The organism is Methylobacter tundripaludum (assembly GCF_002934365.1).
Classification (GTDB): Bacteria; Pseudomonadota; Gammaproteobacteria; order Methylococcales; family Methylomonadaceae; genus Methylobacter_A; species Methylobacter_A tundripaludum_A.
The window spans coordinates 57,672-102,087 of record NZ_PTIY01000014.1; the positions used below are offsets into that span (position 1 = coordinate 57,672).

Annotated in this window: 45 protein-coding genes (1 of these 45 running past the window's edge); 13 read left to right on the top strand and 32 right to left on the bottom strand. The window is 49.0% G+C overall.

The window, feature by feature from the left end; all coding sequences use genetic code 11:
* From B0F88_RS15525 to B0F88_RS15550, 6 genes are all read left to right on the top strand, one after another.
* Window positions 1-120 carry the 3' portion of a hypothetical protein gene (locus B0F88_RS15525; RefSeq protein WP_219820888.1) on the top strand. Its footprint begins 681 nt before the window's first position, so the window shows 120 of its 801 coding nt (coding positions 682-801); its start codon lies off the left edge, out of view; the stop codon is at window positions 118-120.
* A gap of 373 nt (window positions 121-493) precedes the next feature.
* Window positions 494-832 carry a hypothetical protein gene (locus B0F88_RS15530; RefSeq protein ID WP_258076695.1) on the top strand — a complete coding sequence of 113 codons (339 nt, stop codon included), beginning with the start codon at window positions 494-496 and terminating at the stop codon, window positions 830-832.
* A gap of 109 nt (window positions 833-941) precedes the next feature.
* A complete protein-coding gene (gene rlmA, locus B0F88_RS15535) occupies window positions 942-1,778 on the top strand; it encodes a 23S rRNA (guanine(745)-N(1))-methyltransferase (RefSeq protein ID WP_104424850.1) in 837 nt (278 codons plus the stop codon).
* 84 nt (window positions 1,779-1,862) lie between these two features.
* The gene (locus tag B0F88_RS15540; protein WP_104424851.1) at window positions 1,863-3,407 is read left to right on the top strand and encodes a bifunctional aminoglycoside phosphotransferase/ATP-binding protein; all 1,545 of its coding nucleotides are present in this window, start codon (window positions 1,863-1,865) and stop codon (window positions 3,405-3,407) included.
* 141 nt (window positions 3,408-3,548) lie between these two features.
* The gene (locus B0F88_RS15545; protein ID WP_104424852.1) at window positions 3,549-3,755 is read left to right on the top strand and encodes a DUF6494 family protein; all 207 of its coding nucleotides are present in this window, start codon (window positions 3,549-3,551) and stop codon (window positions 3,753-3,755) included.
* A gap of 92 nt (window positions 3,756-3,847) precedes the next feature.
* Window positions 3,848-4,336 carry a nucleoside triphosphate pyrophosphohydrolase family protein gene (locus B0F88_RS15550; RefSeq protein WP_104424853.1) on the top strand — a complete coding sequence of 163 codons (489 nt, stop codon included), beginning with the start codon at window positions 3,848-3,850 and terminating at the stop codon, window positions 4,334-4,336.
* Window positions 4,337-4,456: 120 nt separating this feature from the next.
* Here B0F88_RS15550 and fumC read toward each other — a convergent pair whose 3' ends face one another.
* The 5 genes from fumC to B0F88_RS19785 all read right to left on the bottom strand — a co-directional run bounded on the left by fumC (window position 4,457) and on the right by B0F88_RS19785 (window position 9,004).
* Complete coding sequence (gene fumC / locus B0F88_RS15555; RefSeq protein WP_104424854.1) at window positions 4,457-5,860, bottom strand: class II fumarate hydratase; 1,404 nt, start codon at window positions 5,858-5,860, stop codon at window positions 4,457-4,459.
* Window positions 5,861-5,965: 105 nt separating this feature from the next.
* Window positions 5,966-6,637, bottom strand: coding sequence for a c-type cytochrome (locus B0F88_RS15560; RefSeq protein WP_104424855.1), 672 nt, complete (start codon window positions 6,635-6,637; stop codon window positions 5,966-5,968).
* Between the two features lie 2 nt (window positions 6,638-6,639).
* Window positions 6,640-8,265 carry a b(o/a)3-type cytochrome-c oxidase subunit 1 gene (locus tag B0F88_RS15565; protein ID WP_104424856.1) on the bottom strand — a complete coding sequence of 542 codons (1,626 nt, stop codon included), beginning with the start codon at window positions 8,263-8,265 and terminating at the stop codon, window positions 6,640-6,642.
* A complete protein-coding gene (locus tag B0F88_RS15570; protein ID WP_104424857.1) occupies window positions 8,258-8,860 on the bottom strand; it encodes a cytochrome C oxidase subunit II in 603 nt (200 codons plus the stop codon). The genes B0F88_RS15565 and B0F88_RS15570 overlap by 8 nt, the downstream gene beginning before the upstream one ends.
* 9 nt (window positions 8,861-8,869) lie before the next feature.
* Window positions 8,870-9,004 carry a hypothetical protein gene (locus B0F88_RS19785; protein ID WP_258076701.1) on the bottom strand — a complete coding sequence of 45 codons (135 nt, stop codon included), beginning with the start codon at window positions 9,002-9,004 and terminating at the stop codon, window positions 8,870-8,872.
* 109 nt (window positions 9,005-9,113) lie between these two features.
* Between B0F88_RS19785 and B0F88_RS19425 the strand changes: the two genes are divergently transcribed.
* Window positions 9,114-9,296, top strand: coding sequence for a hypothetical protein (locus tag B0F88_RS19425; RefSeq protein WP_181049927.1), 183 nt, complete (start codon window positions 9,114-9,116; stop codon window positions 9,294-9,296).
* Between the two features lie 164 nt (window positions 9,297-9,460).
* Here B0F88_RS19425 and B0F88_RS19790 read toward each other — a convergent pair whose 3' ends face one another.
* The 10 genes from B0F88_RS19790 to B0F88_RS15630 all read right to left on the bottom strand — a co-directional run bounded on the left by B0F88_RS19790 (window position 9,461) and on the right by B0F88_RS15630 (window position 16,889).
* A complete protein-coding gene (locus tag B0F88_RS19790; RefSeq protein WP_258076696.1) occupies window positions 9,461-9,778 on the bottom strand; it encodes a hypothetical protein in 318 nt (105 codons plus the stop codon).
* Window positions 9,762-10,271, bottom strand: a complete 510-nt coding sequence (locus B0F88_RS19795) for a hypothetical protein (RefSeq protein ID WP_258076697.1) — start codon at window positions 10,269-10,271, stop codon at window positions 9,762-9,764. The genes B0F88_RS19790 and B0F88_RS19795 overlap by 17 nt, the downstream gene beginning before the upstream one ends.
* Window positions 10,272-10,501: 230 nt before the next feature.
* Window positions 10,502-10,846, bottom strand: coding sequence for a small metal-binding protein SmbP (gene smbP / locus B0F88_RS15595; RefSeq protein ID WP_104424859.1), 345 nt, complete (start codon window positions 10,844-10,846; stop codon window positions 10,502-10,504).
* 210 nt (window positions 10,847-11,056) lie between these two features.
* A complete protein-coding gene (locus B0F88_RS15600; RefSeq protein ID WP_104424888.1) occupies window positions 11,057-11,782 on the bottom strand; it encodes a glycosyltransferase family 25 protein in 726 nt (241 codons plus the stop codon).
* Window positions 11,783-11,895: 113 nt separating this feature from the next.
* A complete protein-coding gene (purB, locus tag B0F88_RS15605; RefSeq protein ID WP_104424860.1) occupies window positions 11,896-13,260 on the bottom strand; it encodes an adenylosuccinate lyase in 1,365 nt (454 codons plus the stop codon).
* A gap of 51 nt (window positions 13,261-13,311) precedes the next feature.
* Entirely contained in the window at window positions 13,312-13,560 is a 249-nt protein-coding gene (locus B0F88_RS19430; protein WP_104424861.1) for a hypothetical protein, read from the bottom strand.
* Window positions 13,561-13,613: 53 nt separating this feature from the next.
* Window positions 13,614-14,006: an HNH endonuclease gene (locus tag B0F88_RS15615; protein ID WP_104424862.1), complete on the bottom strand. Its 393-nt coding sequence runs from the start codon at window positions 14,004-14,006 to the stop codon at window positions 13,614-13,616.
* The gene (locus B0F88_RS15620; protein ID WP_181049928.1) at window positions 13,993-15,351 is read right to left on the bottom strand and encodes an AAA family ATPase; all 1,359 of its coding nucleotides are present in this window, start codon (window positions 15,349-15,351) and stop codon (window positions 13,993-13,995) included. Before B0F88_RS15620 ends, B0F88_RS15615 begins: the two co-directional genes overlap by 14 nt.
* The gene (gene mnmA, locus B0F88_RS15625; protein WP_104424864.1) at window positions 15,341-16,435 is read right to left on the bottom strand and encodes a tRNA 2-thiouridine(34) synthase MnmA; all 1,095 of its coding nucleotides are present in this window, start codon (window positions 16,433-16,435) and stop codon (window positions 15,341-15,343) included. The genes B0F88_RS15620 and mnmA overlap by 11 nt, the downstream gene beginning before the upstream one ends.
* Window positions 16,428-16,889: an NUDIX hydrolase gene (locus B0F88_RS15630; protein ID WP_104424865.1), complete on the bottom strand. Its 462-nt coding sequence runs from the start codon at window positions 16,887-16,889 to the stop codon at window positions 16,428-16,430. Before B0F88_RS15630 ends, mnmA begins: the two co-directional genes overlap by 8 nt.
* Window positions 16,890-17,067: 178 nt before the next feature.
* On the opposite strand from B0F88_RS15630, the gene clpS reads away from it, so the two are divergent.
* Entirely contained in the window at window positions 17,068-17,391 is a 324-nt protein-coding gene (gene clpS / locus B0F88_RS15635) for an ATP-dependent Clp protease adapter ClpS (RefSeq protein WP_104424866.1), read from the top strand.
* A 12-nt stretch (window positions 17,392-17,403) separates the two neighbouring features.
* Window positions 17,404-19,677 (top strand): ATP-dependent Clp protease ATP-binding subunit ClpA, encoded by a 2,274-nt coding sequence (gene clpA / locus B0F88_RS15640; RefSeq protein ID WP_104424867.1) that lies wholly within the window; start codon window positions 17,404-17,406, stop codon window positions 19,675-19,677.
* Window positions 19,678-19,724: 47 nt separating this feature from the next.
* Here clpA and infA read toward each other — a convergent pair whose 3' ends face one another.
* The 4 genes from infA to B0F88_RS15660 all read right to left on the bottom strand — a co-directional run bounded on the left by infA (window position 19,725) and on the right by B0F88_RS15660 (window position 23,659).
* Complete coding sequence (infA, locus tag B0F88_RS15645; RefSeq protein WP_006889822.1) at window positions 19,725-19,943, bottom strand: translation initiation factor IF-1; 219 nt, start codon at window positions 19,941-19,943, stop codon at window positions 19,725-19,727.
* 111 nt (window positions 19,944-20,054) lie between these two features.
* Entirely contained in the window at window positions 20,055-20,588 is a 534-nt protein-coding gene (def, locus tag B0F88_RS15650; RefSeq protein ID WP_104424868.1) for a peptide deformylase, read from the bottom strand.
* Window positions 20,585-22,672 (bottom strand): polyphosphate kinase 1, encoded by a 2,088-nt coding sequence (gene ppk1 / locus B0F88_RS15655; RefSeq protein WP_104424869.1) that lies wholly within the window; start codon window positions 22,670-22,672, stop codon window positions 20,585-20,587. Before ppk1 ends, def begins: the two co-directional genes overlap by 4 nt.
* A gap of 90 nt (window positions 22,673-22,762) precedes the next feature.
* The gene (locus tag B0F88_RS15660; RefSeq protein WP_104424870.1) at window positions 22,763-23,659 is read right to left on the bottom strand and encodes a 1-aminocyclopropane-1-carboxylate deaminase/D-cysteine desulfhydrase; all 897 of its coding nucleotides are present in this window, start codon (window positions 23,657-23,659) and stop codon (window positions 22,763-22,765) included.
* 2 nt (window positions 23,660-23,661) lie between these two features.
* Between B0F88_RS15660 and B0F88_RS15665 the strand changes: the two genes are divergently transcribed.
* Window positions 23,662-24,315, top strand: coding sequence for an SOS response-associated peptidase (locus B0F88_RS15665; protein WP_104424871.1), 654 nt, complete (start codon window positions 23,662-23,664; stop codon window positions 24,313-24,315).
* 118 nt (window positions 24,316-24,433) lie between these two features.
* Here B0F88_RS15665 and B0F88_RS15670 read toward each other — a convergent pair whose 3' ends face one another.
* From B0F88_RS15670 to B0F88_RS15705, 8 genes are all read right to left on the bottom strand, one after another.
* Window positions 24,434-27,061, bottom strand: coding sequence for a glycosyltransferase (locus B0F88_RS15670; protein WP_104424872.1), 2,628 nt, complete (start codon window positions 27,059-27,061; stop codon window positions 24,434-24,436).
* 247 nt (window positions 27,062-27,308) lie between these two features.
* Window positions 27,309-28,505, bottom strand: a complete 1,197-nt coding sequence (locus tag B0F88_RS15675; protein ID WP_104424873.1) for an ABC transporter permease — start codon at window positions 28,503-28,505, stop codon at window positions 27,309-27,311.
* A 3-nt stretch (window positions 28,506-28,508) separates the two neighbouring features.
* A complete protein-coding gene (locus B0F88_RS15680) occupies window positions 28,509-29,714 on the bottom strand; it encodes an ABC transporter permease (RefSeq protein ID WP_104424874.1) in 1,206 nt (401 codons plus the stop codon).
* A 181-nt stretch (window positions 29,715-29,895) separates the two neighbouring features.
* A complete protein-coding gene (locus B0F88_RS15685) occupies window positions 29,896-30,558 on the bottom strand; it encodes an ABC transporter ATP-binding protein (protein ID WP_104424875.1) in 663 nt (220 codons plus the stop codon).
* Window positions 30,555-31,700 carry an efflux RND transporter periplasmic adaptor subunit gene (locus B0F88_RS15690; RefSeq protein WP_104424876.1) on the bottom strand — a complete coding sequence of 382 codons (1,146 nt, stop codon included), beginning with the start codon at window positions 31,698-31,700 and terminating at the stop codon, window positions 30,555-30,557. Before B0F88_RS15690 ends, B0F88_RS15685 begins: the two co-directional genes overlap by 4 nt.
* A 166-nt stretch (window positions 31,701-31,866) precedes the next feature.
* Entirely contained in the window at window positions 31,867-32,841 is a 975-nt protein-coding gene (locus tag B0F88_RS15695; protein ID WP_104424877.1) for a FecR family protein, read from the bottom strand.
* Window positions 32,842-33,114: 273 nt separating this feature from the next.
* Window positions 33,115-35,505 carry a penicillin acylase family protein gene (locus tag B0F88_RS15700; protein WP_104424889.1) on the bottom strand — a complete coding sequence of 797 codons (2,391 nt, stop codon included), beginning with the start codon at window positions 35,503-35,505 and terminating at the stop codon, window positions 33,115-33,117.
* 49 nt (window positions 35,506-35,554) lie between these two features.
* On the bottom strand, window positions 35,555-37,225 hold the full coding sequence (locus B0F88_RS15705) for a cyclic peptide export ABC transporter (RefSeq protein WP_104424878.1): 1,671 nt from the start codon (window positions 37,223-37,225) through the stop codon (window positions 35,555-35,557).
* Between the two features lie 476 nt (window positions 37,226-37,701).
* Here B0F88_RS15705 and B0F88_RS19435 point away from each other — a divergent pair, with 476 nt between their 5' ends.
* From B0F88_RS19435 to B0F88_RS15720, 3 genes are all read left to right on the top strand, one after another.
* Window positions 37,702-37,842: a hypothetical protein gene (locus tag B0F88_RS19435; RefSeq protein ID WP_181049929.1), complete on the top strand. Its 141-nt coding sequence runs from the start codon at window positions 37,702-37,704 to the stop codon at window positions 37,840-37,842.
* 27 nt (window positions 37,843-37,869) lie between these two features.
* Window positions 37,870-38,382, top strand: a complete 513-nt coding sequence (locus B0F88_RS15715) for an RNA polymerase sigma factor (protein WP_258076698.1) — start codon at window positions 37,870-37,872, stop codon at window positions 38,380-38,382.
* A 107-nt stretch (window positions 38,383-38,489) separates the two neighbouring features.
* Entirely contained in the window at window positions 38,490-38,711 is a 222-nt protein-coding gene (locus B0F88_RS15720; protein ID WP_104424880.1) for an MbtH family protein, read from the top strand.
* A 56-nt stretch (window positions 38,712-38,767) separates the two neighbouring features.
* On the opposite strand, the gene B0F88_RS15725 is transcribed toward B0F88_RS15720, so the two are convergent.
* The 5 genes from B0F88_RS15725 to B0F88_RS15745 form a co-directional block, all read right to left on the bottom strand.
* Entirely contained in the window at window positions 38,768-40,036 is a 1,269-nt protein-coding gene (locus B0F88_RS15725; protein ID WP_104424881.1) for a sulfotransferase, read from the bottom strand.
* 204 nt (window positions 40,037-40,240) lie between these two features.
* Window positions 40,241-40,387, bottom strand: a complete 147-nt coding sequence (locus B0F88_RS19950; protein ID WP_104424882.1) for a 4'-phosphopantetheinyl transferase superfamily protein — start codon at window positions 40,385-40,387, stop codon at window positions 40,241-40,243.
* Between the two features lie 219 nt (window positions 40,388-40,606).
* Window positions 40,607-41,812, bottom strand: a complete 1,206-nt coding sequence (locus tag B0F88_RS15735) for a sulfotransferase (protein ID WP_104424883.1) — start codon at window positions 41,810-41,812, stop codon at window positions 40,607-40,609.
* 195 nt (window positions 41,813-42,007) lie between these two features.
* Window positions 42,008-43,162, bottom strand: coding sequence for a PepSY-associated TM helix domain-containing protein (locus B0F88_RS15740; RefSeq protein ID WP_258076699.1), 1,155 nt, complete (start codon window positions 43,160-43,162; stop codon window positions 42,008-42,010).
* Window positions 43,163-43,307: 145 nt separating this feature from the next.
* A partial coding sequence (locus B0F88_RS15745; protein ID WP_146083365.1) for a TonB-dependent siderophore receptor occupies window positions 43,308-44,416 on the bottom strand: 1,109 nt, incomplete at its 5' end.

The window sequence follows — 44,416 nt, forward strand, 5'->3', positions numbered from 1 at the left end:
AATAACGTGTACTTGGCTTCAGGAAACCACTTGTACGATTACAACGTCAACGGTACCCTCATAACCAATATGACGTTTCCTATCTCAACCATCAATTACACAGACGTAACCTTTAAATAATGCCGGCATTAAAGATGAGACGCAGAGCATAAGGCAGATTGACCGTTAACCAATCTGCCGCAAACGGAGCGACAGACCTCAGCCTCTGCCGGATCTTTCCAGACAGAGGCTTTTTTTATTGCTGATGTCCTGTGCTGATTGTTAACGTGCCGACAACCAGAGCAGTAGTCAATGCATGATCACTTTGGCGCCCTGACCTTGAACGGCCCTATGATACAGGTTTCGGCATCGCCTGCCGGTTCTTCATTGTGCGAATTTATTTCAGTTGCATTTAAGATTTATCGTATATCATAGCGTCTGGAAAGCAGTGGTCTTTCCAATTATTTATTTTCAGGCGTAGTCTGGAAATCACATCAAAACACTTCATAGGTATATGATGAATTTAATCAAAAAAGCAGTAATCACCTTCATTATGGCTATCTCTTTCGGTGCAAGCACCGTTGCTTTGGCTGAAGATGCAAAAGCCGCAGAAGTTATTGCGCATCTTGAAGCAGCGATAGCCGAAATCGGCAAACATGATTTCAATGCCGCTTATACACACGAGAAAGCAGCACGTAACGCTTCTGAAGAAATCGTCGGCAACGAAACTGTTGTAAAGCAAGGCCTTGATAGCATTATCAAAGCGCAAATCATCGGTAAAAGTGCAGATGAAGAAAAAGCCATTGCTGAATTAAACAAAGCATTAGGCTTTTACAAGTCGATCAATCACTAAGATCCGATTTTAATTGGGGCAGGGTTAACTTAAGTTGATCCTGTCTACCATTAAAACTACCGCCCCCTCCTGATTTTTTTGCCCGGCCTAGCCGAGCTCCCCTGTTTTCATGCACAAATCTTACCAGCCGCAATCCTGCTATATATGCCCCCTTTGCGCGGCCTCACTACAGCTTAATCAATCGGCTAAAAGTTATGTTTGCGAAAACAACCATCAGTTCGACCTTGCAAAAGAAGGTTACCTGAACCTTTTGCCGGTGCAGTTCAAGCATTCTGCGGAACCCGGCGATAACAAGCAAATGATACAGGCCCGACGCGAGTTTTTGGAAGCCGGGTATTATGAACCACTGGCCAAAGCGGTATCGATGATGATTGATGCAAATCATCCCAATCATCTGCTGGATTTGGGTTGCGGCGAGGGCTATTACAGCCGGAAGATCGAAACCTATTGTTCAAATCCGATGATGCTGCATGGCGTCGATATTGCCAAGTTTGCAGTCGCCGCAGCCGCGAAAAAACAGCCCAACGCCCGATTCATCGTCGCAAGCGCTAACCGATTGCCTTATGCAGACCGTTATTTCGATTTTGTATTGAGAGTATTTGCCCCGTCAAACGATGATGAACTGAAACGGATACTGAAACCGTCAGGGCTTTTACTAACCGCAACACCGGGTCCCAGGCATCTGTGGCAATTAAAACAATTCATCTATGCCGAAGTGAAGGAACATGCTTTGGAGAATGAACTGCCGCAAGGTTTCGAGCGCATTAATACACAGCGTATCAGTTATAAAATCACCCCGGCTCCCGAACAAAGAATCGCCCTGTTGCAAATGACGCCGTTTGCATGGCGAGCCGACCAACGCGTCCAACAAGCCATTAAAGATGCGGAGGAACTGGAAATAGAGACCGATTTTGTTTTGACGCTGGCCGTAAAATTAAAATCTTAATTCTTAGCGCCCTACCCTTCCGCCATTGCGCCGGATACCGTGAACGTATAACATCTGACCAGTCATTACGTTGAGGTTATAAGCATGAGCAATGAAACAGCACCGGATTCAAGCCTCACCCTGGTTAAGGCATTATCCGTAGCGAATGCCTGTAGCCTCATTGAAACGCATATCTCCTGGCTGCTGCTGACCGGCCAATACGTCTACAAGATCAAAAAACCGGTTAACTTCGGTTTCCTGGATTTTTCCACGCTGGAAAAACGCCGCTTTTGCTGTAATGAAGAACTAAGGCTGAACGAGCGCTTAGCCGCCGAGCTGTATCTTGAAGTTGTACCGATAACCGGCACTGAGGATCAACCCCAACTGGGCGGTGCCGGCGTAGCCATCGAATACGCCGTCAAGATGGTTCAGTTTCCTGCCGGACAATTGTTAGGCGAATACGCCAGAACCGGTCAACTAGGTACCGATCACATCGATCAACTTGTCGATATTGTTGCCGATTTTCATCAAACGATTGCGCAAACCGACAGCAAGTCTCCCTATGGCGATAGCGCCAACATCAACCATTGGTTTGCCGAGAATTTCGACCATATCAAACCGTTACTGGTCGACAATGCTGAAAAACAGCAGCTACAGCGCATCCGGCAATGGGGCGATACCGAATGGCACAAGTTGACCGGGTTGATGCAGCTGCGCAAGCAACAAGGCTATGTCCGTGAATGCCACGGTGATCTGCATCTGGGCAATATGACGCTGATAAACGGTAAGGTCACCTTGTTCGATTGCATCGAGTTTAACCCGATGCTGCGCTGGGTCGATGTAATCAGCGAAGTGGCTTTTTTGTTCATCGACCTGCTGCACTTCGGATATGACCGCTACGCTTACCGTTTCCTTAACCGCTATTTGCAACGCACCGGCGATTATCAAGGATTGGCGCTGCTGCGCTATTACCTGGTTTACCGTGCGCTGGTGCGGGCCAAGGTTTCTTTATTACGCATGGCGCAGCAGCAGGGCGACGATGCCGTTACCAAACAGGCGCGTTGCGAATACGCGGCGTTTGCCGGCCTAGCCGAGCGTTTTACCACAAGCCGCCGACCTGCTCTGATCATTACCCACGGCTATTCTGGCTCAGGAAAATCCACCCTAGCCGCTCAGCTCGCCGAAAAAATCGGCGCCTTCCAGATCCGCTCCGACATAGAGCGCAAACGGCTGTTCGGCTACCAAGCTTATGCGCAAACCGGCAGCGGTATAGACGACGGGCTTTATACCCAAGATGCGAGTCTAAAAACCTATCAACATCTTAAAGAACTTGCCCGAACCGCGCTTGAAGCCGGTTTCCCGACAATTGTCGACGCTACCTTTCTTAAAGCCGGACAACGCGAATTGTTTCGGCAGCTTGCAGCTGACTGCGGAGCGCCGTTTCAGATCATTACTTTTCAAGCGTCCGATCGGGAATTGTGCCGGCGCATCAAACAACGGCAAAACGATGCATCGGAAGCCACTGTAGACGTACTGCATCGGCAGCAGCAATCGGCACAGCCGCTGTCGGAGCAAGAGCAATCCTGCGTAATAACGATTGATACCGAGAACGGCAATGCTCTGGAAACCCTGTTGGATAACTTTCAATGACCGGTTTTTACTGGCGATAATTTCTTTTTCAGCGCTATGCGCGTAACATCGAGGCGCAGCAGCTTTAATGATTACATTCCATCAAAAAACGAACGGCATTGCATCCGCTTATGGAATCTGCTTTGCCTTTAGGAGGTCAAAATGAATGAAGACACATTAAATATCGAAATCAGAAAATTCCTCAAAAACGTCGGCATCACCTCGCAACGTGAGATTGAACACGCCGTACTCAAAGCGGTTGAAACCGGAAAACTGAACGGTTCCGAAACCCTGGACATCAAGATGACCCTGGATGCTCCGGCTATTGGCATCAGCCATAGCATCGAAGGGAAAATAGCGCTCGAATAGATAGCTTAAGCTTGGCCTGGTTCACATCAACTCGGTTTAAATCGGCGAGGTTTTTACTACTGAATCGCCACAACAGGCGGAGGATAAAAACCATGAATAAACATTTAAAATTAGTCAGGGAATTTCACGACACATTTTCACTCCCGCAAGCAGAATATGGGGCAAATACGCGCTTGTCCGACATGGATATTGTTGAACGTCAAGCACTGCTGATGGTGGAAGGCAGTGCGGTATTAAAAGCGATTAAAACGGGAGAGATGGTTGAAATGCTGGCCGGTCTGGTTAATCTGGCTTATTACGCATTGGACGCTATCGCAATACGGGGCAGCGACGTTACAGACCGTCCGGTAACATGGCGGAATGACGGCTTCGTCATATCCATCATGCGCACCCTGTCCGACAAAATCAACAACTGCACCTCCGGCGGCGCCGATGCTTATTCGGACGTGTATTGCCTGTGCGTTCATTTAACAAGCAATTTTATCAACGCGGATTTCGATAAAGCCTTTCAGATGATCCACGACAGCAAGTTGTCCAAACAAGCTAAAGCGCCCGACTTGAGCGAATGTCTTTATGAATGATTTTTAAATGGCCATCTAAAATGTGCTCGGCATAGGCCGGAATAAGGCCATCCAAGTGCGCAACGCGAGGCGGCGTTTCCGGCAGAATTTTGAGTGTTAAAGCGGGAATATATTCCTGCTCTATTTGGGAAAAATCATTTCCTCGGGACGGATCAGCTTATCGAACTCTTCCTCGGTCACAAAACCGCCGGAAACCGCCTCTACCCGTAAGGTACTGCGATTTTTAAAGGCCCGTTTCGCAATTTCTGCGGCATTGTCGTAACCGATACGCGGGGCCAAGGCGGTTACCAGCATCAACGAACTTTCCATAAGCTCGGTAATACGGTCGACATTCGGCTCAATGCCGACCACGCAATGATCGGTAAAACTGATCGCCGCATCGCCGATAAGCCGGATCGACTGGAGCACGTTATAAATAATGACCGGCTTGAACACATTGAGTTCCAAATGCCCTTGCGCCCCGGCAAAGGTGACGGTGGTGTGATTACCGATGACCTGTGCGCAAACCATCGTCATCGCTTCGCATTGGGTCGGGTTCACCTTGCCCGGCATGATTGAAGAGCCCGGTTCGTTTTCAGGCAGCGACAGTTCGCCGATGCCGGAGCGCGGACCTGAGCTCAACAGGCGGATATCATTGGCTATTTTATTGAGGCTGACCGCGATGGTATTTAGCACCCCGGAGATTTCCACCATTGCGTCGTGCGCGGCCAACGCCTCGAACTTATTGGCCGCGGAAACGAACGGCAACCCGGTGAATTTCGCGACTTCTTCGGCAAACTTGTCGCCAAAACCCGGCTTAGAATTCAGACCCGTACCCACTGCTGTGCCGCCTTGCGCCAAGGGATACAGCCGTTTGAGACTGTCGTTGATCCGGTCTATGCCCAATTGCATCTGGGCGGCATACCCGGAAAACTCCTGCCCCAAGGTCAGCGGGGTTGCATCCTGCAAATGCGTTCGCCCGATCTTGATTATTTCGCTCCATGCCTTGGATTTCTCCGAAAGCGCGCAGTGCAAATGTTGGAGCGAGGGAATCAGCGAATGGTGCAACTGCTCGACTGTCGCGATATGCATGGCCGTCGGAAAAGCGTCATTCGAAGACTGGCTGCGGTTGCAGTGATCGTTCGGATGAACCGGCGTTTTAGATCCCAAAACGCCGCCGAGACGCTCGATAGCCAGATTAGAAATCACCTCATTGGCGTTCATGTTGGACTGGGTGCCGGAACCGGTCTGCCAGACAACCAGAGGAAAATTGTCGTCCAGGTTGCCGTCGATAACTTCTCGGGCGGCCCCCGCTATCGCGTAGCCGGTTTTTTCGTCAATGCTGTTCAGCGCGATATTTGATAATGCGGCGCAATATTTGACGATGCCCAACGCCCGGATCAAAGGCCGGGGCAGGCGTTCATTGCCGATGTTGAAGTTGATCAGGGAACGCTGGGTTTGTGCGCCCCAGTATTTGTCGGCGGGGACCTGTATGGGGCCGAAAGAGTCGGTTTCGGTACGGCTATTGTCGATACTTTTTGTCATGAGTGTCCTCTGTGGTTGAGTTTAAGCGTGGACAAGCTCTAGCCGTAACAAACCCTATGTTGGGTTACCTCTGTTTGGAGGCAACCCACAACCTTCTCTACAAACTTATTTGAGCTGCTGATAATACTGAGCCAGATCCCTGATTTCTTCATCACTCAGTTGCTGGGCGATCAGACGCATGCGACTGTAAATATCGTTATGCCGCCGGCCGTTTTTATAAGCTGCCAAGGTTGTCGCAAAATAATCGGCCTGTTGCCCCGCCAGCGCCGGAATATCTATTTTTTCGCCCTGCCCCTTAGCGCCATGACAAACAAAACAGGGCGGCAGGATACGTTTGCCGTCACCCTGTTCAACCATTTTTTCCGCTCTGGCAAGGTTCCGGTTAGCCGATTTATTTTGAGGCGACGGCAGGGAATTGAACCAGACCGCGAGATCGGCGGCATCCTGCTCGGTCAGGCCCTTGGCAATCGAGGTCATCGAATCATGACTCCGGCTGCCGTTGGAATAATCACGCAACTGTTTGTAGACATAAGTGGCGACCTGGCCCGCAAGCGCCGGAATCGCCGGAAGCGTTTCATCATCCCGGGTTTCCTCCTTCATGCCCTGCCCTTTATCGCCATGACAGCTCTTGCAGGATTCGGCCAGTTCCTTACCCTTGTTCACGTTGCCGTTTTTTACCCGGTTCAGGGTTTCAGGCGTCCAGGCAATTTGGGAAGCAGGTTCGGCATTAGCCGAAAGCGGTGCAATAAACGCCAGTAATAGCAGCATTCGTTTCATGTTTAAAATCCCCATGCAGATGAACCCGAAGTGTTCATAAAAAAGAACTGTAAGATTGGATAACCGAAGCTGATGGCCATTAAAACGGCAATCACTTTGTTCCAGGGTTTAAAGTCGTTCAACCATTCGGGAAGCGACTCTACTGCATGTATCGGTTCGGCAAATTCAATTTGTCGGTCGAATGCTTCCGAAGCAGGACTCAATTGGGTCTTTGCCAGATTGTAGATAAACAGACAAGCCGACCCCAGCAATATCAAGCCGCCCAGTATCATCATCAATTCGTAAGGCTTCCAGGACAGCGTCAGCAGGTTATTGTAAACAACGCTGGAAATGCGGCGGGGCTGGCCTAACAAGCCCAGCACATGCCAGGGCGTCGTCAATATGCTCATGCCGATAAACCATGTCCATAGCTGAACCAGGGCCATCGATTCGGAAAACAATGGTTTTTTAACCAGCATGGGCCACAAATAATAGGCAATCGCGAAATACATGATGACGGTGGTGCCGGCAAAAATCAGATGGAAGTGTCCTGGCACCCAGGCGGTGTTGTGTATCATCGCGTTCATTGCATAACTGGCGTTGACGATGCCGCCGAAGCCGCCAAAAATCAGCATCAGTAACGACAAAATGACCGCCAGCACCATCGTGTTGGTCCACGGCAAACTGCCTATCCAGCCGAACAGCCCTTTGCCGCCGCGCAAGCGTCCGGCAATTTCCAGTGAGGCGATAACGGTAAAACCCGTCACCAAAGTAGGCAGGGCGACCACGAAAGTGCCGATGCCGTGCAGTAACTTCCAACCCTTGGCCTGTTCAGGATCCATATAAAGGTGATGAAAGCCTATCGGCAACGCGAACACGGCCAGTACGATAAAGGCAAGCCGGGCCATTTCATCGCTGAACAGGAAGCCGCCCGCCTGTTTGGGCACAAACACGTAAAAAGCGGTGTAGGCGGGAATCAGCCAGAAATAAACGATCGGATGCAAAGTCCAGGCGAATAGCGTTCTGGCCAGCCCCGGATCAACCGTATCGATCCAACCCAAGGACAGCGGAATCAATTGAAACAGCACCTCCAAGGCGACACCGGCGCTGGTCCATAGCCACAGTAAGGCATTCATTGCGGTGGCAAACATCGCTAAAGGCACCGGTTGTCCGGGCTTGGCTTTTTTCCATTGAACAAACATCACCAGCATGATCACGCACCAGACCCATGAGCCGACAACCAGCAAGGTAGCGCCGATATAAAATGCCGCATGCGCGACAATCGGCGGGTAAAACGTATAAAGCACCGAAGCCTTGCCGGTAAGCAAAGGGATCGCGGCCAGCACGACGCCGAACAAGGCGAGCCAGAACGCGCCCCATGCCAGCGGCTTGTTCCATACCGGTTGTTTCAGGCTGGTGGCGGCTATGTAATAGCCAAAACCCATAATAAAAAAGGTCGTCAACACAAACGCCATCAATACCCCGTGGGTACTGACCGAGGCAAAATACACACTGGGCGAGTCCAGCGCGGAGATAAGGCCGCTACGTTCCAGAACCTGATATTCGCCCATGAAACAAGCCAGGATGAAGGCGATAAAAGCGACCCAGAGATGGCTTAACGCCAATTTTCGTTCAGCTGCATCATTCATTGTTTGATCCTCCTTTAACAGACGATTTGGCCGGAGCCGTCCAGTTTTCTTTGGCGATTACGGAAATATTGCTCCACATGTGGTTATGGCCCAAGCCGCAATATTCATTACACAACATCGGATACTCGCCCGGTTTCGGAAAAGTGGTGGTTATTTCCGCGACATAACCCGGCACAATCATCGTGCTCATGTTGGTCATCGGGATATGAACGCCATGTAAAACATCCATGCTGACCCAACGGAAGGTTAATGTTGTTTCGGCGGGAACGGTGATATGTTTGGGGAAAAAGGAATAACGTCCGGCCACCATTCTGACTGTGACATTGCCCTTGTCATCGACTTGCACGCCCAGATTGTCCTCCGCAAATTCCTTGTTTAAATGCAGGCTGGCGGAATCAACCGTTTCAACTTTGCTGGGCGGGTTAACGCCGTGGAACAGCGCATCGATGGTGATGATGCCGACGAAAAGACCGATCACAATCAGCGAGATGGTGATCCATTTTCGTTCCAGTTGATCGATATGAATGGCACGAAGCTGCGCGTAAAAGTCCCGCAAGAGCTGTGCATATTTTTGTTTTAATGGTTCTATTTGCATAATGAACCCCTAGCCTCGCGGCAGAAATACGCCGTAATAAAGAAACAGCCATGCGACGACCATGCCGCCGATAACCAATGACATTAGTGCAAAAGTGCCGATTGGCGGGCTTTCGAGAATACGCTTGCGATCTTCTTCACTCATTTTATCCATCTCATCCTCTCTTTTAATTATTATGAATAACACCCGGTTTTTATAGTACACCATTGCCCGCTATTTCAATAAAAGCATTACGGTAATCCAAGCATGCGGTTTGGAAATCAGCGAATTTAATCCAGAAAAAGATTTTAAAAATAAAACCTTATACTTGATGAAAGATATTATTGAGGCGTTCTATGGCGAACCACAACGTATCCGTTACTGGCAAGACTTAGGAGTTCCCGTGCTTTTTACAGGTGAAGATCGAATGGTTCGGGGAATGACGCCTTCAGGGTAATAGGTTCCGTGACGCGGCGATAAAATAAACTCGTTCCAACGGCCGAAATTTTCTTCCAAAGCGGAAATGACATGTGTTAAAAAATTTTCCAGGCCAATAATCTGTACCAGTTTTTGGATGTCGGTAACGGTAAGAATCTTCATTATTTGTCTGTTCGTAACCGGTTAAGCCGCATGCTTCAAGCCGAATTGAATGAAAAACTGGCCGGATCCGGGCGGCGAGTCTTGTTCGTAATACAGTGCTTCAAGCGTCAGGTTGCCCTCCGTTCCCAGCGTTGAACCGGTCAGCAAGGTACGAAAATCTTTACCGCCGATTAACTGGTGGGTAATGGTCAGGTATAGCCTTGATAACTGCCTGTCCCTGATCATAGTGTCAAGCATCTGGGGCCCGGCAATAAGATAAATAGTCTTGTAACCCAGCGCGCTTAACTGACGAATCAAAGGCGCACCCCGAACCATTCGATCTTCACCTGTAAAAAGCACGGGAACTCCTAAGTCTTGCCAGTAACGGATACGTTCTGGATCGGCGTTTCTCCCCGTAGCAATATAAACCGTTTGCGCATGTTCCTGAAGACTGATGAAGCGGGAAATTCAGACTGGCGCTGGCGATTATCACTGCGGGCTGGGGTTTTAAACCGTTGTTCCGGCGCCATTCAACATGATCTTTGTTTCTGACCTGCAAGATGTTGCCCAAACGTCCCGCACCCAGCGCCCGCATATAGCCGCCATGCGTAATCAGGCAATCCGCCTGCGCATGTAGTTCCATGAACAGGCCAAAGTCAGAGGCTGTTGTTATATGCTTGGGGATATAGGTGTCTTGAGCCGCATCTTCCAACGCAATGCGCCCGTCCAGACTCGACAGAAAGTTGGCGTAAACAAAAGGCGATTCGATTGAGCCCTGTTTATGCAATTGATGGGCAAGATAGAGGCCTTTAATGGAGACTTTTTCGCAGGGAGAAGGATAGATTTTTTGCATAAACATACCCCTTTTGCGTTTGAAAGTTCGATGTCAGCCCGAGTGAAAGTTGCCGGGGACGCACTGGCTGATCCTTAACCAACCGCCGAATTCAATGCGCGATGAGTATGTTAATCAGTCTGGAAAGTTTCCTTGCAGCGGCGTTAATAGCCGTTTCTTGATACGGAATTAAAGCATTTAAAGAAAAGAGGCGGAATTACCCGCCCCTTTCCTTCGAAGCTGTATTGATGTTATTTTTTATTGTTGTTGCCGGCTTTAATGTGCTCTACAGCCGCTTCAGCATGTGAGGTAGCCACGCCTACGTGGCCCAAAGTGCCTTGATCAATAGCTTCCTGCAACTCTTTAGCTCCGGCGTCTAAATGGTTTTTTGCCACGCTCTTAGCGACTATGGAGGCTGCCAGCGCATCTTCCAATGCCGCCTTTGCGTGTTCGAGTAAAAGCGGTGTGTGTCCGGCTTTACCATGTTCTACCGCCGCATTAGCGTGTTTCAGCGCTTCAGAAGCATGGTCTTCAGCAAAAACAGAAGTACTTAAAAGAAGTAATAAACCTGCACATACGGATGCTAATTTTTTCATAATTCTCTCCTCATATTAATGTTTATATTTAGTTGTCGATACCACGTTTTATTTTTCTCTTTGAAAAATGGCGAAAACTCTTACGAATCGACATATATATTCATATCATCATGTAATTTATTTTGCAATACCCATGAGTTTACGAGGCGAATACATTAAAAACACTTGGAATACCCGGAAACAGGTCCTTTGATAATGGCCGATCAACAATCAACGCCAAAGTTGATAAATATACTTGCGCTTGAGCTTTTCCCATCCGAAGAAAATAGCTTGCAGCCATTGCGGCGGTGCAGGCTCCAACGCGCTATCAAACAAACCGTTTTTACTGCCTTGTTCAACAACCGGATCTTCCAGCCAAAGTGTTTGTATGCCTAATTCGGCATCTATTTTTTCAAACTGATTGTCGATAGGCTCGGAAATTTTGTGCGCCGCTATCCAATCCAGTCTTTTTTGTGCGGTAGCGCTGTCGATAATATAGGAATCGGCGAATCTGACACGGGACCCCACATAGAGATACTGCCCCGCTTTCCTCTGGCTTTTAGGCGTAAAAAAATTACCGCCCGAACCGATATAAATGACTTTATTTCCGGGAAATTGTACGCTTTGATCTAATGCGCGCTGTAACCCTATAGCAAAATCTTTGGCGAACACGGCATCGTCTTCTAAAATCAAATTAAACTCGCTGTCCGCAACCGCTACTTTTTGCAAGGCGCAAAGATGCTTCATCGCACAGGATTTTTGCGCCGGAGAGAGATTATTATCATCGGTAAAATATCGGTCGACGATTTCATCGTTCAGCTCATCCGCATCCCAATCGAAAATAAATTCGGCTGGCAAAGCATGCTCGGACAGCTGCTTTTCCATAAATAAGCGGCGTTGAGTGAATTTTTTTACATTCAGCACATAAACACGAGTTGGTTTTTTGACAGGTGGCATGTAAATGATCCTAAAAAATATTTGCTTGGTAGCGATTAGCCAAGGGCCGGCAATTAACCGGCCCTCCTCATTACCCAATATAATCCACCGCAGGATGACGGCTCAGCGATAACTTATATTCCCCTAGCCAGCTTTTCCGCATATCCGGTGTAATTGCGCGGCGTCAACTCCAGCAAAATGGCCTTGGCTTCAGCGGGAATTTCCAGTTTTTCAATAAACGCCTGCATTTGTTCGGGAGTAATGCGTTGACCTCGGGTCAGTTCCTTTAATTTCTCATAGGGTTTTTCGATACCGTAACGACGCATTACGGTTTGGACCGGTTCCGCCAACACTTCCCAGTTGGCGTTGAGATCGGCTTCAATCGCATCGACGTTGATTTGTAACTTGGATATGCCTTTCAAGCTGGCCTGGATGGCGATACTGGTATGGGCAATGCCGACACCGATATTTCTCAACACGGTCGAGTCGGTTAAATCCCGCTGCCAGCGCGACACCGGCAGTTTTTCGGCTAAAAAGCCGAATAAGGCATTGGCTAACCCTAAATTACCTTCCGAGTTTTCAAAATCAATCGGGTTGACTTTGTGCGGCATCGTGGACGAGCCGACTTCACCGGCAATGGTTTTTTGTTTGAAGTAACCCAGCGAAATATAGCCCCAGATGTCGCGGTCGAAATCCAGCAAGATGGTGTTGAATCGGGACAGCGCGTGGAAATACTCGGCGATATAGTCGTGCGGTTCAATCTGGATGGTGTAGGGGTTAAATTGCAGCCCCAGGGATTCGACAAAGTTTTTGGAAAATTCCGCCCAATCCACATCGGGATAGGCCACGCAGTGCGCATTATAATTGCCCACTGCGCCGTTTATTTTGCCCAACAGGGCTACGGCTTGCAGCTGGTCTTGCTGGCGCTGCATGCGCGCGGCGACGTTGGCGAATTCCTTGCCGGTGGTGGTCGGAGTGGCTGACTGTCCGTGGGTGCGCGATAGCATCGGCTGGTCTGCGGTTTCCACGGCAACGGTTTTCAGCGCCGCGATGCAATCGCTGATTTGCGCCAGGATCACTTCCCGGCCTTCCTTGAGCATTAACGCATAAGACAGGTTATTGATGTCTTCCGAGGTGCAGGCAAAATGGATGAATTCGCTGACTTTTTCCAATTCGGCGCAACCGGCAATTTTTTCTTTCAGCAGGTATTCAACGGCTTTGACATCGTGATTGGTGGTTTTTTCGATGTCCTTGACGCGCTGCGCATCGGCCTCTGAAAAATCGCTGACGATGTTGTTTAACAGTTGGGTTGCCGCGTCGCTAAACGGGCTGACTTCGGTAATCAGCGGATGATTGGCCAAGGCTTGCAGCCAGCGTACTTCAACGAGTACGCGAAAACGGATCAGGCCGTATTCGCTGAAAATAGGACGGAGTTTTTCGACTTTGTCAGCGTAGCGGCCGTCAATGGGGGAAATAGCGGTGAGGGCAAAATTAGTCATAAGTTGATTGTCCTGAAACTTTTGTGATGTGTCATGATGTTTTTGAGGAGGCTAGATTTTTCCGCCAGCTCGTTGTACGGGTTGAGTATTATGATCGAAACATTCTTCGCTAGTGCCTTGAAATGCCTCAATTAACCGGCGGCGCATATCGGCATAGTCTTGAAAAACCGTCATCCAGACTGACCAAAAGCCTGTGGTAATGGCAGTTTCTACGATTCGAAGACACATTGCTTCGCCTGAATCTCGATCAAAATCCTCTTTTGCCCATTCTGCTTTCCGCCATGCGGTATAGCGTGGCATCCAGCGAGGGTCTTTAACATTCTTGCGACTTATTGGTTCAATATCTAATCCCGTTAGTTTCGAGCAATTCGCTGCTGGGCTTCATTTAAAGATTTGGCTATTTGAGGAGCACGGTCATTCTCATAAATAAAAACCCGAAATGTATTGTCACAATGTGGCCAATAATAATCGTGCAAGTTTTCAGCATTAACTACTTTCTTACCTTTTCTGCTATTGCAGGAAGGACAGCTTAAAAGAAAATTACTCCACTCTTTTTCTAAGGCTGTTTCATTTCCTTTAGGTTGAATATGTTCAACTGCCAGCCCCATTGGCAACCAAATTTCACAATAAGAGCAATATTGGCCCAAACGATTGATTAAATAAGGACGGGCATCGCCGTATTTTTTGAAATTAACGGGATTACCGTCGCTATCTATCGGCGCATCGTCGCGTTTAACCGGCCTCATGCCTACTTCCTTCTACGGCTAGTCGTTCCATTTTTAAAAAAGCTTGAAAAGCGGGATCGTCGCTATAAGGCAGCAATAATTCATCCAGCCGTTGCCGCAAACGTTGTTTTTCGTCTTCACCGGCGGGCGGAATTTGTTTTAACACGGTGTAATATTCTTCAGCTGCTTTTTCCATATCCAAAAAGCGCTGGCTTTGTTGGGGGATTTCTACGCCTTGCTGGTTTTCGGCAATATCCTCGATACTTTTGCTGTCAACATCTACAGGCGCATTTTTTTCTAAATCCCACAATAAACAATCTTCACGATGGTACAGCGATTGAATAATAAAAGGCGAATGGCTGCTGGCAACAAATTGTACTTTAGGAAAGGTGTCTAATAAGCGTTCGACAACCTGCTTCTGCCATTTAGGATGCAGGTGCAAATCGATTTCGTCGATTAATACGATGCCTTCGGTTTGCTTGATTACGTCAGCTTCCAGTTGCGGATTTAACGTCGCCATCCGATAAGCAATATCGGCGACCACACCTATCATGTTGCGATAGCCATCGCTTAATAGCGAAAATGGGATAGTTTGAAGTTTACCTTGAACTGATAAGGTTTCGATCATCAATTCATCCCAAACCAAATCCCACCATGCCCGCTGCGCATCGGGAATCATGCTAACAATAGCCTCACGAACCGCTTCTAATACATGACGGCGTTCTTGTTTTTGCAAGGCCGCCAATTCTTGAGTTTTAAACCATTGAAAGAAGCTTTTTTGATTAGATGCCGGATTTAAACAATTTTGATAACCTTCGAATCGAGAGCCAGGGCCTATGGTTTTTTTATCTTTGGATTTTAATTGCTGCCATAACCGACCTGTGCCGTAATAGGCCGCTATAGGAAATAAAATATTGAGGTTAGTTCTTTCTTCGGCCTGTTTTTTTATTAGATTAAGCTGCTTACTATCAAATTTACTGAGAATTTCATCATATCCGTTATCAAGATCACCTTTGCTAAGACAGTAAAACCTTTTAACCCCTCTACCATTTATCCAATGAATAGGTATACTACTAAAAACACCATCTATAACAATAAAAGTATCTTTAAGTATTTCTTTTAAAGGCTGCTGCCCCATTGTTAGTTCTAAATGATACATATCATCAAGGGACATTCGAGATTTTTCATTGGCTTTAACGCCAGTTATTTCAAATATTAAATCTCCCATGGCAATTGCCAATGCATCCAAAATTGTAGTTTTCCCGCTGCCGTTGTCACCGATTAATAATGTAAAACGATTAGAAAACTCTATCGCGTGTTTTTCAAAACGACGAAAACCAAGCAATTCCAGTTTATTAATTTTCATTATATTTAGACTCAATAATTCCACCGCCCAAACAAATTTCACCATCGTAAAAAACGACGGATTGGCCGGGTGTGATCGCTCTTTGCGGCTGGTCGAAAGTAGCCTTGCATCGACCATCGCCTATCGGCTCCAAATAACAGGCCTGGTCGGCCTGACGATAGCGGGTTTTAGCGCTGCAACGCATGGGTTTGGTCAACGGCCTGTTGCTGCACCAATCCAGTTGGCTGGCTTCCAGCGTGTTATGCAGCATCAGCGGATGATCGTGGCCCTGCCCTACGATCAAAATATTATTTACCAAATCCTTTTCCAGCACATACCACGGCTCATCCGGCGCATTTTTAACGCCCCCTATGCCTAAGCCTTGGCGTTGGCCAAATGTGTAATACATCAAGCCATGATGTTTGCCGATAGTTTGGCCTTCCGGGGTGCGCATCTCGCCGGGTTGTGTGGGCAGATAGCGTTGCAGGAATTCGGTGAATTTGCGCTCGCCGATAAAACAAATGCCGGTGCTGTCTTTTTTACGGCTGTTGGCAAAACCGGCTTTATCCGCCATAGCCCGGATTTCCGGTTTATGCAGATGGCCAATCGGAAACAGCGTGCGCGACAGCTGCTTTTGTCCCAGCGTGTAAAGAAAATAGCTTTGCTCTTTATTCGGGTCCAGGCCTTTTAACAAAAAGAACTCACCGTCTTTTTCCGCCACGCGCGCATAATGGCCTGTAGCAATATATTCGGCACCCAAGTCTTCAATCGCATAATTCAGGAAGGCTTTGAATTTAACATGTTTGTTGCACAGAATGTCGGGATTAGGCGTGCGGCCCGCTTTAAATTCGGACAAGAATACTTCAAATACCTCATCCCAGTATTCGGCGGCAAAATTCACGGTTTTCAGTTCTATGCCTAATTTATCGCAGACCTGTTGGGCGTCGGCGAGGTCCTCCATTGCCGTGCAGTACTCGGTGCCGTCATCTTCTTCCCAGTTTTTCATAAACAAACCGGTGACTTGATGGCCTTGTTCCAAAAGCAGCAAAGCGGTTACCGAAGAATCGACACCGCCGGACATGCCGACGACTACATTTTTACTCATGGTCAAGGTCGATAAATGATTTAAGCAGTGATAAGGGGTGGCGTTGCCCGCTGAGATATTCGTCTATACTGATAAGCACTAGAGGGCTACGCAAACGATGGCGCTCCGCTTCGATTTCATCGCGAGTCAGCCAGCGCGCGGCGACTATGCCGTCATCCAGTTGTTGCGCCGGGTTATGCGAATGGCAGCGACCCGAAAAGCACACCCTGACAAAGCTCGGCGAGTCAGGATTTTTTCGCCAAAGCTGGATCGAAACAACGTATTCAGGCTCAAACCGCCATGCGGTTTCTTCCAATACTTCACGTTTGACAGCGGCAATCAGATCCTCGCTTTTTTCCAGGTGCCCTGCAGGTTGATTGAATTGAAGTCCGCTGGAGGTTTCTTCTTCCACGAGTAAAAAACGTCGGTCTTGTTCAATAACTGCGGCAACTGTAACGTGTGGTTTCCAAACCATTGCAAAATTCCGACTGCAAAAGCCGATATTTTACTAGATTTGGATAGATTATGCTGGTAAAAAAGACACAACCAGAAAGACTCAAAATGCTTGTTAATTTTGTTGCAAACATAAAGAGTTGAAATTCCCCCTGATTGGCACTATGTTAAGTGCTTAAAATAATTTCGTTATTACCGTTATGTCCGATTTTGATCCGTTTAAAGATAAAGATGGCGGCCTGGCCATTCAGGAAGCCAAGCCTAAGCTGAAAAAACCGCCTTTATACAAGGTTATCCTGCTGAATGATGACTTTACACCGATGGATTTTGTCATTGAGATTTTGATGGATTTTTTTGCGATGTCTGAAGAAAAGGCGACTCAGGTGATGCTGCAAGTACATACACAAGGTGTTGGTGTGTGCGGAACATATTCTAAAGATGTTGCTGAAACCAAAGTATATATTGTTAATGACTATTCACGGGAACATCATCATCCGTTGATGTGCTCGATGGAAGAAGTGTAGGTTGGAGAGCTTATGTTAAGTAAAGAACTTGAAATCACATTAAATAATGCCTTTAAAAATGCACATGACAAACGCCATGAATTTATCACGGTTGAACATTTGCTGCTGGCATTGCTCGAAAACCCTTCCGCGCAGCCGATTTTAATAGCATGCGGTTGTGACATTAAGGCGCTACGCGGCCAGTTAACGCAATTTATCGATGAAACCACCTCCCTAATTCCGGCGGGTATCCAGCGGGAAACCCAACCTACCCTGGGATTTCAGCGGGTTCTACAACGCGCTGTGTTTCATGTCCAGGCATCCGACAAGAAGGAGGTTTCCGGCGCCAATTTATTTGTAGCTTTGTTCAGTGAGCAGGATTCCCATGCGGTTTATCTGCTAAATAAGCAGGATATTTCAAGACTGGATGTGGTTAATTACCTGGCTCACGGTATTTCAAAAATCGATCCTGAAAATGATCCTTCAACTAGCAGGTCGCAGGAACCCGGCAATCCAGACGCCGAAGCGGCCGGCAGCCCTTTGGATAAATACGCCACCAACCTCAATGAAGAAGCTTTAAAAGGCCGAATTGACCCTTTAATCGGCAGAGAAGCGGAAGTCGAGCGCACCATTCAGACGCTGTGCCGCCGCCGCAAAAACAATCCTTTATTGGTCGGTGAAGCCGGCGTGGGCAAAACCGCTATTGCAGAAGGCTTGGCGAAACGGATTGTCGAGGAGCAAGTGCCGGACGTTTTGATGAACAGCGTGATTTACTCACTGGATCTGGGCGCTCTGGTTGCCGGCACCAAATACCGGGGGGACTTCGAAAAACGGCTTAAATCCCTGTTAACCCAGCTTAACAAGGAACCTGATTCGATCCTGTTTATCGATGAAATTCACACCATTATCGGAGCCGGTTCTGCTTCCGGCGGAGTGATGGATGCGTCCAATTTGATTAAACCGGCATTGGCTTCGGGCCAGTTGCGCTGCATAGGTTCTACCACGTATCAGGAATATCGCGGCGTTTTTGAAAAAGATCATGCCCTGGCGCGGAGATTCCAAAAAATCGACGTGCTTGAGCCTTCCGTTGAAGACACCATACTGATTCTAAAAGGGCTTAAATCCCGTTTTGAAGAACATCATGACGTTAAATATTCTTCCGATGCATTGCGTGTCGCGGCGGAATTATCGGATCGCTATATTACCGACCGCCATTTACCCGATAAAGCCATTGATGTTATCGATGAGGCGGGCGCAAAGCAGCGCATGACCGCTGAAGCCGAGCGCAAACAGCTGATTGATGTTGCAGAAATAGAAGACATCGTATCCAAAATCGCCAGAGTTCCCGCAAAATCGGTATCTTCCAACGATATAGACAAGCTTGGCAACCTGGAAAAGAACCTGAAAATGCTGGTCTTTGGCCAGGACGAAGCTATTTCCGCATTGGCGTCGGCGATAAAATTATCGCGCGCCGGCCTCAGGGATACGCAAAAAACTATCGGCTCATTCCTTTTTGCAGGCCCTACAGGTGTAGGTAAAACCGAAGTGACGCGGCAGCTGGCTAAGGTGTTGGGCGTGGAATTGATTCGCTTCGACATGTCCGAATACATGGAGCGGCATACTGTTTCCAGACTGATAGGGGCCCCCCCAGGCTATGTGGGTTTTGATCAAGGCGGCCTGCTAACCGAGCAGGTGACCAAGCATCCTCATGCCGTATTGCTGCTGGACGAATTGGAAAAAGCCCACCCTGACGTATTTAACCTGTTATTGCAGGTGATGGACCACGGCTCATTGACCGATAACAACGGACGCAAGGCGGATTTCCGTAACATCATTCTGGTGATGACCACCAATGCAGGAGCGGAAGAAGGCAGCCGCGCCTCTATCGGCTTTACTCAGCAGGATCATGCGACCGACAGCTTGAAGGTTATCGAAAAAGGCTTCTCGCCCGAGTTCCGCAACCGTCTGGATGCGATCATCCAGTTTAAGCCGCTGGATATTTCAATTGTCGGCCATGTGGTTGATAAATTCATCTTTGAACTGGAAGCCTTGCTGGCGGACAAACATGTGACGCTGGCATTGGATGCCGATGCCCGGTTATGGTTGGCCGAAAACGGTTGCGATCCGAAGATGGGAGCCAGACCGATGGCGCGACTCATTCAAGAGAAAATCAAAAAACCGTTAGCTAATGACTTACTGTTTGGCGAATTGGCGCACGGCGGACATGTGCGGATTTACGTGAAAGATAACGAACTGAACTTCGATATAGAAAGCGCTGACTCGATTGTTCCTGAAGCCAATTTTTAGTACGAGGACTAACCAAGGAACTTGCGTTAATCCTGTCGATAACAGGATTAACGCATACGGAATGTAATACGGCCTTTGGTTAAATCATAGGGAGTCATTTCAACTTTAACGCTGTCGCCGGTAAGAATACGGATGTAATGCTTGCGCATTTTTCCTGAGATATGGGCCGTCACAATATGACCGTTTTCCAATTCGACGCGGAACATAGTATTAGGAAGCGTATCAATCACCTTCCCTTCCATTTCAATTTGATCTTCTTTAGCCATTTATAATAATCCAGGTAATTAAAACCGCCAATCATACCATAACCGCGTTTTTAACAACAGAAGTGTAATAGTGGTAAGGTATTTGTTTTTCAAAAATCCGTGCTTGATTGATTAAAACTTACTATTAATCAGTTTAATAAATTCACTTTCAGCAAAAATATCCATATTGTTTTCAACCCTATCCAGGTAGGTTTTACCCTCCAAATGATCGAACTCATGTTGAAAGATTCTTGCTACAAACCCACTTAGCTGAGCCTCCACTAAGCCGCCCTGTTGATCGGTATAGTGGATCATTATTTCATGATATCTCGGCACTAAGGCGCGTATCCCCGGAATACTCAGACAGCCTTCCCAGTCCTTTTCCTGAGTTTCAGACAAAACCTGAAAACCGGGATTAATCATCACTGTCGGCTCCATAAGCGGCGCAGATGGGTAACGCGGCGTAGGCCGCGAAGCCATGATGATGATACGCTTTGACTCGCCGATCTGCGGCGCTGCAATGCCGACACCCGAGGTTGAGGCCAAGGTAGCCTGCATGGCCTCGATTATCCGCCTAACCTCGGCATTACGCACATCGGCAACCGCTTCGGCTTTTTGCCTGAGCACTTTTGCGCCCAATTGGGCAATTTCATATACGCCCGTCATTGAACCTCCTGCATAAGCAGTGCTTGCGCCTGAACCGGCTCTTCAGCGTCGTTTTTCTGTATCTGCTGATAGCTTCCGTCAGGCTGCAAAAGCCATGCTTGGCTGTTATCGGTTAAGTACAAATTCAGATCCTGCAGAATCCGGTTTTGCAATTTCTTATTCTCGATAGGAAAACAGATTTCAACACGGCGGAACATATTGCGATTCATCAAATCCGCGCTGGACGCGTAGACTTCCCTATCCCCGCCATTTTCAAACGCATAAACCCGCGCATGCTCCAAAAATCGCCCGATAATGGATCGTACTTCTATGTTTTCAGATACTCCCAAAACACCGGGCTTTAAGCAGCATACTCCCCTGACAATTAACTTAACCTCAACCCCGGCCTGAGACGCACGGTAAAGGGCCTGGATAGATTGCTCCTCAACAACGGCATTCACCTGAACAATGATTTTTGCCGGTTTGCCGTTTTTGGCATGGCGTATTTCCCGTTCGATTTTCTCCATCAAACCGCGATGCAAGGTGAACGGCGATTGCAATAGTTTATTCAACTTTGTTACTTTGCCTAAGCTGGTCAGTTGAGCAAACACGCGGCGCACATCCTCGCCTAATTCCTTGTCGCAGGAAAACAGGCCGTAATCGGTGTAAATCTGCGCCGTCTTCGGGTGGTAGTTTCCGGTACCTAAATGCACATAATTGCGCAACTCCTTGCCTTCCCTTCTTAACACCAAACACATTTTGGCATGGGTTTTATAACCCACCACGCCATAAACCACATGCACCGCAGCTTCTTGTAGCTTCGAGGCTAAATCGATATTGGCTTTTTCATCGAATCGAGCCCTCAATTCGATAACCACTGTCACCACCTTGCCCGCTCTTGCCGCCTTGATTAAGGCGCCGACGATAGGCGAATCGGCTCCGGTTCGATACAGAGTTTGCTTAATGGCCAATACATCGGGGGAAACCGCCGCCTGACGTACAAATTCAACAACTGGCGAAAAGGACTCAAACGGGTGATGCAGCAGAATATCGTGACGTCTAATCGCAGCAAAAATGTCTTTGCTGCGTTCCAGTTGTTGCGGCACACTCGGTTTAAACGGAGGAAATTTAAGGTCGGGCCGACCGACTAGGTCATTAATCTCCTGAATCCTGTTCAGATTGACCGGCCCTTCAACCAAAAACAAACGATCACGGGTCATTTCAAAACGGTCCAGTAAAAACGTTACCGTTTCATCCGGGCAGTTGGCGTCGATCTCCAGGCGGACTTCATCACCGTAATTACGCATAGCCAGCTCGCCTTCCACGGCAAGCAGTAAATCGTCAATGGCATCGTCATCGACAAAAAAATCACTATTCCGGGTGACCCTGAATTGATAGCAGCCTTTGACATTCATGCCGTTAAATAACTGATCGATAAAAGCATGAATAATCGATGATAAAAACACAAAATCCGCCGGCCCGCTACCGGTTACCTCGGCAGGCAATTGAATAATCCGAGGTAACGCCCTGGGTGCTTGCAAAATAGCCCTGCCGCTGTTTCTGCCGAATGCGTCTTTTCCGGTTAAGGAAATAATAAAATTTAAACTCTTGTTGAGTATGCGCGGAAAAGGGTGCGCGGAATCCAGTCCAACCGGCGTTAGAATCGGCAACAATTCATCGTTAAAATAAGCTTCCAGCCATTTGTGCTGCGCCTCGGTCCATTCCTTACGGCGAATGAAACGAATATTCTCTTCAGCCAATTTTGGAATCAGAATCTCGTTAAGAACCTTATATTGCTCGCCAACCAATTGATGAGCGTGAATGTTAATCAGCTCCAGCTGCTCGCTGGGGGTCAAGCCATCCGAGCCAATAGCTTTGGGATCGATGGCCGCCATCTGGATAACACTGGCTACGCGGACCTCGAAAAACTCGTCAAGGTTGGAACAGGAGATGCACAAATAATTAAGCCGTTCAAGCAGTGGTACCTTCTCGTCTTTCGCCTGCGCCAACACCCGTTTGTTAAACTCCAGCAGGCTTAGTTCACGGTTGATATAAAGTTCGGGCTTTTGAAGGTCGATCAGGTCTTCGGTCTCGTTTATGTCCATGTTTTACTCAGTTTCAAATCAGTCATGTAGAATGCGCATCATTCTTCAACATCTTCTCAAATTCAATATAGTTAGGTGTGCGCTGGCGCCCTAACCTCTTTTCCCCTGCAAGCCGCCGGTATGAATCGCAATAATACGCTGACCGGGCTTGAAGTAGTATTCTTTGATTAAAGCGTAAACGGCGTACATCATCTTTCCGGTATAAACAGGCTCAAGAGGAATTGTCGTTTTCAATTCAAAGTCTTCAATAAATGCGCTTAATTGCGCATTGGTTTTGGCGAAACCGCCAAAATGATAATCCAAGTTTATCTGCCAGTTATTACGCGGTTGTGACAGTTTGGCTTCAACCTCGGCGTTCAAAAAGCCTGCGTTTTTTAACGCCGCAAATCCCAGCACCGACGCCCGCTCAGGAACCGCATCAATAATACCCGCCAACGTCGTTCCGGTTCCGCAGGACACACACAGTGTATCGTATGGTATTGTTATTTCGGCAACCAGTTCCGCCACACCGTTCAACGCCAAATCTAAAGCGCCGCCTTCCGGCAACCAGTATTGTCCAGGCTTTAAGCCGGGCAAGTCATGCCAACCTTTATACTGACGGAGTATTCTATAGTCGGAACGGGAAACAAACCTCAGCTCCATGCCCCAGTTTTTCATGTCCAGTAATGTCGGTGTCAATGTTTCCGGCGGCTCGCCGCGGACAAGCCCGATAGTCTTTAGCCCTAACACCTTACCGACATAAGCCAAAGCATGTAAGTGATTGGAATAAGCGCCGCCCATGCTGACGATGGTATCTTTGCCTAATGACAGCGCATGATCAAGTATATATTTAAGTTTGCGCCATTTATTGCCGGAAATGACCGGATGCAGCAAATCGTCCCGCTTCATCCACAGCTCGATTGGGTATTGCGAAAGCCGTGGATCTTCAATCTTTGTTAGAATCGACGGATTGAAGGTTTTTTCCAGCTTTATCAGTTCGGGGTGCATGTATGTGTGGACGTTATAATTTGATCGCAACCGGGCAGCAGATTATGGATCATTTCAGGTTGCTGAGTTTACCCGGACACAAACCCGACTACAACATTCCGCCCGGACAAAAGATTCTCGCTGTCGTGCAACTGGAAGACGGCAGCAACGGGGCCGTTAACCTGCATTGGGGATTGATTCCATCATGGGCAAAGGATCGTGCTATTTCCAGTCACCTGATCAATGCCAGGGCCGAAACATTGACTGAAAAACCGTCGTTTAAAAAAGCTTACCGGCATCGACGATGCCTGATTCCAGCTACCGGCTTCTTTGAATGGCATGCCACTGAAGCCGGAAAACAACCGTACCATATCTACCGGCAAGATAAGGGGATGTTTGCTTTTGCCGGTATTTGGGAGCACTGGGAACATGATCAGGAAACGGTTTATTCCTGTTCTATTATCACCACGGCCGCCAACAACAAAATGGCGCCTATTCATGACCGCATGCCTGTCATTATCATGCCCGATGATTACAATCGTTGGCTGGATAAGAAAAACACCGCTATCGAGATTGCTGATTTTTTAGCCGCCGACGCCTACCGTACTATGCAGATCACCCGGATCAGCACACGAGTCAACAACCCTCAGCATAACGACGAAAATTGTTTAATGTAGCGGAATTGATTAGTCACGAAGACTGCAAAGGGATACAGAAAATAAATAAAGTATGGAAAATACAAAGACCACAAAGCTTCTGCTTCGTGGTCTTCGTGCGATCTGAGGCTATGCCTTACTATTTTTTCTTGGACTTGGATTCAGCAGCCGGTTCCTCGGCAACCAACTCGGGTTTATAAGATTTATAGTCCGGCGCTATGCTGATCAATACCGTCAGCAACGCCGCCACATAGGGGACGGCTTGTACCGAAAGAATCGCTATCCATAGTCTGCCGCTAAAATTATCAAAATGCTCCAACGAAGCCATCATCCCGATTGCTATGCTCAACAATGTCAGCAATAGCAATTCCTGCCGTATGGTGAACAATCCGGCAAGTAAGGCGCCGTGCTGTTCAAACTTGGGAGTGCGCATAAACGGCTTGCCCGAAGTAAACAGGCCCTGTAAAGTACCCTTGGCGACGGTATGCGTTAAGGACAGCCCGGACAGCGATGCGCCCAACGATTGCCATACGGAACACGGAACACGGGCTTGGTATAGCCATAAACCACGGATAATCTTGAAGCTGAATATACCGACAGTCGGCAATAAAAAGGCGTTGGCAGGCAATTCGCTGTGGATAGGGTCGTAAAGAATCACCGCAGTCAAGATCAAGCTGGTGATGGTAAATACCAACGCCAACGCATCTGAAAACCACGGCAGCCATCCGGCAATAAAATAATACTTCTGGGCCGGTGTCAGCACGGGATCTTTAGAGGGCAAAAAGCTGCGCCAATGCGCCTTGATGATTTGCATCGCGCCATAAACCCAGCGATAGCGTTGGGTCATGTAACCGGACATGGTGTCCGGCATAACGCCCCGGCCAAACGAATCCTTGACGTAAACCGAATCATAGCCCGCTTCATATAGGCGCAAGCCCAGCTCGCTGTCTTCGCAGATACACCATTCCGACCATTTGCCCACTTCCAGCAACGCGGATTTCCTGATCATGGTCATCGTGCCATGTTGGATAATCGCGTTATATTCGTTTCTTTGCACCATGCCGATGTTGAAAAAACCGGCATATTCCCAATAACAAAAAGACTTAAACATGCTTTGGTCGCGGTCGCGGTAATCCTGCGGCGACTGGATAAAACCGACGTTTTCGTTATCGAAATAAGGCACCATGCAGTTAAGCCAATCGGGCGACAGAATGTAATCGCTGTCGATCACGGCGATAATCTCGGCATCGGGAGCCGTTTGCTCCAGCGCATGATTGATCGCGCCCGCTTTAAAGCCCGGCCAATTTTCCAGATGGAAGAATCTGAATTTCGGTCCCAGCCGTTCGCAATCGGCTTTGACCGGTTCCCAAACCGCAGGATCTTTTGTGTTGTTGTCCATCACCAGCACTTCCAGATTCGGATAATCCACCCTGTCCAAAGCTTCCAGCGTCATCCGCACCATATCGGGCGGCTCGTTATGGATCGGTAAATGTAAAGATACCTTGGGATATCTAAAGTCCGGGGACGGCGTAAGCGGCTGAAAAGTCCTGGCTGTTTTCCGGTGCCAGATGACTTCGGCTATTTCCAAGCTCTCGATCAACAGGATGACTGCCGCCATGACCTGCATCAAGATCAGTATGCCCCAAAAAACCATCGTAATGTTGGTTTGGTATTGCTGTGCGCCTATCGACACCGACCAGAAAATCGTCGATGCCGCAAGATTGGCAATCAAACCGAAAAACAGTAATCCGGGCAGCTTCATACTGCTGCGGGTAAACAAAAACAAAACCATTAAAATGATGCTGAAAACAGCCGCACCCGTTGCCCAGTGCTCCCAATTAGGCATCGCAATAATATCGCTGTCCATCGGGTATTTGGGTTGCCGATCCGCGTTAAAAATACCCCAATAGGCTCCGGCCGAGCCTTCCAGAGACATTTTCCAAGGTTGGTCAAACGCCTCTACGATATAGTAAGTGACTTTTTCGGCATCGGCGCGATTGAGAAATTCACGCAGAAATCTCGCCTGATTGGATACCGACGCGGTCGCATGCTTAAACGGTTGACCGTCCGAAGGCCAGCCGACCTCGGTAATGACAATAGGCTTGTTGGGGTATGCTTGTTGCACGGCGTGATAACGGTCGAAAACATAGTCGACTGCATCTTCGGCCGCAATGCCTTCCCAGTAAGGCAGGATATGCACGGCGATAAAATCGACTTCAGCAACCAGCTCGGGATGTTTCATCCACTCAGCCCAAGTCTCGGATGTACTGACCGGCCGCCATGTGTTTTTCTTTACTTCCCGGATATATTCGACCAGTTGTTCCGGCGGAATCTCGGCGCGGAGCAGAACCTCGTTGCCCACCATAATACGAACGATGTTCGGGTTGTTCTGACGAGCGACATTAATTAAGGTCTCGATTTCTTGCCGGTTTTTTTCAAGATTACCGTCGATCCAGGCGCCCACAGTCGTATTCAGATTATGCTTGGCGGCGAGTTCAGGAACTTTGTCCAGTCCTTTAAGCACGCTGTAGGTACGGACAGCATGCACTTTATTCTCGAGCAAGCTCAAGTCGTGATCAATATCCGCTTCGCTGGGGAAAGTATTGCTGGTTTGAGTATCCTGTTTTCTCATGGGGTCGAATGTGACGCCCATGGTAGTCTTGGTCCAAGGCTGCAATTGCAAGGGGTTGTTCACATAACTCCATATGCTGAAGTTAAGGAAGACGAGTAGAGCGAGTGCAATGACAGTAACTATCTTAGTTTTCATTTAGGTGCTCGGTTATTCTGTTTAAAATGAGAAAAATTTGTTTAATTGAAGATTTAAAAAATTGTGCGGCTCACCCTGTAAGCTTCCATTCCCCCCTACTCGCGTCCCACTAGGCAAAGCCTTATCATTTGAAAGAATTAGACATAATAGGGTCAATATTTTACACAGGTTCCAGAACTAATAAGAATTTATTTAAAACCTATGCTGTCCGCTAAAAGCAAAACTTATTTTAGCGCTGCACAAGCAATCACTCCGTCCGCAGAGCCTCCAACGGCTCCAACCGGGCGGCTTTCATCGCCGGGGCCACGCCGGCGGCAATGCCGATCAACAATGACACCATACAAGCAGCTACGATATAAGCCCAGGCAAGCTCCACCGGCAAAGCGGGTAACGCAGACTCAAGAATCCTGACGACGATTATGCCCAACAACACGCCGCAAAGCCCTCCGGTAGCGCTTAGCGCCAAAGCCTCACACAAGAACAACTGAAAAACGGTTCTGCGTTCCGCGCCTACCGCCCGCAGCAAACCGATTTCGGAAATCCGTTCGGAAACGGCGATGGTCATGATGGTAAATATGCCGACCGACCCGACCAGTAAGGAAATGCTGCCCAGCGCAGCTACCGCCAAGGTCAGGATATTCAGGATCGAATCCATGCTTTTGATCATCTGGTTCTGGGTGACGATGGTAAAGTCTTCGCTGCCGTGCCGCGCAATCAGGTTTCGCTTGACCGTTTTTTCTACTAAAGCAACTGCGGCGTTACTTTTATAGAGCAGATGGATTTCCATCAGGCTTTCCCGATCGAACAGTTCCAGCGCCTTAGCGGCCGGAATGTAAATAGTATCGTCCATATCGAAGCCGATCATCTGGCCTTTTTTTTCCATTACACCGATGACCCGGTAACGGTCGCTGCCGATCCTGATGCGTTGGCCTAGCGGGCTGGCCGTACCAAACAGTTCTACCGCCAATTTACTGCCCAGCACCGCAAAGGCGCGCGGATTGGTTTCTTCTTCAGGCAAAAAACGCCCGGTAACGACCTTGATTTTCCAAATCTCCGGCACCGCAGATCCAACCCCCAACACATTGGTGCGCCGCTGCTTTTCGCCGGCTTCAATACGCGCATTGCCTTGCACTATGGGAGACGCGGCGATGATGTTTTCCAGCTTGCTCAAGCTGACCGCATCGGCTATGACCAGCGGTCTTACCGTGCTGATCGATGCGCCCGATATACCGAAGGTAGTGGTTTTACCCGGATGAACACCGATCAGGTTGGTGCCGAATTGGGTGAATTCGGCCAACACAAAAGTATGAATGCCGCGGCCTATCGAGGTTAAAATCACCACTGCGGCGATGCCGATAATCAGCCCCAACGCAGTCAGAGCCGAGCGCAATTTATGGCTGATAACCGTCCGATATGACAATGAAATCAGGTCGGCGTAGCGCATAGCTTACCGCTTCGCCAATGCGGCGACCGGGTCGAGATTGGCCGCTTTTCTGGCCGGCAATACGCCGAACAATAGACCTGTAAACAACGATACGGCCAATGCCGCAAGCAAAGCCCAAGCCGGCAAATGCATCGGAAAACTCGGGTAAAAAACCTGCAAACCGCCAAGAGTCAGGTACCCCAGCACCACGCCCAGCACTGCGCCTGCCAGCGACAACATCGCCGCTTCAACTAAAAACAGCCACAGCAGCTGTCGCCTGGTCGCGCCTAATGCCTTCAGCAAACCGATCTCGGCAGTGCGTTGCGTCACGCTGACCAGCATCACATTCATGACCAACACACCGGCCACCGCCAGGCTGATTCCGGCGATACCGGCTACGGTCAGGGTCAGCGCGGTCAATATCTTGTCAAAGGTGCTGACCACGCTGTCCTGGGTGATCAGCGTCACATCGTCCTCGCCTTCATGACGGGCCTTGATAATGCCCCTGATGTCATCGACCGCCTTGTACATGTCCGGTTTCGATTTGGCTTCAACCAGCACCCTGAACAATGAATGAGTATCGAATAAAGCCTGTGCCGAAGCCACCGGGATGATCACGATCTCGTCAAAATCGGTGCCGACCGATTGCCCTTCCGCCGCCAGTACGCCGATCACCCGAAAGCGCCGGTCGTTGATCCGCAGCCATTGTCCCAAGGCCGGTTGATTGGCAAACAATTCATTGCGTATGGTTTGGCCGATCACGCAAACCGACAAAGCTTTATCGACCTCTGTTTTGGGCAGGAAACTGCCTTGCGCCACGGTCAATCGGCGTACCCGTCTTAATGCATGCGTCGAACCCAGCACATTGGTTTCACGCTCCAGGCCCAATGATGAAACCGGCGCGGAACCGACGGTCACCGGTGCAATGGCGGCAATATGATGACTGCGGAATAAGGTCTCGGCATCATCCAGCGTCAAATCCCTGGGGGTTTCGCCAAACAGAGGCGGCTGCCCGCCGGTGGTTTCGGTGCGTCCCGGCAGCACGATAACCAGGTTTGTACCCAAGGCTTCAAACTCATTAACCACATAACGCCGGGCGCTTTCGCCCAAAGCCGTCAGCACCGAAACCGAAGCGATGCCGATGCTCATTGCCAGGATAATCAGTCCCGCGCGTAAGCGCTGGGTGCTGATTGCGGCTAAGGATTGAGTTAATGTGTCTTTGATGAGCATGATTTATCTGAACTCAGCCCTTTTTGTTCGTTGACCATAAAAAAATACGCATAGTAATTCACCACGAAGACATCAAGAGCATGAAGAAAAGCAAAGACAAAAAACTTCGTGTCCTTCGTGTTTCGGCAATTGCTCCTGCATCCATGCAGTCGTTCGTGGTGATTTTTTATATTCTGATTACTTATCTCGCTATCTGCCCATCGACAATGCGAATTTTCCGCCGCGCCCGGTCGCCCAAATTCTGGTCATGGGTAATAATCACCAGTGTTACGCCCTGCCGGTTAAGCCCTTCCAACAACTCGATAATTTCCTTGCCGGATTTGCTGTCGAGATTACCGGTCGGCTCGTCGGCCAATAAAATCGAGGGGCGCATGATCATAGCCCTGGCAATGGCGACGCGCTGCAACTGTCCGCCGGAAAGCTGGTCGGGTCTATGCGCGGCTCTGTCTTGCAGACTGACCGACGCCAGCGCCTCCTGCACCCGTTGCTTGCGCTCCTTAGGCGCTACGCCCGCCAGTATCAACGGCATTTCTATGTTTTCGGCCGCCGACAAACGCGGAATCAAATGAAAAAACTGGAACACGAAGCCGATGTTTTCGCGACGAGCTTTGGCGAGCTCATCATCGCTAAGCTGTGTAACCGGCTGATTGTTTAACAGATACCGGCCTGAGCTGGGCTGATCAAGCAAGGCTACGACATTGAGTAAAGTCGATTTACCGGAACCTGACGGCCCCATTACCGACACATATTCGCCTTTTTCGATGCTGAGACTGATGTCATTCAAGGCATGAACGCATTGCTCGCCTACCTGGAAATAGCGGTGGATATGTTCCAGCCGTATCATTTTTGTATGCGGGCACGGGCGCCTGCAACCACGCCTTCCCGGCCTACCGACAATACCACTTTATCGCCGACATTCAGGCCCGACAGCACTTCCACGGTATTCCAGTTGACCAAGCCCGGCTTAAAACTGCGCTCTTCCAGCAAGCCGTCTTCACGCATTACCAAAACGCGGTTATTTTCCAGCACCGCCTCGGCAGGCACCCTAAGCGCCTTCGGTTTACTGGTCAGCAGGACTTCAATATCGGCGCTGTAACCGGGCAGCAATCCGTTTAGGTCTTTCGGATCGGTTAATTTAACTTCGACCTCGACGGTACGCGCCTGCTTTTCTTTTTCCAACACATAAGGAGCAATGCGGCTCACCGTGCCGGAGCAGCGTTTTTCGGCAAAAGCGTCCAACGACACACAGGCGGACATGCCGGTTTTTATCTGCGGCGCATCCACTTCATCAATCGGCGCGGACACATACAAGCAGCTGACGTCCAGCAAATCGATCGCGGGCAGAGTCGGAATGCCGGGCGGCGACGGCGTGATAAATTCCCCCAACTCGGCATTGATTTCAGCCACGGTGCCGTCAAAGGGCGCGATAACCAGAGTGCGTTCGACAGCGGCCTGAACCGCATCGCGATTGGCCTGGCTCACCGCAATAGCTTCAAGCGCGGCATTGCAGGACGCCCTCTTGGCGCGTGCGCCGGTCGCTTTAATATCGACCTGTTCTTCGGAGACGATATGATTGAATTTTTGCAGCTTCTCCAAACGGTCGGCCTCGCGTTCAGCGCCTGCGCCAAGCTGGCAGGCTTGTTCTGCCGATGCCCGGTTAGCCCTGACCTGGGCCTCCTGCAATTTGACCTGCGCTTTCAGGTCCTTGTTCCAGACCTCCATCAGCAATTGGTTTTGCTTGACCGCGTCGCCTTCCTTGACATGTAATTCGGCAACCTGCCCGCCCGTTGCCGGCGCAAGGTAAGAGCGCCGACAGGCTTTAACCGTTCCGACGCGGGTATTGGACACCGTCGCCCTGACCTCGCCTTGTTCAAGAGTGACGATTTCAACATCCACAACTTTCGGCTGCTTGGTAAAAAAGTAAACGGAAGCAATCAGCGCAAGCGCGCCGACAATAATGAGTGTTTTTTTGCCCGGTAAAGTCATAAATTAAGCGGCCCAAAGTCGTTTACGTGGGAGCTCTTTAAGCCCAGCCGCTAAGGGTACTGATTAACCGGATGTTGCGCAATGGCCAAGGAAGGTTTACCGCGAACAACGTGAATTCATTGTTCGCGCGATAATTTTATATGCGGTGGATCGACTTAAACCTACATCACCCGATAATCACCAGCCAATCGGTCAAGTAGGTCATTTTGACCGACAGGTTTCTTCCCAAGACTTTCAGCATATCGTCCGATTCACGCAAATTGATGCGGCCGTTGATTTTAAGTCCGCGTAAACTGTTGTCCCTGTAAACCACCAAACCGGTTCGGTAGCGGCGGATCTGGCCAATGACGCTTTCCAGCGGGGCATTTTCAAACACCAGGAAACCGTCCACCCAGGAGGTCGCCAGTTCCGAATTCAGCAGCCGGGTTTCGCCCAGCCCCGCGGCATCGATCGACACCGCCTCGCGATCATGCAAAATCACCGGCTGCTTCAAAATGCGCCGATCCGCCACTTCAACCCGGCCGGACATGACTTTGACTTCGTCGCCATCGCTTTGTTCATGCACGAAAAACCGGGTTCCCAGCACGCGGGTCGTCGAATGAGCCGCTTGAACAACAAACGGCCGGCCGGGATTGGGTTTAACCTCGAAATAAGCTTCCCCCTTCAGCAGTTCGACCTTGCGTTGCGGACCGTCCATGTTGACCGCGATAGCGCTGTCGGTATTGAGCATTGCGGTAGAACCGTCATCGAAATAGACGGTTCTGCGTTCGCCTACTCCGGTTGAATAATCGCCTTGCGTCAAAATTCCCAGTTCGTTGCGGAACGATAAGGCCAAGATCAGGCAGGCCGCGATCGCCAGCGGCAGTTTGAAATGCGCGGTTGTTATTTTATGCGGTGCAATGTTGTGCTTTTGGGCTGTGTCGCCGAGCGCTTGCAGCAAATCGGCATCTCCCCACAATTTACTGATTTCATTAAAGGCGTCGCGATGCGCATCGGCTTGGTTCAGCCAACGCAAAAAGGACGACTTTTCCTCGCTGCTGACATTGTCGGCCCTCAACCGTACAAACCACGCAACCGCCTGTTCGTCAATGTCGTTACCAAGCCCGGATTCCAAACTGTTTGTTTCGCTGTTCTGTTTCATAGATAACTACTCAGTTTCTGCATAGAAAGCTCTCCGTAGCCCCAAAACGCAACCGGCAAAGCAATCCGCGGAGTTAGCCGTCGAAATCACTGGATAGTAACGTTTCATGATATTCATTCTACCTAAAACCCATTGTTAATTGTATTTCGTATTGTAACGACTCAGCAGATGCTGATTTTATAATAAAACACGGATGGCACTGGTTAGACGGATTTTATTTTCTCCTTTATCAATGTTGATCAGCCAAATCCGTGTTCTATTTTTCATATCTCTTTACTTGCCATACGGCTGCAGCAGCAGTGTGTGTTCGGACTTGCCTGCGGCCAATGGCATCGGCAAGCCCTTTAGCCAATAGTCTTGCTGATCCCGGTAATACGGCGACAACGGCTGACCCGACTGGCCGCCGGGCATATGCAAAATCGCATCCTCAAAATGGCCCGGCGCAACAACCAGCCGCTCGCTGGCGCCAAAACCCGGACCCGCTGCGCGAACGCAAAAAGCACAACCGGGCAATGCCTCGCCCGGCATATCAAGAAAATCGCTCAGTATCGGCAAGGCGCGGGAAAACGGATGCGATTGTTTGACCCTGTTCAGTTTGCCCCAATTCAATTCGCTTAACGCGACTCCCGGCCGCTGGGCTTGCAAACGCTGTATGCTTTGTTTCAACTGTCCCAAAATAAAGCCGTTCCAGTCTTGATAATGCGCCGCATCGGGCAATGCGTGCAACGGTTTTTCAGTCAACAGGGCCTGCAACGGCGTATCGATATAAGTCCATGCATAGTTGAAATTTTTATCGGCCTGCCGACTGGCTGTTAAAAACGGCGCGAATACCGACTCGACCAATTGCTTTCTAAACTCGACCAGCAACGCAAATCCCAGGCTGCCGACATCGGCGCGTCCGTCCCAGGCCAGCAGGTAGTCGCGCGCTTCGGCCAAATCCGGCTGCGTCTCGACCGCTTCGGCGGTCAAGGTATCCAAGGCCAAGCGCTGATAGAAATTATAAAACTCGCTTTCGGTATCCAGTTGCAGATCGAACATGGCCATTTCGTCAACCTGCGGCATCTGCCTCAATTGTTCGGTAATCCTATAGGCGCGGTAACCGTTGCCGAACTGGTGGCCGATCACATAAGGATAATTTTTACCCAAGCGGCGGTCGTTGGCCGACGCCAAAATGCCTTCGGCCGGGTCGATGACGCGCGGCAATTTCTCGGGTTCGACATAGCCGTTCCAACCTACGCTGCCATCCGCCCAAGAGCGGCTGACCAAACCGTCATTGCCGAAGCGCTTGGGAATTTTGCCCATCAACGTCCAGGCAATGCGGCCCTTATCGTCAGCCAGTAAAATATTCAACTGCGGACCGCCGGTGCTATTGACGATTTTCACCGCCTGCTCCAGCGTTTCGCCCTGCTCCAAATCGAACAAATTGAGGTTGAACGCATCGGCATCCAGCGCCACCCAGTGAATCGCCACCGGCTGATCCAGCAACGGCTGATTGGCAACCGGTCCCCAAAGCGTCTGCTTGACCACGATTTGTTTGACTGCACCGCCTTTGACGGCGATGGTTTCAGGATATTCTTCGAAGCGCCGCCATTGATCGCCTACCCGGTATTGATCGGGATTGGCTGGATCGATGTCGAGCCGCACCAAATCCAGAAAATCGCCGGAAAGGTTGGTTGCTCCCCAGGCGATATGCCGGTTGCTGCCGACAATTAACAGCGGCGTACCGGGCAAGGTCAGGCCTGCGGCATGGGTATCGCCGTAATTCAGTTCGATACGGTACCAGGTATTGGGTACCGATATACCCAAGTGCATGTCATTAGCCAGAATGGCCCGCCCGTCCCCGGTTTTTTTGCCGCTGACCGCCCAGGCATTGGAACCGGCCATAAAGTCGAACTGTTGCACCAGCTGCGCCAACGCCGGGTTATCCGCCGGCCGATCGGCCAATGCGGTTGCCAAAGCCTCGACCGGAATCGCTTGCGCCGGACGTAAGGATTCGACCTGTTTTAACAGCCGGTCGGTGTAAAAATCGGTGTCGGGCGTTAGAAAACGCACCGCAGCTTCCGGCAAGGTTTTTTCCATCACGCTCAGCATGCGTTCGCCGCGTTCGCTCCAGGCAGTCAAGTTCTCGCACATCCCCAATACCACCAGCAGGCTGTCCTCAGGCGTCCAGGGCTCAGGCTGATAGGTCAACACCTTGAACTCGAAAGGCAGTTTGCCGGATTCCGCGATATAGCTGTTGACGCCGTCGGCATAGCTTTGCAGGTAATGTTGATGCTCGGGCGGCAGCTTTGCCAATATTGTTTTTACTTCCCGATGAAAACCGTAGGTTCGGGCCTTGATGTCGCTGTCCAGCGCCATTTCGCCAAAGATTTCCGCCAAGCGCCCGGCGCTTTTACGCCGCATCAAGTCCATCTGGAACAAACGATCGCGGGCGGCGACATAGCCCTGCGCCCTAACCCCATCGATACGGTTGGCGGCGTTGATCGCCGGAATGCCGTGGGCATCGGTATGTACTTGAACCTCCGCTGTAAGCCGGTCCAGCTTCACCGTGCCGTCAAGCCGCGGCATCGCATCATGCAAGACCCAGAAACCGCCGCCGATCGCGATCGCCGCCGCACTCGCCAGCCCCAACCCGCTATATAAGATAGTTTTTCGAATATTCACCGTTTTCGTTCCCACGCGCTACGCTCATCGTTATACACAACCCGCCACCTTAACTGTAGGCCTGAACTGCATCCTCATCCGGCTGCGTCTGCCTGCTTGCCGGTACCGGCTTATTCATGGCGACAATCTGGCCTTCTTCCAGCTTGATGCAGCGATCCGCCAAGTAGAAATAGCGGTCATCATGACTGATGACCAATATTGTTTTTCCCCGCGCTTTCAAACTCGGTAACAGCTCCGTATAGAATAGATGCTTGAATTCGGGATCCTGATCCGCCGCCCACTCGTCGAAAACGTAAAAAGGCCGGTCTTCCAGATAAGCAACCAATAACGCCAAGCGTTTACGCTGGCCTTGCGACAAATCCACCGAGGAAAACCGGCCGTTATCGACCCGCACTTTGTGGTGCAAGTGCAGGCGCTGCAAATAATCGGATATGATCAGATGGTTGCTGTCGTTATCGCATCCATACAATTCGTCAAACAAATAAAAATCCGAAAAAATCACCGAGAAGTTTTGCAGGTAATCATCCCTGTTGCGCTCATCGACAATCTCTCCGTTCCAGCGAATCCCCCCCCGCTCCGGCGAGTAGAGTCCAATCAGCAGCATTGCCAACGTAGTCTTGCCGCTACCGTTGCCGCCGACTAAAAACACCAATTCTCCCGGTTTAAAATCCAGGTCGATAGGCCCCAGGGTGAAATTGCGGTTTTCCTTTTCCCGATGAAAACTGTGCGTCACACCTTGTAGCGACAGCTCAAACAGCGTTGTGCGAATCTCAGGGTTATCAGGAGCATCGACCTCTACCGCCTGCCTTTTGAGTTGATCGCCGAGTTGCCTGACTTTCTGTAACGACACATTGGCGCGGCTGAATACCCCCAAGCTATTGGTAATGATGGTCAGCGGCGACATCATGAACAAAAACACCAACGCATAGCCGCGGATCACGCTCTGATCAATGGTTTGCCAAACCGGAAAAACATAAAGGATGGCGCCTATAACCACATAATACAAGAATTGCGCCCACTGATTAACCAGCAGAAAAGCCAGCGCATTCCTAAAAGAGTACCGGCGATAGGCTTCGGCGCTGGCCGTCAGCGACTGCGCCATAAAAGCATCGCTACGCTGCCGGTGTACCTTCAATTCACGAATACCCTCCGTCAAAGCCCGAAAACCGCTGCTGAGAACATCGTATTCCTCCCTCGCCTTGAGCGCGGCGCTTTTCGGCCACTCTCTGAACAGGTTGGAGCTCAAGACTCCGAATAAAATGACCCCGCCCAAAACCAGGGCTAAATGCCAGGATAACCAGCTCAGGTAGACCATACAGCCCGCCACGACCGCAAAATTAATGCAAACTACCGGCAATAATTGACTGGCATTGGCAATCGCCGTGATGTCCTCGGTCAAATGAGCCAATAACGCCGACTTGCCCAGCTTTTGCAGATACGGATAAGGCGCGACAAGAATCAAGCGACTGATTTGGACGCGAAGATCGTAAACAGTTTTAGCGCTAAGCCGATTGAGCAGATAATGCGACAGAAAACCGCTGGACAACACAGCAATAGCTAATCCGCCGAACAACCACGGTAAAATCCGGGTATCCAGGGTATTCGACAACGTTGCATTAATCAGCGCCACCAGGGCCGCACTGCTTAAGCCACTGATAATACCCGCAAACAGTACGCCAACAATCGTTAGCCAGGAAGAGCGGCACAAAAAAACTAGCATAAAAATTTCCCTTAAGCTCGCGTATATAATTGTTCGATGCGTTAGAACAAACTCATCCGATATAAAAGCCAAAGCAGGCCTAGTAATAGGACGCTTTAAACCCTTTTTAACCTCATCTGCCCGCTAAAAATGTTCCCAATCCGCTTTCGCACACGCATCGCCTTTAAAAAACTATGTTATTTAACGCATTATTGATGCGCCATATGCCGCATTTTATAAGCCCGCAGCCAAAACAGATACATAAGCTATTGTAATTAAAATAACAATAGAATGGCATAGTCATTGCTTAATAGTTCTAGCCGGAGACTCTGAAACAGGCGTAAGCACAATACAGCAGTCGATATGCCTTCAAGGTTGTATCGCAACAGATATATCGAATGCCATGAACAATACTTAATAGCAACTTGGCCTGCAAACTAGATTTATTACAAACCGCTTACTGTGTACCGATAGCCGCTAACGAACAAAACAAGCACATGGAATTACATATATTTAATCGATTCAATAAGCTATGCCGGCTTACCCAACAGGTCAGTCAAATCATTGACGCTGTTGGCAGCCGAAAAACCGAATACCGCTTTTATCCCGATACCGCCGCCGGCTCAGCGGTAAAGTAATCATTCTTAACAGCAACGAAGAGGGATTTGAACTTGAACGTAGAAGCCATTTACTTAAACCACCAGTCCGAATTGCAGTTTCATTTGGCTCGAATTGTCGACTGCCCGGAGATAGCAGCGGATATTGCTCAAGAAAGCTTCATCATTTTTTTCCGCGAAGCGCAAAAACAAACGATCGATCATCCGCGCGGCTTCCTGTTCAGAATTGCCAAGAACCTCGCTTACGATCACATCAAACATCGCAAAGTAACGGAAAACTACCTGCAAGCAAAAGAACAATCCTTACCCCCGCAAAGCGAATTCCCTTCGGCGGAAAAACTCGTATCCGTCGATCAAAGACTGGCCGCCATCACCCGGATACTGGATGAATTGCCTGTGCGCACTAGAGAAATATTTGTCCTAAATAGAGTTTACGGCATGACCTATGCCGAAACCGCCAAGGAACTCGGTATATCCGATAGCGCGGTTGAAAAACACATGGCCAAGGCCCTGCTGCACTGCCGTAAACAATTCAAAAACCATTTACCGGACCCGGCATGACACTGAGGTATTTTGCCGTTTCTATCGTCTACTACAGGGAAGCATCAGGGAACCCGTAGCGGCGGACCTGGTGTGTTACAGCAATCACCTATCAACGGAGCATAACAATGGCTTGGGACGACGAAGAAGACACAACCATTTATCAGGTTGTCGTCAATCATGAAGAGCAATATTCGATTTGGCCTGGATACAAAGAAATACCGGGCGGCTGGCGTACTGCCGGCAAAAGCGGCAATAAGCAAGAATGTCTGGATTACATCAAGGAAGTCTGGACCGATATGCGCCCGTTAAGCTTGCAAACGCACATGCAACAAACGGCATCGCAATAGCCCGCGAATTTACAGAGACGGGACTTGCATCCCGTCTTTACACACGTTCAAGCCTTTTATAACATTTCGCGGGAACCATGAGAAGACAATTGCAATACCGTATGGTTAAAATCCCCCCCAAACAGTAACCTACCAAACTCTAGTGCCAAGTTTATATTGCCATCACCCGTTATTTCACCCAATTCATAAGCATTGACGGCGTTTTTCCTGCCTTCAATCAACTCACAAAAAACTTTATATGTTGTAGCGATTGTGCAATCACTGGATTTATCATCTTTTTTTAATGTTAAACCGTCACTATTACTCTCAATTATCCAAACACCGCCTTTTAACCCGGTTATCACGAATTTACAGGCACCGCGCAACAGTCTGAATTTATCCATTCTTGTAGTGGCATTTCGCAAAAAACGGTTTTGGAAAAAATCATCCAAGTCTATATCCTGAATCGTCTGTTCGTCATTACTCTGTTGTTCGGCATATAGCGCCTCTATCGTCGGATACCCTAACTGCTGGTGGAACGCGTTAATCTCAGCCATCAACTCATTCGGAATTGCGGTTACTGGAATCGCTGTACCATTGCCGATAGAATCCTTGTTGATTTTTCCGGAAAACCAGACTTTCAGATCGCCATCACCCTGATCATGTGGTACTTGAAAAATCGAATCGATCAAGCGCTCATCCCAAGGCTCACCGAGAAAATCAAACAGTTTTGCCAAGACTTGTTCCGGTTGCAGAACCAAAGACTCATAGTTAATCCTAATACACTGATTAGCATGAGCCTGTTCGAATGCCATCAGCTTGCTGTTCTTCTCCAGCCAGTTATCGATCATCGCACCAACAAAATTAGTCGGACGGTTCTGGACATAAGAAGCCAATTCAGACATATACCCTAATGGATTGAGTTTAATGCACGAATAAGCAACATCCAGGCAATTGCGGTATAAACAGATATATTTGGCCTGTGGAAAAATCTTTGTCAATATCCTCAGATAATCAATGTTGATGGTCGATTTTTCGCACCAATTTTTTTTGCCTTTCCCTTGTGCGTAACGGCCCAGTAAGTCTGTTACCACCCGCCGGGTTTCTTTGATTGCCAATTGGTCTCTTTGCTCTTCAGTCTCCATATCCGGCAATTCTCCCAGCGAATAATAAGCCGTCGTATATAAACCGGCGCATAACGGGCCCAAGCTCAAATGACCTGGACTGCATAGATTGGGATGTGTATCAACAATGCAACGCAGCATTGTTGAACCTGAACGGACACAAGATAAGATAAAAATCGGTTGTTTAATCAGTTCCACGTGTTGGTCGTTTGTGTTTGCCATTATTATGTCCTTTTGTCCGAGTTTCCGGCTATTGGGCAAACGCTTATCCCTGATAGCCGAGCATTATTGTTCTGTTTTTACACGACGGCCTTAACTAGAACAGGCCGATAATATGACGCCTTAAGCCCTTTTTAACCTCATTTGCTCACATTAGAATAGCCAACCGCTTAAACTCAATCCCTTTATAACATTCAGCTGGAACCGTCAGCGCGGCGCTGATGATGAAACAACCCTGGAAATATCTAACCCGAGACCTACACCGACAGCTTTTACAAAACTTTCCTTTCTCATCCAGAGCCGGTAGAAAAACTCGTCTTTCCGCTTCCCGGCAATCCGTTCCAAAAACAGCATTCGGCTTCGGCAAAACAGGTGTTGAAATGTGGCTTTCGGCAAACTGACGACTAAGCCGGTTTTGCTATTTTAGATATACGACTTTTTTGCAGATCAATACGCTAAGAATTCGGTTCGAAATATTTCAGTCAGATGAAAAATCGGAAATAGATTCATAAACTCCATTGGAATAAATAACAATATTCGCAGCATTACTGGCTAAAATTAAGTTATGCATTTTCAAGAAAAAAGCAGCTTGCCTAAATCCATTAACGAATTTTGGTCGCTAACGCCCTCTACATCAATCTCTCCTTGAGCAAAAGCCTCTATCGCATCCCTTGTTCCGTTAACCATTTCTAGCAGCAAAGCTGCTGATAAACAAAGCGTAGAATCAGCTTTGGAATCGCCTTCTGTAACCAAGCCACCCTGATTGGATAAATCAATTAGCCAAGCCCTATCCGTATCGCCTTTGATAATTATCTTCCATATTCCTTGAAGCGCAGGATAGCGACCGCGGTTATTTTTAATTGCATTCATAAAATGGTTTTTAAATATATCCGATATATTGGACATAGGATTTTCATTTATTTCATTGCGAATAAACCCAGTGTTATTAGAATAATAATCATCCAAACAGGCATACTCCAGCTTGCCAAGCAGCCTATCAATTTCTGTTATAAATTTCTTCGGGATTCCGGCCCGCGGCACCTCTATTCCCTTTCCGACGGAGTCTTGGCGAATCTTGCTGGATAATGCCGCTCTACCATCCCCCTCTCCTTGATCATGGCTGACCTCGAATACGCGCCCCATTAAGTCTTTTTCCCATCCGACTTCCAGAAACTCAAATAATGATGAAAGCGTTTCTTCGGACCTCATGACGACGGATTCATATTTCACTCGAAAGCAGCGTTCCTGGTGAGCCGCTTCGAACGCCAACAACCGATCGGTTTTTTCCAGCCAATTTTCAACCATCGCCGCGATAATACTTTCAGGGTTTCTATGCACATAAGGCACATGTTCAGGAAGAAAGCGGTATTTACTCAGATTGACACTGGAATGAACCACGTCTAAGCAATTCCGGTATAAACAAATATATTTAGCGTCAGGAAAATGAGCCTCCAATACAGGCAGATAGTCCAAATTCATCGGCGTCTTTTCGCACCAAATTTGTTTATCTTTAGCCTTTGTATATCGGCTCATTATGTTGTCGATAATTTTCCTGGTTTCGTTTATCGCAAAATTTTTTTTGCCTTCCTCATCCAGCTCGGTATGCGTCTGCGCAAGCGTTCCGGTTAACGTTCGATTTAGGCTGCTGCACAAATCACCCAGATACAAATGCCCCGGACAGGTTATCTTCGAATGAGTATCCATAATATATCGAAGCATCGTAGAGCCTGAACGCTCGCATGAAAGAATAAACACAGGTGTATAGGGAGTATTATTCATTGTTTTTCCATAGGGATACTTTGACGGCCTTGCGTTTTATAAAAATTTATCAACCACAAGGACAGACGAATAGTTATTTTCTATATATTAAAAGGTATGCTCAGTTAAAAAACCAATTACTCAATTAAACCAATATGCAGAGAAAACTTGATATTAGAAATCCGATATATGATGCCTCTGTAGTTCGCCAATATCCTATGGTTCTACCAGACTTGAAATGCGACTCACTTGCCTGGCAAGATTTTTTTTCGCCTTGCGTTTTTGCAGCCAGCGGATAACGCCGGTCACGTATAGCAGCAGCGGCACTAATCCGGTAATCGCAATAATAATGCGTCCGCTGAGTCCGAACGCTTCGCCGTTATGCAAAGGATAAAGCCACTGTAAAAAAACATCCCCGGCAGCATCGGTCATCGGGTCGCGTTCCTGCACTATCTTGCCGCTATATTGATCGAGCCACAACGTTCGTCTCGGGCGGGTTCGATTAACTTCCTGCGGCGATCCCTTAACGATACGATAAGCGTCCCGCTCACCTTGCGGAAAGAAAATCCATTTATAGACACCATCAGGAAAACGTTTATCGGTTATAGCAGCAGCCTGAACCAAAGTAATCGGCTCTCTTTGGCTGGTTTCTGCTGACATCGGCGCCCCCGCTTTCGGTGTTAAAGGCAGAAATACCTTAACAAGACCATCTGCATATCCAGGGAACACCATCTCGATACCCGAAGCCAACACAACCAGCAGCACAATAGAGCAATAAAAGCCGAAGGTTTTATGTAAGTCAAAGTTGAAACGCTCAGCACTGGCGTGACGCTTAATGGTTAAAGCCCGCCGAATCTTACCTGAGCTCGGCCACCAGACGATCAGGCCTGTCAATACAGAAAATAGTAAAAACAGCGCGACAATGCCGACAAACGTGCGACCGGCTTCGCCTAAAGCCAGCGAGTAATGAAAACGCACGAAAAAATTCATCAGGTTGCCCCGCCAGGCATTGCCGGTATCGAACATCAAACGCTGCCCCAAGACACGGGCATTGTAAGGATTAACATACACCAGATGCCATTCGCTTTGCTTCAGAGTCTGTGCGGGCAAACTGTAGGTGACAGAAAACGCTTCATCCGTTCGGGCCGGAAACACCAAGGCATACGGCTTGCCCTGCCTTGGAATAACCGCCTTCGCCGCTACGGCAATCTCATCCAAAGACCGGTAATCCGCTTGTGGAGGATAGCTTTGTATTTTTTTTAGCGCCGGATTCAGTTCAGAGTCTATCTCCGGCCAAAATACCGACAAGCTACCCGCCAAACCAATCAGCACAAACACGGTACCGGCGAACAGACCGATATATAGATGCACCTTCAGCCAAATCTTGCGTCGGATTTTGTGGTCTCGAAAGGAGTTGACGTTTTTTACGGGCATCATTAATACATTAAGCGACTAATCATCAATAAAGGTTAAATGCCGGGGTGCAAAAAACATGCACCCCGGCCTGCGCGGCTAATTAAAACTCCACCTTAACCGAGCCCATGAACGTGCGCGGCGAACCGGGGTTTATGAAAGTGTTGCTATTACTGGTGGACACGTAATATTGATGATCCAATAAGTTCTCCACATTAAATTGCAGCGTGGTTTTTGCTTTCGCTATCGGTAGCTTGTATTTGACCAACGCGTCCAGCCTGCCATAACCCGGCAATTCAAACGTGTTGGCGGCGTCGCCCTCTCTCTGACTCTGGAAATAAACGCCGGCACCCATACTCAAGCCCCGCACAGCCGCCTGTTGGAAGTCATACTTGGCCCAAAAACTACCCGAATTTCTGGGTACGTTCCACAACCGCTTACCTTCATTGCTACCCTTCAGGATAGAGGCATCGGTATAGGCATAGGTTGCGATCAGGCTCACGGCATCCGTGACTTTCCCTGTAACATCGATTTCCACGCCTTCGCTACGCGCTTCGCCAATCGCCTCTGAAAACGCTGTACCGGTGATCGGAACCGTCATATTTTTCTTAGTCAGTTGATAGAAAGCCACGCTGGAAATCAAGCGTTTGTCGAAAAACTCGGTCTTGAAACCGGCCTCGTACTGCTCGGCGGTTTCCGGTCCGAGCACAGTGCCGCCGACGCCTGTAGCCGTGTTGGCGGAACCCAGCGACTCGACAAAATTACCGTAAAGCGACAGCCAGTCCCAGGGTTGGTAAAGCAAGCCGACTCGCGGACTAAACTGCTGGTTATCGACGCCTCTCAGGTTAGCCGCCGCATCGGCGACAGACTTCGTGACGCCGGATGCGTTGCCGCTGGCCTGATAGGCCCAGTCATAGCGTCCGCCGCCCAAAATATGCAGCTTGTCGAACAAGGTGATTTGATCCTGAAAATAGACCCCGTTCCAGTAGATACTCTCACTTAGGAAAAAGTTCTTTGGCGTAGTGGACAGGTTCACGCCGGAGCGGTCATAAACCGGCTGGTAGATATTGATAGTGCCGACGGTGGCGGGTGCCAATTGCCATGCAGAGATAGCCGTATCCAGGCTGTAAAAATCCCATCCGCCCAAAACATCGTGCTTCAAGCCCCAGGTGGAAAACTTCCCGTTGAGATTCACGGTGCCACCGTAGGAAT

Coding starts and splice junctions, on each gene's coding strand:
- B0F88_RS15530 (WP_258076695.1), top strand. CDS start 494: ATGATGAATTTAATCAAAAAAGCAGTAATCACCTTCATTATGGCTATC.
- rlmA (WP_104424850.1), top strand. CDS start 942: ATGCACAAATCTTACCAGCCGCAATCCTGCTATATATGCCCCCTTTGC.
- B0F88_RS15540 (WP_104424851.1), top strand. CDS start 1,863: ATGAGCAATGAAACAGCACCGGATTCAAGCCTCACCCTGGTTAAGGCA.
- B0F88_RS15545 (WP_104424852.1), top strand. CDS start 3,549: ATGAATGAAGACACATTAAATATCGAAATCAGAAAATTCCTCAAAAAC.
- B0F88_RS15550 (WP_104424853.1), top strand. CDS start 3,848: ATGAATAAACATTTAAAATTAGTCAGGGAATTTCACGACACATTTTCA.
- fumC (WP_104424854.1), bottom strand. CDS start 5,860: ATGACAAAAAGTATCGACAATAGCCGTACCGAAACCGACTCTTTCGGC.
- B0F88_RS15560 (WP_104424855.1), bottom strand. CDS start 6,637: ATGAAACGAATGCTGCTATTACTGGCGTTTATTGCACCGCTTTCGGCT.
- B0F88_RS15565 (WP_104424856.1), bottom strand. CDS start 8,265: ATGAATGATGCAGCTGAACGAAAATTGGCGTTAAGCCATCTCTGGGTC.
- B0F88_RS15570 (WP_104424857.1), bottom strand. CDS start 8,860: ATGCAAATAGAACCATTAAAACAAAAATATGCACAGCTCTTGCGGGAC.
- B0F88_RS19785 (WP_258076701.1), bottom strand. CDS start 9,004: ATGAGTGAAGAAGATCGCAAGCGTATTCTCGAAAGCCCGCCAATCGGC.
- B0F88_RS19795 (WP_258076697.1), bottom strand. CDS start 10,271: ATGCAAAAAATCTATCCTTCTCCCTGCGAAAAAGTCTCCATTAAAGGC.
- smbP (WP_104424859.1), bottom strand. CDS start 10,846: ATGAAAAAATTAGCATCCGTATGTGCAGGTTTATTACTTCTTTTAAGT.
- B0F88_RS15600 (WP_104424888.1), bottom strand. CDS start 11,782: ATGCCACCTGTCAAAAAACCAACTCGTGTTTATGTGCTGAATGTAAAA.
- purB (WP_104424860.1), bottom strand. CDS start 13,260: ATGACTAATTTTGCCCTCACCGCTATTTCCCCCATTGACGGCCGCTAC.
- B0F88_RS19430 (WP_104424861.1), bottom strand. CDS start 13,560: ATGCCACGCTATACCGCATGGCGGAAAGCAGAATGGGCAAAAGAGGAT.
- B0F88_RS15615 (WP_104424862.1), bottom strand. CDS start 14,006: ATGAGGCCGGTTAAACGCGACGATGCGCCGATAGATAGCGACGGTAAT.
- B0F88_RS15620 (WP_181049928.1), bottom strand. CDS start 15,351: ATGAAAATTAATAAACTGGAATTGCTTGGTTTTCGTCGTTTTGAAAAA.
- mnmA (WP_104424864.1), bottom strand. CDS start 16,435: ATGAGTAAAAATGTAGTCGTCGGCATGTCCGGCGGTGTCGATTCTTCG.
- B0F88_RS15630 (WP_104424865.1), bottom strand. CDS start 16,889: ATGGTTTGGAAACCACACGTTACAGTTGCCGCAGTTATTGAACAAGAC.
- clpS (WP_104424866.1), top strand. CDS start 17,068: ATGTCCGATTTTGATCCGTTTAAAGATAAAGATGGCGGCCTGGCCATT.
- clpA (WP_104424867.1), top strand. CDS start 17,404: ATGTTAAGTAAAGAACTTGAAATCACATTAAATAATGCCTTTAAAAAT.
- infA (WP_006889822.1), bottom strand. CDS start 19,943: ATGGCTAAAGAAGATCAAATTGAAATGGAAGGGAAGGTGATTGATACG.
- def (WP_104424868.1), bottom strand. CDS start 20,588: ATGACGGGCGTATATGAAATTGCCCAATTGGGCGCAAAAGTGCTCAGG.
- ppk1 (WP_104424869.1), bottom strand. CDS start 22,672: ATGGACATAAACGAGACCGAAGACCTGATCGACCTTCAAAAGCCCGAA.
- B0F88_RS15660 (WP_104424870.1), bottom strand. CDS start 23,659: ATGCACCCCGAACTGATAAAGCTGGAAAAAACCTTCAATCCGTCGATT.
- B0F88_RS15665 (WP_104424871.1), top strand. CDS start 23,662: ATGTGTGGACGTTATAATTTGATCGCAACCGGGCAGCAGATTATGGAT.
- B0F88_RS15670 (WP_104424872.1), bottom strand. CDS start 27,061: ATGAAAACTAAGATAGTTACTGTCATTGCACTCGCTCTACTCGTCTTC.
- B0F88_RS15675 (WP_104424873.1), bottom strand. CDS start 28,505: ATGCGCTACGCCGACCTGATTTCATTGTCATATCGGACGGTTATCAGC.
- B0F88_RS15680 (WP_104424874.1), bottom strand. CDS start 29,714: ATGCTCATCAAAGACACATTAACTCAATCCTTAGCCGCAATCAGCACC.
- B0F88_RS15685 (WP_104424875.1), bottom strand. CDS start 30,558: ATGATACGGCTGGAACATATCCACCGCTATTTCCAGGTAGGCGAGCAA.
- B0F88_RS15690 (WP_104424876.1), bottom strand. CDS start 31,700: ATGACTTTACCGGGCAAAAAAACACTCATTATTGTCGGCGCGCTTGCG.
- B0F88_RS15695 (WP_104424877.1), bottom strand. CDS start 32,841: ATGAAACAGAACAGCGAAACAAACAGTTTGGAATCCGGGCTTGGTAAC.
- B0F88_RS15705 (WP_104424878.1), bottom strand. CDS start 37,225: ATGCTAGTTTTTTTGTGCCGCTCTTCCTGGCTAACGATTGTTGGCGTA.
- B0F88_RS19435 (WP_181049929.1), top strand. CDS start 37,702: ATGGAATTACATATATTTAATCGATTCAATAAGCTATGCCGGCTTACC.
- B0F88_RS15720 (WP_104424880.1), top strand. CDS start 38,490: ATGGCTTGGGACGACGAAGAAGACACAACCATTTATCAGGTTGTCGTC.
- B0F88_RS15725 (WP_104424881.1), bottom strand. CDS start 40,036: ATGGCAAACACAAACGACCAACACGTGGAACTGATTAAACAACCGATT.
- B0F88_RS19950 (WP_104424882.1), bottom strand. CDS start 40,387: ATGCTGTTTTTGGAACGGATTGCCGGGAAGCGGAAAGACGAGTTTTTC.
- B0F88_RS15735 (WP_104424883.1), bottom strand. CDS start 41,812: ATGAATAATACTCCCTATACACCTGTGTTTATTCTTTCATGCGAGCGT.